The organism is Embleya sp. NPDC055664 (assembly GCF_053618075.1).
Genome location: NZ_JBSHGZ010000029.1, coordinates 79,959 through 135,496, shown reverse-complemented (window position 1 = coordinate 135,496; position 55,538 = coordinate 79,959). Strand labels below are relative to the sequence as shown.

Sequence of the window (55,538 nt, the reverse complement as noted above, 5' to 3'; positions counted from 1 at the left end):
CGCCCCCGCTCCGCGCCGCCCCCGCTCCGCGCCGCCCCCGCTCCGCGCCGCCCCCGCTCCGCGCCGCCCCCGCTCCGCGCCGCCCCCGCTCCGCGGTGGCTTCAACTGCTGCTCCGGGGCCTTGGGTTGCTTTCGCTGTTCGGGCAACTTTCCCGCAGGGAGGGATGATTGTGTTGCGTCGGATCTACCGTTCCCGCAACTCGCGTTCTACGCTGCCGGAATGAGGCATGTGGCGCCTGGGGCGCGTGAGACCAGAACGGCGGAGCGGATATCGACCCCGACCGCCGACGAACCCATCCGGATGATCGTGGCGCGCAACGTGCGCATGCTCGCCCGGCGCGACGGCTACACCGACGGGGCCATCGGCGAGGCGCTGGGCCACGGTCGCTCCTGGGCGTGGCGTCGGTTCACCGGCGAACTGCCCTTCGACCTCAACGACGTGGAGCGCCTGGCCGAACTGTTCCAGGTCGACCCTGCACACCTGCTCGCCCCCGCGCACACGTGGGCGCCCGACCCGTCCCGGAGGGCGGTCTCATGAGCACCGAACGCCGCCCGAGCAGCCGCCGCAACCGCGTCGACAGCAAGCACCGCATCGAGCGGGCCACTGCCCGCCGCGCCACGCGCCACAACGACGGGGCGTCCGTGCCCGCGATGTCCTCGGAGGTGATCGAGGCCGCGCTCTACCGGGCCGCCGAAGGCGACTACGCGGCGCAGGCGACCACGTACATCCTCACCGAGGAGGGTTCCTTCGTCCGCCGCCCCGACCTGTACGCGGTGTGTCTGGACTGGTCCGACGACGGCCGCTACGCCTCGGTGCGGTGGGAGACGCTGCGCGAGGTGGTCACCGCGCCCGACGGGCCCTATCCCGACGGGGCGTTGCGCACCATCCTGCTCCTGTGTTGCTCGCTGCACGACGACGGCCCGGCCCCGCTGTCCCGCCTGGCCTCGCTCGACACCACCAACGCCCGCATCGTCTCCCGAGGCGTACACATCGCCACCGGCGCCCTCCCGTTGCGCCAGGCCCTGGGCAACACCCCCTGACCGGTCGCGGCGACCGCCCGAGCGCGGGCCGCCGCCACCCGTAGCGGTTCGCCCCCCGCCCTTCCGGCGGGGGCGACCGAACAACAGTGGTTGCATATTAAAACCAGGTCTCCTATGGTCATGGTGGTTGCAAGTTGCCACCACGCGGAACGCGGACGGACCAACCGACCGACAGGCCGACCGCACGACCGAGGAGACCCCCGAGATGATCGCCGCCGACGAGACCTTCCAGGGCAGCTATCCCTTCGCGCCGCACCACAGTTCGGCGCCCGGATTCCGGATGCACTACGCGGACGAAGGGGCCGGCCCGGTCGTGCTGTGCCTGCACGGCGAACCCACGTGGGGCTACCTGTTCCGCGACCTGATCCGCCGCCTCTCGACCGACCACCGCGTCGTCGTACCGGACCACATGGGCTTCGGCAAGAGCGAGACCCCGACCACCCGCTCGTATCGGCTCCAGGACCACGTCGACAACCTGGAGGCGTTGGTCCTCGATCTCGACCTGACCGACATCACCCTGGTCATGCACGACTTCGGCGGCCCGGTCGGCATGGGTCTGGCGGCTCGGCACCCGGACCGGATCGCGCGGGTCGTCGCCGTGAACGCACCGACGCCGTTCGGGCAGGAGGACCTGGGCGCGGTACTGGCCGCCAACGCCGCCGAGTCGCCCTGGTTTCGCTGGATCGCCCGCGCGCACGCCGACGGCACGCTCGAACAGGTGCTGGGCGCCCTGGACTTCACCATCCTCAGCACGCTCGCGCTGAACGGCTTCGAGGACACCCGCATCATCTCCCCGGCCTGGATCGAGGCGTACGGCGCGGCCTTCCGCACCCCCGAGGAATGCCTCGGCGCGATCGGCTGGGCCCGGGGCTTCGCCACCGGCGCGCATACGTTCGAGACGCCGACCGCGCAGGCCCGGGCCCGGCTGGCCGACACCCCCGCGCTCGCCGTCTGGGGCACCGCCGACCGGACCCTGGCAGCCGCCCACTTCCTCCCGCTGTTCCGCGCCGCTTTCCCCCGGGGCCTGATCACCGAGCTGCCTGGGGTGGGCCACTACAGCTACGAGGACGCCCCCGAGACGATCGCCGCGCTGATCCGGCAATTCCTCGCCGGCACCGCCACCGACGTGCTCCGGGGATGGTCGGGAGCCGCCTGACGCGACGCGGCGACCACACGGTGGCCCGCAGCCCGTGCGGATGCCCTCGACGCAGCGGAGCGGGACCATGGTGGGGAGGGCGACATGAGCGGGAGGTGTGCCATGGCCGCCAAGTTCGAGATGTACACCGACAAGGCAGGCAAGTTCAGGTTCCGCCTGAAGGCCGGCAACGGGCAGATCATCGCCGTCGGCGAGGCCTACGAGACACGTGCGGCGTGCATGAACGGGATCGAGTCGATCAAGCGCAACGCCGCCGACGCCAAGGTCGTCGAACTCGCCCACGCCTGAGCCGACGCCCCGGCCCGACCGGCGACCGACGCGGGCCGGGGCCGATGTCCGTCGCGGCATCGGTTCCCGGCCCGCGGGCGAGCCCGTTCGGCATCCCCGGCGCTGTCACCGCGACGCGGGCTCGCGTTCGGGGGTCGGTGCCCCGGCCCCGCCGCCGGCAGGGGCGTGGGCCGCCTTCGGGACGGTGAGCAGGGCCAGTACGCCCGCCGCCAGCCCGAGTGCCCCGCAGAGCAGGAACGCCCGGTCCAGGCCCGCCGCGAAGGCGTCCCGAATCGTGTCCACCACCGCGTCCCGGCCACCGGCCGGAGCCGTCGCCACGAGCTGTTGCGCCCGGCCGCCGCCCAGGGCCTCGGCGGTCGCGTGCGGGTCGGCGGCGAGGGTGGTCCCGCCGCCGCGCAGCGCGTGTTCCGCGCCGTCCCGGAAGACCACGCCCACCACCGCGATGCCCAGCGCAAAGCCCAACTGCCGGAAGGTGTTGAGCGCCCCACCGGCCATCCCCGCCCGGCTCGGCGGCACCGCCGCGAGCGCCGCACCGGCCATCTGCGGCATCGCCAGGCCGACCCCGACCCCGGCCACGAGCAGCCCCGGGAGCAGCGCGGTCCAGTCCGAATCGGCGTCGACCAGGGTCAGCGCGAACGCGCCGAGCCCGATGCAGAGCGCGCCGATCCCCAGCGGCCATCGGGGACCCGTACCGTGCGGGAGCCGGCTCGCCACGGCCGAGGCCACGAACGAGACGGCCGCCAGCGGCAGCAGCGCCAGCCCGGCCCGGACCGGTCCGTACCCGAGCACCGACTGGAGCCACACGGACAGCGCCGGGAACGCGGCGAACGCGGAGAACTGCACGAGCAGACCGGACAGCATGATCCCGCTGAACGACGCGCGCCGGAACAGCGCCAGGTCGATCATCGGTTCGGCGACCCGGGCCTCGACCACCACGAACAGCCCGAACGCCACGACGGCGGCGGCGAATACGCCCAGCGTCGGACCATCGGTCCACCCGACGGCGCCGGCTCGCACGAAGCCGTAGGTGAGCAGCGCCGCACCGAGCGTGAAGGTGACCATGCCGGCCGGGTCCGGCCGCGCCGCACGGTTGCCGTGCGATTCGGTGAGCAGACTCAGGCACATCACCACGGTCAGCACGCCGATGGGCACGTTGACCAGGAAGATCGCCTCCCAGCCCAGGTGTTGGGTGAGCAGCCCGCCCATGATCGGCCCCACCGCCGCGGCGGCCCCCGAGATCGACCCCCATACACCGAAGGCGACGCCGCGGTCGCGGCCCTGGTAGGCGTGTCCGAGCAGGGCGATCGTGGTGGCGAACATGGCCGCGCCGCCCACACCCTGCAGGGCCCGGGCCGCGATCAGCGTCCCGGTGTCCGGCGCCAGCGCGCACAGCAGCGACGCGGCGGTGAACACCGCGGTGCCCGCGACGAACACCCGCCTGCGGCCGATCCGGTCGGCGAGCGATCCGGCGCCGAGCATCAACGCGGCCAGCGCGAGGGAGTAGGCGTCCAGGACCCACTGGAGGTCGGTGTAGGAGGAACCCAGATCGGCGCCCATGTCGGGCAGCGCGACGATGACGATCGTGACGTCGACAAGCAACATGAACGATCCGAGACAGACCGCGAGCAGCGGTCCCCACTTGCGCACGAGGACTCCCAGGACGAGATACGGGATGAAGGCGTGACGGCATGACGGAATGACGGCATGACCGAATGACGGAAGCGCAACGACGGAATGGCAGAACGACGGAACTGCGGATCCACAGGACGGCGGAATCACGGCAACGGCGGTACGCAGGCGCATCACCGGCCGAGCGCACAGCCGGCCGCGACCGACGCGACACGACCCGCCCGTCGACACGACACGACCCGCCCCGCCGCCCCGCATCCGCGTTCCGCCCGCTGACGGAAACCCTCGCCCATCCGCGGGATCGCGTCGAGCCCACGCGGCGAATGCGGCGGATTCCCGACGCGACTACGCTCCCGCCGGTGGGATCCATCGAATTCGACGCCGTCGACCTGGCGATCGTGCACGCGCTGGACATCGACGGCCGGGCGCCTTTCGCACGCATCGCCGAGGTGCTGGGCGTGTCCGACGCGACCGTGGTGCGCCGCTACCGGCGGATGCGGGCGAGCGGCGCCATGCGCGTGGTGGCGATCGGCGACACCCGGCGTACCGGACAGGCGTCCTGGGTGTTGCGGGTGCGCTGCGTTCCGGACGCCGTGGAGGCGGTGGCGGAGGGCCTGGGCCGTCGGTCGGACGTGTCCTGGGTACAACTGTTGTCGGCCGGCGCCGAGGTGATGTGCGTGACCCGGCCACGCGGCCCGGAGGCCCGCGGCGACCAACTGCTGCGCAACGTCGGCCGCGCGGCCGGGGTCAGCGAGTTGGAGGCGCACTGCATCCTGCGCGTGGTGGTCGGCGGCCCGCCCGGGTGGCGGGCGCAGAACGTCGCCCTCGACGCCGACCAGGTGGCCGCGCTGACCCGTTCCGCGCCGGTGGTCGACCCGGACGCGCCGCTGCCGCCCTGGAACGACGACGACCGGGCGCTGTTCGCGGCGTTGTCCCGGGACGGGCGCATGTCGTTCGCGGACCTGGCCCGAGCCTGCGCAACCTCGGAGTCGGCGGTCCGCCGTCGGCTGGAAGTGCTGCGCGCCACGGGCGTGTTGTACTTCGAGGTGGAGACCGACCCGGAGTATCTGGGCTACGCCATGCCTGCCTTCCTGTGGATGTCGGTACGCCCCTCGGCACTGGAGGCGGTCGCGGAGGTGGTGGCGGCCGATCCCCGTACGGTCTTCGGCGCCGTGTCCACGGGGCGGGCGAACTTCCTGGTGAGCCTGCTGTGTCGGGACACCGCCGACCTGTACGACTTCATCGCCCACACACTCGGCTCCGTCGAGGGCATCACAAACGTCGAGACCACCCCGATCGTCGAAACCTTCAAACGCGAAGGCCCGATGCCACAACGGCGTCGCCGACGCTGAGCCGGGTGCGCGTCGCGGCCCGGCTCTGCCGCCGAACCGGTGTGATTCAGCGGGCGGCCCTCGTGGACGCCGACGTGGATGTCATCGAGGAGCCGAAGGTGTCGGTGGGGTCGGGTGTACCGCCGCCGGTGTTTCGGGTGGAGGTGGCGGCGCCGTCCAGGTTGCCGGCCGTGCCGGTCGTCGAGGTCGGCGATCCCGATGCCGAGGTGGGCGGGGACGTGGTCGGGGCGGCCGCGGTGGACGCGCCGTCGGAGGGGATCAGCGTCGGTTGGATCGAGGCGGTGTCGAGCAGCCGGATCGCCGCCAGCAACGCGCGCAGGCGGTTCGCCTCGATCGCGGGTTCGGACTCGGCGAACGCGCCGTCGGCCCGGGAGATGCGGTCGGGACGCACGTCGTGCGCGCCCGGTGTGGCGCCGACGCCCACCACGAACGAGGCCGGGTCGCCGCCCTCCGCGTTCGGCGGATCGGTCGTGCCGAAGCGCAGCGCGTACAGCGAGGACTTCTCCGGCGCCATCGGCGCGATCACCGCGACCACGTGCTCCCCGCTCGCCAGCGCCCCCGGGGCCAGGGTCAGCGGGACGCGCACCGGTACCCGGGCGTCGGGAAGCACACTCTCCGCGATGTGCCGGACCCGTTCGGCGTCGGCGGCCGGGCCGGTGAGCGAGACCACGGCCCACGCGTCGCGGGCCCACTGCCAGGCCAGTTCGAGCCGGCCGTCGACCGGGGTCGGCCCGATCAGCCACACGGCCGGACGCTCCCGGACCGACGGCGCGGTGGAACTCGACGCGCTCGCCATCGCCGGGAAGCGCCCCGCCGCGTACATCGTCACCATCGCCCGCGTGGCCGCCAACTCCGGCGCGGGCCCCGGCTTCTCCGGCCCCAGTGTCACCCGCTGGCGAAAGCGGCCCGTCTCGTAGGACACCGGCGTGTATCCGCCCGCCGAGCCGACTCGGAAGGCCCGCTCGCGCACGTCGAAGCCGCCCCCGGCGGCCGGCCCGAAGCGCCCGTCGCGCGACGGCGTCGCGAGCACCACCGTCACCAGCGCGATCATCGCCACCGCGACCGCGCCGCCGACCACCGCCAGCACCCGGCGGGCCCGCACCGTGCGGCGACCGTCGCGGATCGCGCGCGCCACGTACACGCCCGGTTCGTCGGACCCGACCGCAGGCGTCTCGCGCAACGCGGCCAGCAGTCGGGCGCCCTCGTACTCCTCGGTGTCCATCGCCCGCCTACGCCCCTTCCCATCGGGCCACGACGGGCCCGTCCAGCAGTGTGCGCAGGCGTGCGAGGCCCAACGCGGTCTGGCTCTTCACCGTGCCCTGCGAGCAGTTCAGGATCTCGGCCACCTCGGCGACCGGCAGATCGCACAGGAACCGCAACACCAGCACGACCCGCTGCCTGGGCGGCACCCGGGACAGCGCGATCCGCACCGCGTCGCGCGTCTCCACGTCGGGTCCGGGCGGCGCGGCGGGCAGCGGGATGTCGTGCGGCGCGCCGACCAGCCGTACCCGAGCCCAGGCCAGCCGGCGCTCGTTGAGGAACGCGCGCACCAGCATGCGGTGCACGTAGCGGTCCAGGTCGTCCGCGGCACTGGCGCGCCGCCAGTGCACGTACAGGCGCGTGATGGTGTTCTGCACGATGTCGTCCGCCCGGTCCGGGTCCCCGCACAGCAGGCGGGCGACCCGGCGCAGCGCGGGCAACCGGGCGGACACGTACTCCGTGTACGCGTGCTCGTCGCTCGCCCGCACCCGATTGCCCTCCCTCGCCCAACCGCCGATGCCGGCGCCTCCCGGGGACCGTATCGACTCCGGGTCGGCCGCGAGTCCCCCGGTCCGATGCGCCGCCACCCGCTCAGCCGGCACCGGCCGCACCCCCGTCCCGGGCGTCCACAGCCCGGCCGTTCCCACCGCGGACGTCCCACACCCACACGCCGCCGGTCTGCCGGCTCGGCCCGAGCAGCAGTTCGAGCGTCGACCACAGCGCGTTCTCCTGGTAGTGCGGCCCGAGCACCACCACGTCCGCGTGCCAGAAGGCGAGGTCGGCGCGGGCCTGGGCGCGGTCCTGCTCGGTCACCTCCGGAACCTTGCCGCTGTCGCGCACCTCGCGCAGCAGGTTCGAGGTCGGCCGGGTGACCGCGCCGTAGCCGCCGAGCCGGTCCGGTCCGAACGGGCCGACGAAGTAGCCCTCGGCGAGCGGGAAGCCGAGGTCGGCGTCGACCTGCCAGCTCAGCGCCCGGGCGTCGGACGGGTCGGGCAGCGGCACCGTCACGATGGCCCGACCCGACCCCACGTACCGGCGCCAGGTGCCGTCGGTGAAGAACGCGGGCGTCGCCTCGCGGGGCTGGGTGGTCAGCGGTTGCGGCAGCAGCGGCACCAGCGCCTGGAGCGCGGCCACGCACCACAGCAGCCGGATCCGGCGATCGCGGGTACGGGTGGCGGCCTGCGCGCCGAGGGCGAGCAGCATGCCGAACGCGGGCACGCAGACCATGGTGAATCGGCTCTCCAACACCGATTCGTACAACGGGAGTTGCCCGAGCCACCGCCACGGCCCGTCGATGCCGGTGGGTTCGCCGTTCAGGATGATCTCCGGGCCCAGGGAGAACAGCGCGGCGCCGACGAGCACGACCGCGAGCGCCTTGGCAAGCGCGGTGCGCCACAGCGCGACGACGAGGGCGAGGGCGAGCAGGAGCAGCGGCCAGCCGAAGAACGCGTTCTCCTCGGTCCGGTTCATCGACAGGCGCGAGGAGACGTCGATGTCGCCGGCGAGGGAGCGGTCGGCGTACGCGCTCAGCGCGGCGAGGTCGTTGCCCGCCGGGCCGTGCAGCAGGTTGGTGTAGCTCTGCGGGCCGTTGAACTGCCACCACAGGGGATAGGCGACCAGCACCAGGCACAGCGCCGCGCCGATCGGGACCCCCCGGGCCAGCGGACGCAGCGCCGCGCGCGCCGCGGCGGGCGCGGCGCAGGCGTAGCCGACGGCGAACAGCGCGATCCCGGTGGAGGCGAGCAGCAGCGCCTCCTCGCCGAGAAAGATCTGATAGGCCGTCAGCAGGCCGAGCAGGACACCGTCGCGGATCGGCCGCAGGCCGCCGGCCACCCGCAGCAACCGGTCGATGATCAGCGGGATCACGAACAACACGGCCAGGTTGGGATGTGCGTTGGCGTGCGAGATCATCGGCGGGGCGAACGCGCAGAACGCGCCGCCCAGGGCCGCGGCCGGGCGCGAGACGTCCAGGTGACGCGAGATCAGGTAGTACCAGGCGGCGGCGGTCGCGGCGAGCCCGAAGGTCAGCACGATCGCCCAGGTCGCCGACGGCCCGAACAGCCAGGTGATCGGCGCGAGCGGGATGGACAGCCCCGGCATCGAGGTGTTCGCCATCAGGTTGACGCCGTCGGGATGGTTTTGCAGCGTCGTGGTCAGCGGGTTCTCCCCGTGCGCGACGGCGCGCGCGGTGACCGCGAAGAACCACTCCCACTGGCGCTGGTCCTGACCGCTGTCCACCAGGTAGCGCCCGCCGGGCCCGCCCCACCACAGGCCGCGGTACAGCAGCAGCGAGGCGGCCAGGTAGACGCCGCACACCAGGGCGTCCAGGGTGCGTGCGGAGCGGGGCAGCGCGATCGCGCGGATCGGCGCGACGGACTCGCGCACCGCGGTCACGCGGCCCGTCCCGGGGGGAGCGGCATCCGCAGCGATTCCGCGCCGGGGGTGCGGCCGGCGGCCGGCGCCGGGCCGTGCCGCAGCCGTACCCGAGCCAGATCGGTGAGCACTTCCAGGCAGTGTCCGGGGCGCAGTTTGGAGCCGTCCTGGTGGGTCCAGGCCACCGGGACCTCGACGAAGCTCCAGCCGAACGCGAGGAAGAGCCGGAGCACTTCGATGTCGAAGGCCCACCCGTCCACGCTCGCGCGCGCGAACGCGGCCCGGGCCCGATCACCCCGGAACAGCTTGAACCCGCACTGGGTGTCCACCGTCCCGGGCAGCGCGACGGCCCGGATCAGCCGGCTCCCGACATCCGACAACACCCGGCGCACCGGCGGCCGGGCCACCGCGAACGCCGGCCCGCGGGAGCCGATCGCCGCGTCGAACCCGGCGTCGAGCGCGGCCTGGAGTCGGGCCAACTCGTCGATCGGGGTGGCCAGATCCGCGTCGCACAGCAGCACCCGGTCGCCGCGCGTGGCCGCGACCCCGACCCGTACGGCATGCCCTTTGCCCCGATTGACCGGATGTCGCACCAGCCGCACCCGCGGCTCGTCGCGGGCCACCGCGGCGGCGACGGCGTACGTGTCGTCGGTGGATCCGTCGTCGGAGACGACCAGTTCCCAATCGCCTCCGACCTCCCGGAGATGATCGACCACCGCCGCCAGAGTCCCCGGCAACCGCCGTGACTCGTTGAACACGGGTATCACGACCGAGAGCCCGATCCCACAACCAGTTCGCTTCACACCACGATGACCACTCGACTCCGGCATTGCGTTGTGTGACGTGGACCACATCTTCCAGCGCATGTCGACCCGACGCCCGCGCCGCGACGTCAGCCGGTGGTCGAGCGCCGTCGATACCGCACACAGCCGCACGACTTGCCGTTGGGCACGAGTTCACCGACGTCGAACTCGTCCCCGCCGCATGTGTTTCCGTGGTCCGCGGGCAGATGTCCGCAGTTCGCGCAGGTGTCCGGATCGGGCTTGACCAGCGTGATGAAGACGCCGAACAGCACGAGCGGCGTGACGCCGATGACCAGGACGATCCAACCGTTGTGCATCGTGGCCCCTTCCGACGGTGGGCGTCGCACGTGCGGTGGAGCCGGTGCGGCCTCGGTACACGTTCACCGGGCCGCACCGGCCCGAGGTCCGCTACCAGGTACCGGTCGCGCCGCCACCGCCGCTGGATCCGCCGCCGAAGCCGCCGAACCCGCCGTCGGCATCGGCCGCGGCCGGGCCGGCGGCGAGGGCCAACATCGCGGTGATCCCGGCCACCGTCAGGGCCGTGAGCTTGCACGCCCGGCCGAGACGCTTGCGAAGGGTCTTTGCAGTCACGAGAGAACTCCGCTCACTAGGGTCGGATCACGGTCCGAGGCCGGATCCGAGGGAGGGTTCCTTTCCGTCGTGCAGCCGTGCAGCCGTGCAGCCGTGCAGCCGTGCGGTCGTGCTCGTGCAGTCGTGCAGTCGTGCAGTCGTGCAGTCGTGCAGGAAGAGCATCGCAGCGCGCGCGGGTGAAAAGCAGCAGGGAATCCCCGCCTATACGCACCCGTGACCCACGCCCCGGGCATCCGGAAGCGAGTGACGCGCGTCACCCTCCGGGAGCGCGCGGGCGGCTGCCGGACAGTCGAAGGGTGTGGAAACAAGCATGAGATCCCGGATCAGAGCAGGAGATCCCTACGCCTTCGAGGAGTTGTTCGCCGAGCACTCGAAGTCCGTCTACAACCACGGCTTTCGCATGACCGGCGACTGGGCCGCGGCCGAGGACGTGATGGCGCTGACCTTCCTGGAGGCCTGGCGGCTGCGCGCCGACGTGGCCGCCGAAGGCGGCTCGTTGCGGCCGTGGTTGCTCGGCGTGGCGACGAATGTGGTCCGTAACCAACGACGAACGGCGCGGCGACATCAGGCGGTCCTGGACCGTGTGCCGCGCGAGCAGGCAGTGCCCGACTTCGCCGACACACTGGTCGGCCGGATCGACGACACCAGAACGATCGCCCGGGTCCGGACGATGCTCGGCACGCTGCGCCGGCAGGAGCGCGAAGTCGTCGCGCTGTGCGTGTTCTCCGGACTCGACTCCGCCGCGGCGGCCGAGGCCCTGGGGATCCCGGTCGGCACCGTGCGCTCCCGGCTGTCCCGGGCGCGAGCCAAGCTCAAGCGGCTCGCGGACCGGGAGGAGAGCGCGCCGGTGGGCGCGGATCGGGCCTTGCCGACGCCAGCGCCTGCGCCTGCCCAGGGTGTCGACGCCGCCCGCCGGCCGGGGCGCCTGCCCGTCGGCCGACCCATTCGGAAGGAAGCCCGATGAAGCGCCTGACCGCCCACGCCGACTCGCACTTCGACGAGTCGGTGACCCACGACCTGGCCGCGCTGTTGCCGACGCCGGCCGAGCGCGACCTCCCCGCCGCCCGGGTCGAGGGGATGACGGCCACCCTGTTCCAGGCATTTCACGACGCGGCGGCGGAGGAGGAGGGCGCCCGCACCCCCGCTTCCCGCCGTCGGCGGATGGTCTGGCGGATCGGGGTACCGCTCGCGGTCCTCGCGGCGGCCGGCGGCACGATGGCGGCGATGCTCATCGACGACGCGCCGGCGCGGTTGTCCTATCCCCAGCAGACGAGCTGTTCGTACACGTACACCGTCGAACCCGCATTCCTCTACGGCGTGCATGTCGACGCCGCGCAGACCCCGGAGGAGGCGTGCGCCGCGGTCTGGGACGCGATGACCGACACCGCCCGGACCTATCTGCCGGCCGACAGCCCCGAGCGCACCGCTCCGAGGCCCGCCGTGCCGCCGTTGGTGGCCTGTACGCGCAAGGGCGAGCAGAACGGCCTGTGGACGATGCCGAAACCGGCCGGCGTCGGCGTGCGGGATGCCTGCGCCGCGCTGGGCATGACCCGCCCCGACGACGGCGCCCGCTACGGCGGCGCGACCATCGACCAGGTCCGCCGGCTGAACCGGCTGTTGCAGGGTCCGGCGGCCGGCGGCCGGTGTCCGAATCTCGCGGACGTACGGGCACGGGTGGAACGTGCCCTGGCCGAAGTCGGCATCACCACGTGGCCGATCCGGACGGAGATCGAGCCGGGCGCCGACCCGGACGGGGTCTTCCCCATCGTCGACCCGGAGCGCGCCGCCGTCGTGCTGCGCAACAGCCCACCCGGTACCTGCAAGGAGCCGGCCGGCCGCTGATCACCTCGTCGCGGCCACCGCGAAATCGGCCTGGGAAACCGCCCTCGGCGCCGACGGCCGATACGGCTGTCCCTTCGGGCTCCGAGGGCGGTACCCGAAGCGGGTGTCGGTGGCCGGAGGTCCCGACGGCGGCTTCGCCCACGGCGGTTGGTCGCACCCGTTCTTCGACCCGTTCGCCGACCGGTTGAACGCGATGCCGAAGTGGCCGCCGTGGGCCGGCCCGGAGATCGGCGCCCTCGGGGCTAGCGCGTCGTGTAGTAGACGTATCCGCCGAGCCCGCCGATGAGGATCAGGTTGTACATGAAGATCTTGATCCGCGCGGCGGCCGAGATCGGCCCGCGCGGGGGGGTGTAGGCGGGGCCTCCGCCGCCTCCGCCACCGTGTCCCCCGGTGCCGTTGCAGTTCGGGCACGGCTGCATCTGCATGTTGCGACCGCTGCCGCCACACCCCCCACAACCCATCCCGTCCTGCACCAGCGTGTTTTGGCCGGATCCGCCACACCCGGAGCACATGGTCTCCATCGGCATCCAGCCGTTGCCGCCACAACTCCCGCAGTACCCCACCCTGCCTCCTCGCGAAGATCCCCCGCGCCGAGCTTGCATGAGCAGTGCTCGGGGGTCAACGCAATCCGGATGAACTTCCGCACCGGGCCCGGGGCCGGCCGGAGGAGAAACGACCCCTACATGTGCGACCTCCGGACTAGGGGAGCGCTCGCCGCGCCGGATGACGCCGGTGCGGGCGCGGCGACCGTAACGTCCGGGTGTGCAAAAAATCTACACCTGGCTGCGCGTGCGTCCGCTCGTGGTGGATGTGCTGTACATGCTGCCCCTGCCGCTGCTGAGTGCCAGTCAGCAGAACGCCGACGACGCGCCGACCGGCCACGCCTGGACCTGGACGTGGGTCGTCGTGGCGGTGTTCTGCCTGGGTGCGGTGCTGCGCCGGGTTCACCCCCGGGCCGCCTTCCTGGTGGTCGCGCTGGGCGGTGTGGGGCAACTGTTCTTCACCGGGGCGATCTCCGCGGCGAGCTTCGCAGTACCGATGGTGTTGTACACGACGGCGAAGTGGGGCAGTCGGCGGCGGGCGCGGATCGCGCTCGTCGCCGTGTTCGTCGGGCCGGGACTCTACTTCGCACGATGGGGCACCAACCTCGAACTCAGCCTGCGGGACGGCCTGTTCGGCTACTGCTTCCTGGTGACCAGCCTCGGTATCGCGTGGGTCCTGGGCGACTCGATGCGCACCCGGCGGGCCTACTACGCCGAACTCGAGGAACGCGCGGCGCGCCTGGAGTTCGAACGGGACCAGCAGGCACAGATCGCGGCGGCGGCCGAACGCTCCCGAATCGCCCGCGAGTTGCACGACGTGGTGGCACACAACGTGTCGGTGATCGTGGTCCAGGCCGACGGTGCCGGACGGGCCATCGGCACCGCCCCGGACAAGGCCCGCGAGGCACTGGACACCATCGCCAAGACCGGCCGCGAGGCACTGGTGGAGATGCGCCGGCTGCTCGGCGTACTGCGCGCGGAGAACGAGACCGAGGGCATGACCCCACAACCGAACCTGGGCCACCTGGACGAACTTGTCGCCCAGGTCGGCCGCGCGGGGATGTCGGTGGGCCTGACCGTCGAGGGGGTACCGATCGACCCCTCCCGGACCGTCGCCCTGACCGCCTACCGCATCATCCAGGAGGCGCTGACCAACACCCGCAAACACGCCGGTCCACAGGCCACCGCGAAGGTGCTGGTCAGATACCTGGAGCAGGCACTGGAGTTGCGCATCGGCGACGACGGGCGCGGCGCGCAGGCACCGGGCGACGGAATGGGCCACGGGCTGATCGGCATGCGCGAACGGGTCGCGATGCTCGACGGACGGTTGGACATCGGTCCGGATCCGGACGGTGGGTGGATGGTGTACGCCCTGCTGCCCTATGGCACGGGCGGGGACGGGGAGCAGGCCGTGGCGGCGCCGTCGACGCCCGCGCGGCGGGCCGGGGCTCGGACGGGGTCGCACTGAGGGGGTCGCACTGAGGGGGCAGGCCGTGGGGGGTGTCGGGCTCGTTCGGTTCGGCGCGGTGCCCGGGATTGGCTGGGGTATCGTCGCGACAGGGTGTCGGGGCGACGGGTTGGGGTGGACTGCGGGTGCCGGTCCGGGTGTTGGTGGCCGAGGATCAGGCCCTGTTGCGCGGCAGCTTTCGGATGCTGGTGGACTCCGCGCCGGGACTGCTCGCCGTCGGTGAGGCGGCCACCGGGGTCGAGGCCGTCGAACTGGCCCGCCGGGAAAGCCCGGACGTGGTGTTGATGGACGTCCGGATGCCCGAGATGGACGGCGTCGAGGCGACTCGGTCGATCTGCGGGCCGACGGGCGTGCCGGGCACTCGGGTGCTCATTCTGACCATGTTCGACCTGGACGCGTATGTGTATCCGGCGTTGCGAGCGGGCGCCAGTGGGTTTCTGCTCAAGGACACCCGGCCGGCGGAACTGCTCGCCGCCATCGAGGTGATCGCGGCGGGGGAGGCGTTGTTGGCCCCGACCGTGACGCGGCGTCTGATCGCCGGGTACGGTCCGGCCCCGGGGACCGGGGCACCTTCGCCGTCGTCGTCGCCGTCCTCGGGCGAGGTGGCGGGGTTGACGGACCGGGAGCGGGAAGTGCTGCTCCTGGTGGCCGGAGGGTTGTCCAACGCCGAGATCGGCGAGCGGTTGCGGGTGGGGCTGCCCACGGTGAAGTCGCACGTGAGCCGACTCCTGGACAAGCTCGGTGCGCGCGATCGGGTGCAACTGGTGATCACGTGCTACGAGATCGGGTTGGTCACGCCCGCGCGCTCGGGGACGGGGGCGGGGCCGAACATGGGTCCGGTGCCGGGTGCGGGCCTCGATCGAGGAGCAACTCGACGGTGAGGCGGAAGCCGCCTTCCGGACGCGGGCCGGCCGTGACCGTGCCGCCGTGGATCGCGGCCCGTTCGCGAATGCCGACCAGGCCGTAGCCACCGGGCTCGCGTCGGTGATTCGAGGTCGCCGGACCGTCGTCGACCACCTCGATCCGAACGCGTCGGTCGTCCGCCTCGATCGACACGGCACACCGGGCCCCCGGAGCGTGCCCGGCCACGTTCGTCAGCCCCTCCTGGACGACGCGGTACACCGAACGGCCCACGCTCTCCGGCAACTCGTCCGCCCCGAAGACGTGCAGGCTCGCCCGGATGCCCGACTCCCGCGCGCGCTCGACCAGGGCCGGTACCTGCGCGACGCCCCGGCCCGGGTGCAGTTCCGCCTCCTCCTGCGCCCGCAACACCCCGAGCATGCGCCGCAGATCGGTGAGCGCGTCGCGGCTGGTGGCCTCGATCACCCGCAACGCCTCGATCGCCTCGTCCGGGCGATCCCGCGCCACGTGGCCCGAGATCGCCGCCTTGACCGCGATCACGCCCATCGTGTGGCCGACCACGTCATGCAACTCACGGGCGATCCGCAGTCGTTCGTCGGCCGCCGCCGCGTCGGCGAGTCGGCGCGCCTGATCCGCCGCGAACGCCCGACGTGCCCGTACCGTCCGGCCGATCGTCCAGGCGCCGCCCAGCGCACCGCCGGCGGCCAGTACCGGCGCCGGATCGACGTGCGACGCGTAGGCGGGGCCGGCCACGGGCAGGCCGAACACGCAGATCGTGCTCAGCACGGCGATCGCCGCGGTGGGCAAGCGGCGGCGACGCCAGGCGAGGGCGACCGGATACAGCGTGAAGCCGGCCGCGAGGAACAACGTGGGCCCGGCGTCGGCGACTTCGGCGGCGATCGAGGCGGCGAGCACGACGGCGAAGGCGAGGACCGGCCGACGCCGCCGCACGGCCGGCGGCACCGCGATACCGAGCACGATCGACATCGAGGCCCACCAGGGCAGTTGGCCGCGGTGGACGCCGACCGCCTCGACCGCCGCGACCAGCCCGAACACCACACCGGCGGCAGCGTCGAGCCCAAGGAGCCATCCGGGGGTCGACCGCCGGGTGATCGCGAGGCGCAACCTGGACTCGCGCGGCGGGGCCTCCCGTGCCCCGTCCTCGGCCGCCGCAGCCGCGGGCGTCGCGGATTCCCGCATTCCACGACCGTCCCGTCCCGACTCGTTCACCCCCCGACTCTAGGCAGCGCCGCGTCGGCCCGCCTCATCCGGTGGTATGTCGGCCGGGCGCCCGATGTGCCCCCGAACCGGGCCGGCGAGGGTGGTGCGCATGATCGAAGTGCGAGACCTGACCAAACGTTACGGCCGCGTCGTCGCCGTCGACGGACTGTCGTTTCGGGTGCGTCCCGGTGTGGTGACCGGATTCCTCGGCCCGAACGGGGCCGGCAAATCCGCGACGTTGCGGATGGTGCTGGGCCTGGATCGTCCCACCGCCGGAACGGCCCGCGTCGACGGCCGGGCCTACGTCGAACTGCCCAGGCCGCTGCGGGAGGTGGGCGCGCTGCTCGACGCGAACACCGCGCACCCCGGGCGTACCGCGATCGCCCATCTGCGCTGGCTGGCCCGGAGCAACGCGATACCCCGCCGGCGGGTCGACGCCGTCCTCGACCAGGTCGGCCTGGCCGGCGTCGGGCGGGCCCGGGTGCGGACCTTCTCGCTGGGCATGCGACAGCGGCTCGGGCTCGCCGCGGCGCTGCTCGGCGACCCCGGCGTACTGATCCTGGACGAACCGGTCAACGGCCTCGACCCGGAGGGCATTCGGTGGTTCCGCCTGTGGGTTCGGGCGCCGGCGGGCGAGGGCCGCACGGTGTTCGTGGCCGGCCATGTGATGAGCGAGATGGAACCGACCGCCGACCGGGTGATCGTGATCGGCGGTGGTCGACTGATCGCGGACACCTCGGTAAGGGAGTTGACCGAACGCTTCGCACGCGGCGTCCTGGTCCGCACCCCGCGACCGGCCGAACTGACCGCCGCACTGGCCGCGCTGGGCGCCACGGCCGCCGCCGAGACGGACGGCCGCCTCGTCGTACACGGGATCGAAGCGCCCGGCGTCGGCGACCTGGCCGCCGCACGTGGCATCCCGATCTGGGAAATCCGCCCGCGTGCGGCATCGTTGGAGGAGGCGTACACGGAACTCACCACCGCCGACGTCGAATACCGACCGTCGGGGGATGCGCGAGCGACGGGGACGGCGCGATGATCGACGTTCTGGCCGCGGAATGGCTCAAGTTGCGCACCGCACGCTCCACCCTCATCACGCTCGCCGTGATTGTCCTCGCCATGTCGGGCATCTGTGCCCTGGCCTGGTACGGCGCGCATACCTGGGACGGGCTCACGGAGAGCGATCGGGCGCACTTCTCGATGGCGCCGCTGGAGTCGCTGCTCCTGCTGGTCGTCGAGATCAGCGTGGCGGTGTCGGCCGCATCGACGATCACCGGCGAGTACGCCGGCGGAATGATCCGGGACACGCTGATCGCGGTGCCGCGGCGCGGTCGGGTGCCGGCCGCAAAGGCCCTGGTGGTGGGCGGAGTTGCCCTGGTCGTGGGACCGACCTGCGTGTTCGCCGGCTCCTACGCGAGCCGGGCGGTCGTGGCGGATCGCCCCATCCGCGCTTTCGCCGACGCCGGTACGCACACCACCGCCCTGCTGCTCGCGCAGAGCCTGGCGGTGGTCGTGGCCGCGCTGGTCGGGTTCGCCCTGGGCGCGGCACTGCGCTCGACGACGGGCACGGTCACCTGCCTGGCCGGCCTGCTGTACGTGATTCCGATGGTCCTGCAGAGCCTGCCCGCGCCGTGGGACCGACGGGTCAACTCGCTGACCCTGGACAGCCTTCCGGGCCAACTGGCGGGTACCGGAAACCCGAACTCGGTCTACGGCTCGGTGCTGCCCCCGGCCGGCGCGGCCGTGGCGAGTTGCCTGTACGTGGCCGTCCCGCTGACCGTGGCGGCGATCCGCATGCGACGCGGGGACGCGTGACCCGGGCCCGGTCGTGCCGGACGCCTCGCGGTGTGCGAGCGGTCCTTCGGCCGGTCGTTCGGCCTTACGCGGTCCATATGTGCAGGAGACGAGCAAAGGGCTCTCGATGCAAACCGTTCGCGTTCGCCGAACCGGTGGGCCGTGTGCACGCGTTGTCCCGGCGCGGTGCGCCCGCGCGGCCGCCGGTGCTGCGTGCCGCCGATGTGACGCCCGATCCCTCCTGGTCGAGACCGCGCCGTCGGCCGTCTCGTCGGCGGGACAGAGGCGGACGCGCGTAGCGTAGCCGTGGACCCGGCCCGCATCGCGCCCACGACGGTGAGGCGATCCGGCGCTGCGCGTGGCGGCGGCACCTCGGGGGTGGCCAACGTGTGGTGTGCGCAAGGGCGTCGGGCGAATCGGGTGTGCCGGGAGGATGAATTGTCATCCGAAGTCCGCCGAAGTCTGGACGGCAACCGCGTTCCTCCGGTGGGATGGCGTCCGTTCCCGCGTCCACGGATCGCGTCTCGCGTCGCGACCGGTCTAGGGGAGTTCGGAGTTCGGCCGTACCACCTGCGTCCCCTGCCCACGGCGCTCCACACCCGGAGCGTCGGCATCCTGGAGGTATTCGATGCGTCGACTGTCCATGGCACTTGCCGCCACCGCGATGACGATCGGCGTCGGAGTCGGCGTGGCCACGCCGGTCCAGGCCGCTCCGGCGGACAAGCCGCAGGTGCTGTCCAGTTGGACCCAGACCAGCGCCGCCAGCTACAACGCCTGGTGGTCCGCCCGGCAGAACCAGGGCAACTGGGCCGCCTACAACTTCGACTGGTCCACCGACTACTGCAGCAGCTCGCCCGACAACCCGCTCGGCTTCCCGTTCCAGAACTCCTGTGCCCGGCACGACTTCGGCTACCGCAACTACAAGGCGGCGGGCACCTTCGCCGCGAACAAGCCCCGCCTGGACAGCGCGCTGTACGAGGACCTCAAGCGGGTCTGCGCCCCGTACGGCGCGGTGGCTCGGGCGACCTGCAACAGCACGGCCTGGACCTACTACCAGGCGGTCAAGCTCCTCGGCTGAGGCCGAGGTCGAGCCGAGCCCCCGGGCCGGTGACGGCAATGTCGTCGGCCCGGGGGCTCGGTCAGCGCTCGCCGATGTCCCCCAATACCGGCTTGACGTCCACGATCGGGGTGCCGTCGAGTGCTTCGAGGTCGCGGACGCCCATCCGCAGGCCGTCGATCGTGGTGATGTGTACGCGGTGCAGACCGATCGGGTTGGGCCGATCCGGCGAGCGGGTGTCGAACACGCCCCGCACCCGCGTGCGGGCGTCGCCGCGCGGGTGCACGGACAGCACGTCCCGGTCCGCCCGGTCGAGCCAGGTCAGCACCAGGACGTCCGTGCCGACCGCCAGGTCCCGGAGCCCGTCGGCCACGTCCGGCTCGAACACGAGCCAGGCCGCCGGCGAACCCTCGTCCCCCTGCTTGGGCGCGGACGCCCGATCCAGCAGCGGGGACTCGACCCGGCCGATCGGCCGCAGCACATACTCGTCCCGACCGATCCCCGGCCCCTGACGCGCGTCGTCGCTCATCGTTGCGCACCCTTCGTCGTCGATCCCACCCGGCGTTGCCCCCTTGACCGTTGCGGGACGGCGGATGTGACGAAGACCGTCGCCGGGACGCCGGGACGCCGGGACGCCGGGGCGCGGGGTCGGGTCAGTCGGTGACGTCGAACAGCACCGAGCGCACCTTCAGGTCATCACGGGCGGGATTGCCGTGCGGCTTCAGGCGCCACTCGGCGCCCGCGCAGTGGGCCCCCTGGTAGACGGTGACCCAGGAGTCGGTGTCGTTGTGGGGGCCGTAGCCGGGCGGGACGTCGTCCGAACCGACGCCGTACAGGTCGATGCACACGCCGCTGCGCGGGTCGTGCAGGGTGACCTGATGTTCCTGGCCGGACTCGTCGACGTACTTGTAGTGGAACCCGCCCTCGGCGGCAACGGAGGTTCCGGGCAGTGACAGGACCAGTGCCAGGGCGGCCACGGCGGCGCCGGCGGCATTGCGGAGCTTCAAGGCGAATCCCTTCCAAAAGGTTGCTTGGTCGACCTTAGAGGGAGTTCGCAGAAAATAAGCGGACATTTCGAAGGAATGTGTCGTGGTGTCCGGCGGTCCGTGCCGTGCGCGCCTTCGCGGCGCGTGGGGGTGTGCTAACCGGCGTCCGGGCGGGTCTGTGGGCGGTATCGGGCCAGGAACATGTCCACGCCGCCGGTGATCAGACGGGCTGTCAGGTCCGCGTCCGGCGCGGCGCCCGTGGAGCCGTACGCGATGTGCGGCATCAGCACCAGGCCGGACAGCTGGATCGCGGCCAAGGGCACGTCGTCGATGGCCAGTTCACCGCGTTCGACCAGCCGGGTCAGCGCCGTGCGAACCACCACGTGGAAGCGGTCCGGGCCCAACTCCTGCCAGGTCCGGCCCAGTTCCGGCAGGCGGGGCATCGAGCCCAGCACCACGTTGTGCAGCGCGAGCACCTCCGGGGTGGCGTGGCCGGCCACCCACGCCTCACAGATGGCGATCAGGTCGGCCCGTACGTCGGTGGAGGAGCCCAGGCGCTCCTCGATCAGACGCATGGAGTCGACCAGCGCCCGATCGAGCATGTCGCCGACGATCGCGATGAACAGGGCCTCCTTGCTGCCGAAGTGGTTGTAGACGGTCACCTTCGCGACGCCGGCCTCGGCGGCGATGGTGTCCATGCCCACGCCGTAGCCGTCGCGCAGGAAGGCGTCGGTCGCCGCCTTCAGGATCGCCGCGCGCTTGCGTGCCGCGCGGTCACCCGAGGGGATGCGCTTGGGGGTCTGCTCGGCTGCCCACACGGTCGGCTCCTCTGCTTGTCGTCGCGTTCATGTGTTGCCGCGTGCACTCGGCACGGTGCGTGAACGCCCGGATCGTTACTCAGTCTAATCAATTCTGAACCGTACAGGTCGGTTCAACTGAACTGCACTGTTGAGTTCATGTGAACTGCACTGTATGGTTTGGTTCATCGAACGGCGGACACCTGAAAGGGGTCGGCAGATGAACCACGACACGGCCACGAGGCCGAAGGCGGCATCGGCGACAAACGTCGCGCCCGCCGGAACCCCCGGCACACCGGCGACCACCGCGGCCACCCGAACCGGCGCCGCCTTCGCGCTGCTGGCCGCCGTACAGGCCGTCCTCAACACCTCGGTCACCATCACCTCGGCCGCCGGCCCCGACATCGCCGCCGACCTCGGCCTCGGCGCCTCCGGCCTGGTCTGGACCGGCGCCGCCTACACCCTCGCCTTCAGCGGCCTGCTCCTGCTCGGCGGCCGGATGGCCGACCGATACGGCCGCCGCAACGCCTTCCGGGCCGGCATCGCCCTGTTCGCCGCCGCCTCGCTGGCCGGCGCGCTCGTTCCCGGCGGGGGCTGGCTGATCACCATCCGGCTGCTCCAAGGCACCGGCGCCGCGGTGGCCGCGCCCGCCGCGATGGCCCTGGTCGGCGACGTGTTCCCGGTCGAGGCCGCCCGACGGCGCGCGATGGCCGCGTGGGGCGGACTCTCCGGCGTCGGCGCCGCGTTGGGCATGCAACTCGCCGGTGCCACCGCCACCTGGGCCTCGTGGCGCTGGTCCTTCGTCGCCCTGGCCCTGGTCGGCCTGGTGGTCGCGGCCCTGGCCGGGCGATACCTGCCGGCGGGCCCGACGCCGACGCACGGCCGGGTGGACGTACTCGGCGCGGCCCTCGTCACCGGCGGCGTCGCGCTGCTCAGCCTGGGCCTGGTGGCCGTCGGGACCCACGGTTGGCTCACCGCCGCCGTACTCCTGCCGATCGGCGCCGGCCTCGTGCTCCTCCTCGGCTTCGGCGTGGCCGAGAACCGGGTCGCCGCGCCGCTGATGCCGCTGCGCTTCCTCGCCTCGGGGCGTCGGGTCGGCGCGCTGGCCACCGGCATGCTCGCGCCGATCGCCGGATCGTCGGCGGCGTTCCTGATGTCGCTGTACTTCCAGCGGGTGCTCGGCTGGTCCGCGTTGCGCTCGGCGCTGGGCTTCGTTCCGTACACCCTCGCGCTGATCGTGGTCAGCGCCACCAGCGTATTGATCGTGGCCCGACTCGGCGCCCGGCGGACCGCGTCCCTCGGCCTGATCACGATGGCGATCGCGTTCGTGCTGTTCGGCCGGATCGACGCGGAATCCGCCTACGTCGGCGCGCCGTTGCTCGGGATGCTCGTCCTTCCCGTCGGGATCGCACTGACCGCGGCCTCGGCGGTGGTCGGCGCGACGCGGGGCGTGTCGGCCGGGGACGCCGCACTGGCCGGCGGCGCCTTCAACACCTCGATGCTGATGGGCCCGACCATCGGCATGGCCCTGTTCGCCTCGCTCGCCGACGCACACACCGGCACCGGCCCGTCCCCGGAGCAGGCCGCCACCGACGGCTACGTCTTCGCCTTCCACGCCGCGGCGGCGCTGTTCGCGGTCGCCGCGGTGGCCGTGACGGTCCTGCGGGGGAGCCGGCCGGCGCGGGCCTGATCGGGCCCGCCCACCGCACGACCACCCATCAACTCACCGACCGACCAACCACCCTCATCCATCGAGGAGTTCACCGATCATGATCAGCATCGACACGACCGCCACCACCCCCACCACCGTTGCCGCCCCCGCCACCACCTGGGTGGCAGGCTTCCGCTCCGCCGTGCTCGGCGCGTACGAGGACATTCAGATTCAGCCGTCGCGCGCCTTCCGCGACCAGACACTCCGGCAGATCCTGCACATGGACGGCGGCGGCACCACGTTGCGGGTGTTGCTGAGCAACGAATACGGCCGGGAGCCCCTGGTGATCGGGGCGGCGCGGGTCGGCGCGGCCGGCGCGGGTGGCGTCGTGGATCCGGCCCGGGAGGCCGTACTGCGGTTCGCCGGGGCGGCCGAGGTGACCATCCCGGTCGGCGCCCGGATCCAAAGCGACCCGGTCGAGTTCGCCACCGAGGCCGGCACCGACCTGGCGCTGACCCTGTACTTCCCGGAGGACACCGGCCTGGCGACCTATGCACACACCCCTTCCCAGAACGCCTACGTGGTCGCCGGCAACGCCGTGGGCCGGGCCGCGTTCGACGACGCGGAGGAGGTCGACGGGCGGTACTACGTGGCCGGGGTGGACGTCCTGGCCCCCGAGGGCACCGCGATCGCCGTGGCGTTCGGGGACTCCTGGTTCGGCGGCGGTGGCACCACCGTCGGGGCCAACCTGCGCTTCCCGAACCAGCTGAACCGGCGACTGGCCCGGGGCTGGGTGGTCAACCAGGGGCTCGGCGGCAACCGGCTGCTCACCGACGAGGTCGGGCTGCACGGGCTCGCGCGGTTCGAGCGGGACGTGCTGTCCGTGCCGGGCGCCACCCACGTGCTCTTCCACTTCGGCCTCAACGACCTGGGCCTGCCGGGCATGTCCGGGAAGCCGCCGGCCGGTGCGGCGGACCTGATCGACGGCTTCATCGCGCTGGCGGCACAGGCCCGCGCGGCCGGACTGACCTCGATCGCCGCCACGATGGGCCCGTACGGCGGCACCATCTACCCCGGCGTGGACAGCGTCCAGGGCCGGGCGGAACGCCGTCGGGTGAACGACTGGATCCGCGCCTCGGACGTCTTCGACGCGGTCGTCGACGTGGCCGCCGCGGTGCAGGACCCCGACGCCCCGGACTTCATCCGGGCCGACCTCGACAGCGGCGACCACCTGCACCTCAACGACGCGGGCGTGCGTGCGATGGCCGACGCCTACGACCTGGCATACGTACGGCTGTGACGGTCGCGCGCCCGAGCGCATCCGCCGTCGAAGCACAGTCCGTCGAACCCCCGTCACCCGCCGCCCGGTCCCAGGACCGCGGCCGGCGGGTGACGTCGTTCCGGGCGGTGTCGCAGTGATCGGATAGCGTGCCGCGATGACGGATTTCGTGCTGGTCGCAGGTGCGTGGTTGGGGTCCCCCGCGTGGGACGAGGTGGTGCCGGAGTTGCGGGCCGCAGGGCACGGGGCGTGTCCGCTGTCGCTCTCCGGCCTCGCCGAGAAGCGGGGCGTGCCGGCGGGGCAGCGTACGCACGTCCGGGACATCGTGGACGAGGTCGAGGATCGGGACCTGCGCGATGTGGTCCTGGTCGGACACAGCTACTCGGGCATCCCGGTGGGTCAGGCCGCCGAGCGGATCGGCGACCGGCTGCGGAGGATGGTCCTGGTCGACTCGAACGTGGCCGTGCACGGCGAGTCGTTCGCGTCCGGATTCTGGTCCGGCGAGGCGGCGATCACCGCCGCGATCGTGGCCAACGGCGGCTTCTGGGCCCCGCCGCCGGCGGCGGACTTCGCGGGGCAGGGCCTCACCGACGAGCAGATCGCCCGGCTCCTGGCCGACGCGACACTGCATCCCGGCGACTCCCTGACCGAACGCGCCGAGTTGGCCGGGTCGTTGGGTGACCTCCCGACGACCTACCTGAAGTGTCTCCTCGACGGCCCGGAACCGAGCGACGCGGTGGCGAAGTTGCTGACGAGCGAACGGTGGCGGCTGGTCGAGATGAACACGGGCCACTGGCCGATGTACTCCCAGCCGCACGAACTGGCCCGGATCCTCCTGGAGGAGGCCGGCCGGTAGCCGGAAGGAGTCCACGTGTCCGATCGACACACGCGTCATTCGAACACGCGTCATCCGATACCGGCGATCACCCAGTACGCGAGCCCGGACCTGATCGGCGCGATCGTCTACGCCGGCCATCCGCCGGGCGACGACGATGCCTGGGCGGTGAGCGGGGCGCCGGATCGGGCCGCCTACGGCTACTGGGCCGGGCGGTGGTGCGGGATGGCCTGTCTGCGGATGGCGCTGTTCGCGCGGGACGGCCATGCGCCTCCGTTGTACGAACTGACTGTCGGCTGCGCGGCGCACGGCGGGTATGTGCGTCGGGAGGACGGCGGGGTCGACGGCCTCTACTACCGGCCGTTCGTCGAGTACGCGCGGGAGGCCCACGGGTTGCGGGCGGAGGTGGTCACCGAGTTGGGGCCGGACCGACTCGCCGCCGAACTCGACCGGGGTCGCCTGGTGATGGCTTCCGTGCACCGGGAGATCCGCCGCCCCGAGCGACCGGCACCGGGGCGCGGCGGACACCTTGTCCTGGTCACCGGTCGGCGGGACGACGCGGTCACCTTCCACAACCCGTCCGGACACACCCCCGAGGCGGTGTCCGCGGCGCTCGCGCCGCACCGCTTCGACGAGTTCGCCGCCCGGCGGGGCATCGTGCTGCACGTGTGAGGCGCGCGGCCGAGGGCTGTGGCCCGGTACTACGCTGGGCGCAAACGTTCGTTCGGTGAGGAGCATCGGCCGTGATCCTGAGTTCGTTGACGTTCACGCTCGTGCCGAAGCCGTGGGACAGGATGTCGTGGGTGGAGGTTCCCGACGGCCTCGAGTTCATGCGCTACGAGATCACCACGATCCCCGCGCCGAAGCGCCCGGAGGTGGAGGGCACTCCGGAGGAGGCGGCCCGGTGGGAGCGGGCCGCGCAGGACTTCGTACAGGAACTGATGGACGCCCAGTCCGAGGTGCGGTGGGAGCACGGCATCCGGACGAAGCCCCGCTTCATGGCGGACACCGCCACGGTGCGCCTGTGGCGATACTCCTGGTTCCCCAACCGCCGGGCCCGCTCCCGCCGCGCCTGGGACCGCTGCGTGGCCCGCATGCGGGCGGCCGAGGAACGCTACCGTCCGATCCGCGAGGAAATCGAGGCCCGGGTGGCGGCGACAAGGGCCCGGGAAAACTGAGCGAGCGCACCCGACACCCGACTACCGCGATCCGGCACCGGACCGAGACCCGGTGCCGGTGTTCTCGGAGTGGGTGACCGGCCACGACGGGCGCCCGTCGTGTCCTACGCGGCGTTCGGTTCGTCCACGTCCACCGTCCGGTCGGCCGGCGGCGCGGTGGGAGTGCAGGGCTTGCCGGCCCGGGCGAGGACGAGGTTCACCGGGTCGGCCCCATCCACCTGGAGCTTGACCGGATACGGCTTGCCCTCGGCGAGCACGTGCACGGTTCGGGTGGTCTCGTCCTCCTGCCGCGCGGTCAATGCGACGACCCGCTTTCCGTCGATCTCCGAGATCTCGCTGATGACGTAGGCGAGTTTCGCGTCGCCGAAGACGAAACCGATGTCCTTGAGCGGATCCTCGGGTTCGACCGTCGTCATCACGTACTTGTCGGCGACCCGGGCGGCCCCCTCGTCGATCTCGGCCTGGGTGCTGTCGGACCGGCCCCCGATCCCGCGCCAGAACGCGACGTCACCCTTCCGGTACGACTTGCCCCCGACCACGGTCAACTCGGCGCTGTGGCCCAGGGTGTTCTCGGTGCCCTGAACGTCGCGACCGGCGTGCACGCACACGTCGTAGTCGGATCGGATCGAGTCGGCCACGGCATCGCCGGTGACCTTGAAGTCCCCGGCCTGCCACAGCGCCTGCGCCTCGGTGACGAGAGCCTTGGGATCCTTGCCGACATTCGAGGACTTGCCGCCGTCTCCGTCACCACCGCACGCGGTGACCGAGACCAGCCCGAAGGCGACGGCGGACAGAGCCGCCACGACACGACCGATACGCACGGGAGTTCCTTTTTTCTGCTACGAGAAGACGATCACAACCAACACTTCAGTATTGCGGACACGCCTCCGGCGCCGATCGCCACCCCTCCCGCCCCGAGGTCCGGGTTCGGCATGCCGGTCGGCCGGAACCCGGTGGGGGAGCGGTCGTTGAGTCAGGCATGACGCACATCAAACGGATTGTTGCCGGACTGGCGGGCGTGGTGGCGGTAGTGGGCGCGATGTCGGTGTCCCCGGCCGGTGCGGCCGACGGATACGACCGGTGTCCCGCCGGGTACTACTGCATGTTCTCGGGGCTCGACGGCACCGGCGACATGATCAAGCTGACACGGAGCACGCCGGATCTCGCGGCGCTGGGGATGAACGACCGCGCCGAGTCGGACTGGAACCGGACCGCGTCGACCATCTACCTCTGGTCCGACGCGGGCTACAGCGGCTGCACCGCCGTCACCTCTTCGGGGCCGACCGGCAAGGGCAACTTCTTCCCGGACTACCGCGACTTCTTCAGCTCGGTGCAGTTCGACGGCCCGGGCGGCCCGAGCTGCGGTACGCCTCCCGGCGAGGGCAACTGACCTTCGGCCTCCGCTGTTCGTTGTACATCGGCGCAGGTCCGAGCCGCCTGGAGAGAACTGGCATTTTCCCGTTGGAAGATGTCGCCAGTGCCACTCCCCGATCGAAGTGACGACCGGTTGACTTCGGGGTGTCCGATGCGAATCGCCACCCGAAGGAACATCCGTGCACATTCAAATCGTGCTGTTCGACGGGTTCGACCCGCTCGACGTCATCGCTCCCTACGAGGTGTTGTACGCCGGCGGCCTCGCATCCGCCGGTGCGGTGACCGTCGAATTGGTCTCGGCGGAGGGCGCTCGTGAGGTGGCCGGTGGTACCGGCGGACTGGCGCTGCGGGCCGTCGGCGCCCTCGACCCGGAGCGCGCCGACATGGTCGTCCTGCCCGGCGCCTCCGGTCGGGTGGGCGAACCCGGCGAGGTCCCGGACGACGACGCCGGCACCGGCGAACGGCAACAGGACGAGCTGATCCCGGTGTTGCTCGGCCGCACGCTGAACACCGAGCTGCCCGCGCTCCTCGAACGGGCCATGAAGGACCCGGGCATCACGGTCGCCACCGTCTGTGGCGGCTCCCTCGTACTCGCCATGGCGGGACTGTTGGAGGGACGCCACGCCACCACCCACCACATGGGCCTCGACCTGCTGGACGCCACCGGCGCCCACATGGTCCGCGCCCGCGTCGTCGACGACGGCGACCTGGTCACCGCCGCCGGCGTCACCTCGGGCCTCGACCTGGGCCTGTACCTGCTGGAACGTGAGGTCGGCCCGCGCATCGCACATGCCGTCGAAGAGCTGTTCGCCCACGAGCGGCGCGGCACGGTATGGCGTGCCCAGGGCCCTACGCCCGCCCCCTTCTGAGCACCCCGACCGCAGCGGGTCGCCCCACTCCTCTCCTCTCCTTTCCCCACCTCCCTCGTGCAGCCAGGAAGAAGAACATCGACATGTCCGTAGACGGCACCTGGGATCTGTCCATATCCACTCCCATCGGCAAGATCGCCGCCGTGATCGAACTCCGAGAGCACACCGGCCGGTTGACCGGCGTCGCGCACGGGGCCGGCGAGGAAGTGCCCCTGAGCGACATCGCCCTCGACGGCGACCGGCTCACCTGGAAGCAGGCCGTCACCAAGCCCATGCGGCTGAACCTGGCGTTCGACGTGACGGTCGACGCCGCCACCCTTCGGGGCACGTCCAAAGCCGGACGCCTGCCCGCCTCGAAGGTCACCGGCACGCGCCGGCCCACCCCGGCCGACCAGGCGTGACCGGGCCGCGCTCGGCGCCGCTCCGTTCCGTTACGGGCCGACGGTGGCCGCGTCGGTGAGGGGAAGCCGTTCCGGGCGGCCGGTGGCGTGGGCGGCGTAGGCGTATACGTCGGCCCAGCGCGGGACGTGGACGTCGAAGTCGCGTCCGCACGGGCAATTGTGCGCGCTGCGGGTCGCGAAGGCGCAGACGAGGGTGGCCCGGTAGCAGGCCATCGCCGTTTCGCACCACTCCCACGGGACCGCCTCGCCGGGGTCGGCGAGGGAGGCCAGGTAGGTACCGAGGTTGTAGCCGAGGTTCGCGACGATCGGTTGCCTCGGGAGGAGGGTGTGGAACACTCCCCGATCGGTCACCGTGACCCCGCCCTCGGGACCGACGAGCCCGAGTGACAGCGGGCCCGCTTTCGTGATGAACTCTTCGAAGACGGCGGGCATTTCGTCGATGAAGGGATCGGGGGCGAACGGCCCCGATCCGCTCCGATGCCCCGCGACGGGCCAGATGTGTGTGGCGGCGTCGATCCTGCCCAGGTAGGCCGGAACGTCGATCAGGTGGGCGGATCGGTGGTCGGGGTCGTCGACGTCCCGGGTGATCGGCGCACCCGGGACACTCCACGTGACTCGGCATCGGCCGTCCGCCGCCGCCCGGGACGTCAGTCGCAGGTCGGCGAGGTTGACGCCCTTGACGTAGCGGCGCACGACGTCGAACGCCGCAATGAGGTCCACCACTTCGGTGGGCGCGAGGACATGGGTACCGCTCGAACGCGGTTCAGTACCGGACATGCGTGGTGGCCCCTGGGTCGAGATGGGTCTGCGGGCAGTGGAAGTGGTGAGCCGCCCGGCGGCGTCGCCCCGAATGCCGTTACGCGCCACCACCATTCGCCCGAGCGCGGTGAGCCGTTCGGCCGGAATCGAGTCGACCTCCCCCGCTCGAAGATCCGCCCGCAAAGACGCCAAAAGGCGTGCGCGGACAAGGTCGAGGTCCGAGGAGACCCGCAACTCCCGTACGGAGAAAAGCCGTCCGGGATACGCGTGCCGGGGCCGGATCCTCGGGCCGCGGGGCGGCAACGGCGAACCACCGACTCGTGGCCGGGGGATCGGCATTCGGGTCGTCGACAACTGTGCTCCTCCGATGGTCCGAGACGTCGATCGGTGGCGTGGTCTGCGCGATGATGGATGCATCGACGTTCCGGTGTCCCGCTGCGGGGCAGAGAAAGGCGACGCGGGTGATCTTCCGGGGCGGTTGGGATGCGCTCCCTTCGACCCGGATCACCGCGTACTGATCGGTGAAGGCCAGCACCAGCCGCAACCCCCGACCGGCTTCCGCGTCATCCTCGGCCGTCCTCGACTCCGGGAATTTGTCGTGCGCTTCGTCCCCGACATCAATGATCAGCCGATCCGCGCGAAGCTCCCAGGCGAGGGTCACCGACCCGTGGCCGACGTGCCGGAGCACGTTGGTCACCAGCTCCGACACGACGAGCAGGACCACGTCGGTGACATCCGGATCCAATCCCGTGACGAGGCAAACCGTGGCTATGTGCCGACGGGCCTGTCGGGGCGCGTGGATCGAGAGCGGCAGGGTGAGGAGAGGTTCCGGAGGTGCTTCGGTCATGGGATCCGACATGGCTAAAACTCCCCTTGTCAAAGGGTGTTCAGGGCGTTTGAGGTGATCGGCCCGCGATGGTTCGACACCTCGCGCTCGATGATTTTGAGTGAAGGGAGCGCGGCTCTCCGTCACGATGGATAGATTCGTTCCGTCTTGGGTGCCTGGTCAAGCTATGTCGGCTCTTACCGGGTGATTACCAAGAATTACCCGCCTTGTGCCACTCGGTGAGTGTCGCACCGTGACGAACGAGCTTTCGGAAGCGAGGACTTGATGGATCCAGCCACGGAATCCAACGCCCGACGAACCCTTGGCAATCTCCTCCGGCGCCATCGGATCAGGCGCGGACTCAAGGGGACGGAGGCGGCAAAGATCCTGGGATGCTCGGCCGCACAGGCCAGTCGCATCGAAACGGGGCAGCGCGTCGCGACGCAGGCACACATCGAGGCGCTGGCAGCGGCGTACCGCTTGAGCGGCGAGGAGTTCGCCGAATTGGAGCGCCTGCTCGTCCAGGCACGTGAGGCAGCGGCCCCCTGGTGGGCTGCCTACGGGGTTCCCGCGCCGTACGCACGGCTGTTGGACGTCGAAGCGAGTGCGGTGCGATGTTTCGACTACCAGCCGGTCCTGATCCCTGCCCTGCTACAGGTTCCCGAATATGCCTCGGCGGTGAACGGGGCGGGCGCTGCGGATCTCGGTCGGGGTCAGGTCGATGCATACACCGAGCTTCGGATGCGGAGACAGGAATCTCTGTTCTCATCCACTCGTCCGCTTGCCCTGGAGGCCGTGGTGACGGAGGCGGCTCTGCGCTTCGTGGTCGGCGGCCAGGAGACGCAACGAGCCCAGGCGCGCCACCTCTTGCATGTGATGGAGCGTCAGTCGAACGTGGAATTGCGGGTCATTCCCTTCGGCGCGGGCGAGAATGGTGCTCAGCCAGGTGCCTTCATCCTCTTCGAGATGCCCTTCGGCGAGGCGGATATGGGCTTCACGGAATCGGCCTTGTCCATGGCCGTCATCACGACACCACTGGAAGTTCGGCGTCTGCGCAGGCTGTTCCTGGACTTGCGAGATGCGGCGTTGGATCCTGTTGAAAGCCACGCAATGATCCGAAACCTGGCCTAGTTGCCTACACCAACCGAGGACGTCTCATGGGATATGCCGCAGCCGACGCATCGATGTTGGTAAATGCGCCTTGGCGCACGAGCAGTTACACAGCGAACAACACAGCCTGCGTGGAAGTCGCTCCGTTGTCGCAGTCGGTGTTGGTCGCCGTGCGGGACTCGAAGGTGCCGGGCGGACCGGCTCTTGTCTTCGGCGCTGCCGCGTTCGATCAGTGCGTCGCAGCAATCGGTTGAGTGCCATGCGAAGGCCGGTGACGCGAGCGCGCGTCCTTGGCCTTCGCGTGGTCCGGGTGAGGGGGATCCCCAAGACGTGGGTCTTCGGGCTGGGGCAGCCTGACGGTCTGTCACGTCGGGCCCCTGGAAGGAACCATTTTTCATGCAGTTTCGTGCCCGCTTCGCTGCCGCTGCCCTCATCCCGCCTCTCCTCGTGCTGACCGCCGCGTGCGGTGGGTCGGACGACAAGAAGGACGACGCGAAGGCGCCGGACGTCGGCAGCAGCACTGCGGGCACGACCACCGGTGTCCCGGGCGGTGGCGGTTCCGGGAGCGGCGGTGCGGTCGCCGCCGGTACCAAGGGCTACAAGCTCGTCGTTCCGGAGGCGATCGACGCCTACACGAGGTCCGGTACCGGCACCACGCCCGGCGCGAAGGAGGCCGACGACCTCGGGGTGAAGAACGCCCAGACGGTGTCCGGCGTCTACAACGCGCCCAGCCCCGATCCCGGCAATCGCGCGACGGTGGGCGGCACACGGCTGACCTTCTACGGCTTCCACGGCGAGATCGCCGACCCCGCCAAGTCGCTCGACGCCTACCTGGCCAACGTCGGCAACAAGGGCATGAAGGGCAGCGGGAAGGCGCCGGGGACCGACATACTGCCCGTGGGAGGCGCCAAGACCGTCAAGCCCGCCGGCTTCGAGGGCGCGCTGATGAAGTGCCAGGTCATGCAGTACACCCGCAGCAAAGGTGAAGGGACCGCCAAGACCGGTGCGGATTTCCGGTTCCCGGTCTGCGCGTGGGCCGACTACGCAACCCTCGGCGGCGTCGACGTCGCCGTTTTGGCGGAAATGACGAACGGCGGCGACGGCGTCTCCCCGGACGAGGCAGCCGCGTTGACCGCCAAGCTCTACAACACGACCCGCCAGAAGGTCTGACCCACGGCGCGGGTCGATTCACCACGCGGGCGATCCGAACTCCGCGTCGACCCCGCCCCGGCGCCCCGCACCTACCCGCCGGTCGTGCCGTCGAGCATCTCGCGCAGGATGTCCAGGTGGCCGTTGTGGCGGGCTGTCTCCTCGGTGAGGTGGAGCAGGATCCAGCGCAGGTCGACGCGCAGGCCCTTGCGGACTCGCTCGGCCTGCTTGTCCAGGCTGTTCGCGGCGACCAGTCCGCGATAGCGGGCGCTCTGTTCGGCGTATTCGTCGAGCAACTGCGTGAGCGGGAAGTCGACGGCGATCCGCATCTCGCGGTCGGGATCCTCGTCGGTCCAGGGGCCCCGGTCCTCCTCGCCGAGGAAGACCACTTGGAACCAGTAGTACTCGACCCAGCGGAGGTGGTTGATCAGTCCGCTCACGGTCATCAGCGGCGACCCCGGCAGGAGCGCCTTGCGTGCGTTCTCCGCAGAGACGCCGTCGCATTTGGCGCGCGCGGTGTCACGTGCGTAGTCGAGAAACGTGGTGAGCTGGGTGCGCTCGTCCCATGCGGGCGGTGTGTCATCAATTCTGGTCATCGCGCGCAGCATCCCCGATCACCCCACCCGATGTCGAGCATTTATCGACGGAGCCTGGTCCTGGCCGTGGGCCGGAGACGACCGGTTCGCCGAGCGGTCCGGGGAGTGCGGACGGCGCGGTGTGTTCAGGCCGGGCCGGTGGTCGCGCGGGTCGGGGTGTCGGTGGCGTCCGCGTCGCCGGTGGTCGGCGGTGTCGTGGTCGGCCGGTCCCGCACCGAGACCGACACCAGCACGATCGACAACGCCGAACCCACGGTCAGTATCGGCCACACCCCGTGTCCGAACCGGATGAACAACCACCCGCCCACGACCGGTCCGACCGCCGCGCCCAGACTCCAGGCGAAGTGGAAGCCCGCGATGTAGTGGCTCTTGAGCCGCGCGGGCCCGGCCACCACCGGATAGGCCGTGGTCGCCGGCCCGCCCAGGATCTCGCCGACGGACCAGACCAGCGTGCCGAGCAGGATCACGGCCGGCCCCAGCGGCAGGCCGTACATGCCCACACCGACGCCCACCAGGACCAACGCCCAGGCCATGGTGAGCCGTTGCGACCACGCCTGCGCGTACTTGGTCATCAACAGTTCGAACGCGATGACGATGAAACCGTTCAGCGACACGGCCAGCGTGTACCAGAAGATCGCCACGCCGCTGTCCTTCACGTCGAGCGGCAGCGTGGACAGGTACTGCACGTAGACGACCCCGAAGAAGAAGATCGCGGTCAGGTACAACATGTAGCGGCGATCGCGGATCATCGCCCGATACCCGCCGCGCCCGACCCGCTCTCCCTCCCCGCCCTCCTCGCCGGCCTCGGGCTTCGCGTCGCGGCCCGCCGCGCCCGGCTCGGCGGAGCGAGGCGGCAGCGTCACCCACGCGAGGGTCGCGTAGCACAGCGCGACCGCCGCCTCCACCCAGAAGACCAGGGCATAGCTGTGGCCGGCCAGGTTGTACAGCGCGAACCCGAACAGCGGCGCGACGGTGACGCCGAGGTTCAGCCCGAATCGGTACATCGCGAAGATCATCACCTGGCGGTTCGCCGGGGTGAGGTCGGAGAGCAGGGTGGCCGACGCCGGGCGGTACAGCTGCCCGGCCATGCTGACCAGCGCCACCGCGACCAGGATCAGCCCGAACGAGGGCAGGTAGAGGATGGCCGCCAGCGGCACGCTCGCGCCGACCATGCTCACCACGCTCGCGTTGCGCGCGCCGAGCCGGATCGACAGCGCCCCGCCGAGCAGTACGCCCACGATCGCGCCGCCGCCGTACACGCCCAGCGCGAACGCCGCCTGCCCGTCCGAGTAGTCCCGCGAGGTCAGGAACAACACCAGGAAGATGTTCAGGAAGGCCCCGAGGCGGTTGATGAACGCCCCGGTGAGCAGCGTCTTCGCCGGGAGCGACGCCTGCCGGAAGGTGGCCACCACGGTCACCTCGTCGTTGTCGTGGCCCTCCTCGCGGGCGACGTGGACCATGCCGGTCAGCCGACGACGACGCGGATGGCGGCGCGCACGCGCTGTTCCAGGGCGTCGAGCCCGTCGGGCGTCGGGGCGTCGATGAAGAACGTGACGGACCGGTCGTCGGAGTCGGCGAGCGGGGTCAGCGACGCGCCGCGCTCGCGCAGCACCAGTACGGCGCGCAACGTGGGTTCCTCGCCCGGCCCGCCGGGCTTGATGTCGGGCCATACACCGCCGGCACCGATCCACTCCGGCCGCACGTCCGGCCAGTCGAGCACCACATCCTCCAGCGTGCCGGGCCGGTGCTCCAGGTAGACCTGTCGCGTGTAGCGGTGCGGCTGCGGGTAGTTCGCCGGTTCGCCGAGCGCGACGCGCAGGATCTCCGGCTCCAGCGGTCGTCCGGTGGCCAGTTGATACAGCGTCAGCAGCCCGTCGCCGGGGGTGCGCGCCGCCACCTCCATCAGGCGCGGGCGACCGTCGTCGCCGACCCGCCACTCGGAGTGGGCGATGCCGTGCTCGAACGCGAGCGCCGCCACCAGTTCCCGATTGGCCGTCAGAAGCGCCTCGCGCAGGTCCTCGCGCACGCTCGGCACGCTGTGCGCCATCTCCACGAAGGTGTGCGCGTGGCTGTCGGTGGTGACCTTGTCGGTCACCGACGCGAAGACCACCCCGCCGTCCTGGATCAGGCTCTCCACGGAGAACTCCGGGCCCGACACCTTCTCCTCGACCAGGACCACCTCGTGATCGGGGTACGTCGCCAGTTTCGCGCGCAACCCGGCCAGGTCCGCCACCGTCTCGACGCCCGAACTGGACGCGCGGGAAGCGGGTTTGACCACGGCGGGGAAGCGCACCGCGCCGAGGTCGACCCGGTCGCGCTCGCCGGCGGGAATGGTCAGCGACGTCGGGCCCAGGTCCGGGGCGTACCAGCGCTGGAGGTACTTGCTGCGACAGGCGCGGCTGGCCCGCAGCCCGGGCGAGCGCACGCCGAGCCCGTCGGCGAGCAGGCCGGTCGGCTCGGCGAGGTAGTCGCCCACCGCGTAGGCGCCGACGATCGTGTATGCCTCGCGCCAGGCCGAGGTGCGCGCGATCGCGCCCGCGACGAACGCGCCCTGTACGGTGAAGTCACCTGTCACATAGGCGATTTCGGTGATCTGTGCGGTGGGGTTGGAGGTGTCGGCCATGGCCTCCGTCGCCTGTGCGCGGTAGGACTCCGCGGTGATCACCAGGATCTTGAGCCCACGCCCGGAGAGTTCGGTCAGGTAGAGCGGATTGCGGCGGATCACGGGAAACGAGCCGGTCAGGATGAACGCCTGGGGCCGGTCGGCCGATTCCCGCGACTCGAACGGTGCCTGGGTCATGGTTCCGTGTCCTCCTGGATCGGGCGGTTCCGGTGGTCCGGGTGATTCGGGCGGAGTCGGACGGTTGCGGTGCTCGGGTGGCTCGGGTGGTTCGGATCGGGTTGCCGGGTGGATCGTGGCGACGAGCGGTGTTCAGCCCGTCCGGTGCCGCTCGTCGAAGCGCCAGTCGACGCCGTTCGTGCCCAGGAACTCCAGCCACCGACGGGCGTCCTCGGCACCCTGGGCGGCCTGGCGCAGGCCCGCCGGCACCCGTCCGGCGAGGATTTCGGTGATCCCGTACGCCAGCGGCAGGGACACACACCGCGCCATCGCGCTCTCCTCGGCGTCGCCGACCGTGTCCAGCACGTATTCCCCGCGCCAGCCCACGCCGTTCGCGCCCTCGACGTCGAGCGCGACGGCGAGCACGACCCGGTCGCGGTCGGCATCGGTGGTCGGATACCGGGCGGCGAGTTCGTCGGCGAGGGCGGCGATGCGGTCGCCATCGCCGGTGCGCACGGTGGCGAACACGTCCTGCCAGGCCCGCAGCCAACCGTCCAGACGAAGTGTGCCCCGGACGAACACACGCGCCCGCCAGTCGGCCGGGAACGCGTACTGGGTGAGGTAGGGGAGGCTGTCGCGGTTGGGGTACGCCTCGAACGTCTCGCCGTCGAGCACGAGCGAACGAGTCGCCGTCCACGGGAGGTCGACCACCTGCTCGGCGTCGCCGTCGAGGTAGCGGGCCGGCGCGCGCAGCGCGTTCAGCACCCCGCGCGGCGCCCAGCTGAACCGGTAGCGGAAGTCGTTGGCTTCGGCGGGGACTCCGCCGCAGTACGAGGTGAACTCGACCGTCGCCGGGCCCTCGCCGACGACCTCGCGGCCCCTGGCCACCAGCAGGTCGGCGAACAGGTGGTCGATGCCCGGGTCCAGGCCCGCCTCCGTCAGCACGACCAGACCGGCCTTCGCCGCCGCCGGCGCCTCGGCCGCGATCTCCTCCGAGACGTAACTGCTGCACGCGAAATGGGCGTTGCGCTCGATACACAGTCGCACCAGCGCGGGGTGTTCGCTCGCGGGCAACATCGACACGACGATGTCGCCGGTGCGCAACTTTGCGCCCAGCCGGTCGAGATCGTAGGCGCGGGCGGCGGCGCGACCGGTCAGGCCGAGCCGGGCCAGGCACCGCTCGGCCTTGGCGTCGGTACGGCCCCAGACCAGCAGCCGTTCGGCCCGGTCGGCCACCACACGCAGTCCGCTGCCGGTGGACAGGCCGGTGCCGATCCAGTGCACGGTTCCGCCGGCGGGTATCGCGTCAGACATGGACGTTCTCCGTTTCCAGGCCGTTCGCCTCGCATGCCTCGCGGAAGACCCGCAGGCAGCGCTGCCAGGGTTGCCCCGGTTCTCCCAGGGCCGATAGATGGGGCGTCAGTTCGGCGGAGAAGGCGGTACTGGCCTCGCCGGGAAGCAGCGACGGCAGGTTGTCGATGGCGATCACGCCCAGCGGGTCGCCGACATCGCCCACCATGCGCACCGGCTCGCGCCAATCGGTGATGTCGTCGTAGACCGGCAACACATTGTTCCGGGAGGTGACATCGCAGGTGACGTCCGCGATCAGGGACAGTCTCCGGGGTCGCGACCGCAGCGACGCGAGGGTCACGAACGGCGGGGTCGGCGTGGTCACGAGCACGGCGTTGACGAGGATGTCGTGATCGAGCAGCGCCGCGTGATCCAGTGACCGGGTCTCGGCGACGTCCCAGCAGGTCGGCTCGATCCCGGCGACGGCCAGCGCGTCGCGCGCGCCGCGCCCGCACCGGCCCAGCGCGCCGATGACCAGTACGCTCGGCGGCGCGCCGGTCGACGTCTCGCGCAGCATCCGGTCCAGGTCCTGCTTCGGGCGCGGTCGCAGCGGCGGATCGAGCCGGCCCCGATGCCGGAGCACCGCGAGCGCCGCGCCCACGTATCCGGCCCAGTAGCCGAACGCGGCCAGCCGCCGTCCGTCCGCGTCGGTGAGGTATTCCAGGTCGAACAGCGCGCCGCCGCCCGCCGCGAAGCGCCGCAGCAGCGCCTCGGCGTCGCGCTGGCCCTTGTACGCGTGGCCGAAGAACACATGCCGGTGCCGCAACGTCGGCGGATCGTGAGGGAGTTCCTTGAGCCCCACGACGAACTCCGCGGCCGGGGCGGTCCGCCAGCTCCCGGCCTCGGCGGCCACGCAGCCGGCGTCGAGGTAGTCCCCCGTCGGGAACACGCGCTGCGGCGAGTGCTCGACGGTGACCGTGATGCCCTGCGCGACGAGCCGCGCGGCGTCGGCCGGCACGATCGGCGCACGCCGCTCGCTCTCGCGCGTCTCGTGCCGCATCGTGATCGCGACGTCGGTCGTGCGCGGGCGGGGATCGGCCATGTGCTGTCCTCCGGGTACGGGTTGCCTGTTCGTGGTCGTGCGGGCGCGGGGCCGACGGCCGACTCAGATGACCAGGTCGGCCAAGTCGTCGGTCGCGCCCGGGGAGGAAGGGTCGCCGGACTCGGTGTCGGGTTCGGCGGGGGCATCACCGGCGGATATGCGCTTGAGCAGGGGCTGTTCGAGGAAGTACGCGAAGGAGGCGTAGCCGCGCCAGACCCTGCGCCACTGCTCGGCCACCGCCGCCTCGCCCGCGGTGCGCCGCACCCGGTCGAGGAAACCGACGATGATGTCGGCGGCTTGTTTGGCATGCCCGGCGGAAAAGTTGTCGATGGTCAGGTGGGCCTGTTCGTAGCAGTCGTCGATGCCGTGCCGGCGCAACTTCTGGATCTCGTGCAGCCGCATCTCGCCGGAGCCGAACATCTCGATCGCCAGGTTGTAGCCCAGGATCTCGTTGTGGAAACGATCGGGGAACAGGCACATGCACAACTGCTGGATCGCGAACCCATAGAGGTCGTCGGGAAGTTCGTCCTGTTCGATGAACGCCTCGTCGCGGATGTGCGGTAGTTCGATACCCGCGCTGGCCAACACCCGGTGGGTCAGCGTGATGTGGTTCTTGCGCAGGTCGCCGTTGCCCATCTCGTCGGCGTAGATCGCGAACAACATCGCGTCGGTCTCGCGCTCGTCGTGCCCGAGGTTGCCCAGGCGGTGCAGCCATGCGCCGTCGATGAGGTAGGTGAGGTAGTAGGTGGACTGCCGGAACAACACTTCGTCGCGGTCCGGGATCTCCCGCAGCGGTTGGTAGGGGTCGACCAGCTTCTCCCAGTAGACCCGCTCGGCCCGCTCGTACAGTGCCCGCGGGCTGTAGTCGAACCAGGTCGCGTCGGTGTACCGGCCGCCGGCCCCGTGTACGAACAGGATCTCCGCGTCCCGGAAGCACTGTTCGGCCCGCTCGGCGGCGAGCGGCAGCGTGTTGGCGAAGTTCTCGATGTTGACCAGGTGGTGGAACAACTCGCGGTGGTCGCGGGGTTCGGCCTCGGCGATCACGACATCGGCCGGGTCGCTGCGCATGATCGCGGCCCGTCGGTGCTCGGCCGCCACGTCGCCGGCGGTCTCGGCGGAGATCTCCACGGCAGGCCGGTCACCCGCCTGTACGCTCACCGCCCAGGCCCGGAACGTGGCCGCCTCGTGCTCGTCGAAGATCCCGAACATCGGCCCGCCGAAACGCATCGCGTCCAGGAGTCGGCAGTCGCCGTTGCCGGGCCCGCGCAGGTATCCGGATTCACGCAGGTCGGTCAGGAATCCCGCGAGGTCGATCCGGGCGGCGCCGAAGACGTCCGTCAACGCCTTGCCGCCGACCCGGGTGCCGCCGTGTTGCCGGCCGGCCAGCGGGGCGTGGCGCGCGATGATCGCGGCGACCCGCGACTCCAGGGTGCGGCCGGCACGCCAGGCCGCGTGCTCGGCGAGCATCGCGACGTGCTCCCGCTCAAGCTCCAGGGTCAGCCGCACGGCGGTGTACAACCGGCGGCGCGCGGCCGGTCCGGCCACGGCCAGGTGTTCGGCCAGCACCTCGCGCAGGGCCGGTTCCGGCAGCAGCGGCGCGGTGTCGGCGAGCAGGTCGTCCACGCCGAGCGCGAGGAAGGCGTAGTGCACGCCGGAGACCTCGGGCAGGAAGTTGGCCGGCAGCCGGGACAGGGCCAGGTAGAAGGCGGCGTGCAGCGCGGTGAGCGGGCGGATGCGGGCCCGGTCCGCGAAGTCGGCGGCGGCGAGCTCCGGCAGGAATACACCCGCGTCCTCCAGTGCGCGCCGGCGCGACCGGGCCTGGCCGCGCTCGGGGTTGCCGCCGCCGCGCAGCGTCAGGTGGTGCGCGAAGAGCCGGTTGACCACGACGGACGGCTGGGTCGCGGGCTGGGAGAGCGTGTCCAGCCAACAGCCGGCCGCCAGCGCCAACGGCGCGCGCCCGCACAGGGCTTCCGCGCGCGCCGCCGGACCCGAACGGGTCAGCGCGTCCAGGCTCGCGGCCGACTCGGCCCGGGCGGCCCGCACTTCGGCGGCGATCGCCTCGGCGAGGACATCGGCCTCGGCTCCAAGTGCGGCGTCGGCCGACGCTTCGTCCGCGCCGTTCTCGCCACTCGACCCCCGGCCGCCCGCATCGGCCAGGAACGCGTCCAGCACATACCGGGCGACCAGAAGCGTCGACTCCGACTCCTGGTCGCGCAGCAGCGTGCGAAACACCTCGACCGGCTCCGCGCGTACTGCCGCCCGCGCCTGGTCCAGGGCGGCGCGGCCGAAGACGAACGGCCGGTGCGGCAGCGCGTCGACGGTGTCGGGCAGGACGAAGGGCACGAAGGTACGGCCGGGACCCGGCGTACGCGGTGCGGTGGTCATCCTGAGCCTCCAACTCGGGCGTTCGGTGGTGTCTCGTCCGCGCTCATGCGCCGGCCCGGCGCAACAACACCCCGATCCGTTGCCCGGGGACGCCGGCGGCCAACAGGTAGTGCCGGCCCGGTTGTACGTGTCCCGCCTCGGCCCGGTCGACCAGGTTGATCAGCGGATCGGCGGCAAAGCAGTGGCCCACCCGGGTGATGTTGTCCAGATGGAGCTGGGCCGGGGTGAAGCCGGCCTGTCGTTCCTTCATCACGATCACGGGTTTGAAGATGTTCGCGTGCATCAGGCCCGCGATGTCGCCCGGCTTCATGCCCAGGGGGGTGAGCAGGCGCTCGTTCACGGTGCGGGCCAGGTCCGCGCTGATCTCGTTGGAGTGCGCCAGTCTGCCCCGGTCCTGGGCGCTCGCACAGGCAAGGATCTCGTAGCCGCCCGCGATCTCGCCGGCGGCCGTCACCAGGCAGCTCGCCGCGCCGTCGCTGAACAGCGCGTAGCTCGCCATCCGGTCGTCCTCGTGCGCGGCGCTGTCGGTGGTGACCACCAGTACCCGCCGGTGGCGGCCGGCGCGGACGAACGCGGTCGCGGTGTCGATCGCGGCCAGCAGGTTGACGCAGCGGTTCATGTTCTGCCCGTAGAAGGGCACGTCGCCCAGGCCCGCCTCGGCCAGGAACGTCTCCATGAACGCGCCGTGCCCCTCCGAGAGTCCGGGCACGCGGGTGGAGCACAACACGACGGCGTCGGCATCGCTCGCGCCGGCGCGCAGCGTGGCCGCAGCGCTTTCCGCGGCCAGCTCGGCCAGGCCGCGCTCGGTCCGGCGCACGCTGCCCCAGCCCCACAGGTCGGGCGTCGGCGCCATCCTGAACTCCGTGGCACGCGCGGCCAGATTGGCGATGCTCGTGTGCGCGACCTCGAACTCGCCCAGCACGTAGCGCGGTTGGTGCAGGTAGGCGGCCACTGCGCTCACGCGTCCTCCTTTGCCGCGCCGGCCGGCGCGGACATCAACGTGTTCGCCTCGGCGTAGGGCACCGCCTCGCCGACGAAGGTGAACGTCCCGTGTTCGTACACCTCGCGCGCGGCACGCAGGAAACCGCCCAGCGCGGCCCGGGCGAACGCCGAGCCCAGGCTGATCCGCCGGGCGCCCAGCTTCTCCAACTCCGGGACGGACAATGCCGGTCCGACTCCCGCGAGCACGTTGACGGGCCGGTCGAGCACCGAGCACACGGTGCGGATCGCCTCGACGTCGGGCAGGCACGGCGCGTACAACACGTCGGCGCCCGCCGCCTCGTACGCCCGGAGCCGGGCGAGGGTGTCCGCGAAGTCGCGCCGGCCGTGCAGGAAGTTCTCCGCCCGTGCGGTCAGCGTGAACGGGAACGGCAGCGCCCGGGCCGCCGCCACTGCGGCCGTCACCCGCTCCACGGCAACCTCGATCGGCAGGATCGGGTCGCCCGGGTCGCCGGTGGCGTCCTCGATGGACGCGCCCACCAGGCCCGCGTCGGCGGCCAGACGGATCGTCTCGGCGATCTCCTCGCCCGAGGCGCCGTAGCAGCTCTCCAGGTCGGCGCTGACCGGGTGGGGCGTCGCGGCCACGATCGCGCGCGCGTTGTCCAGCGCCTGGCCACGATCCAGCAGGTTCACGCCATCGGAGTGGCCCAGCGCGAAGGCCAGTCCCGCGCTCGTGGTCGCCAGCGCGGTGAAGCCGAGCCCCGTCAGCAGGCGGGCGCTGCCCGCGTCCCACGCGTTCGCCACCACGAACGCTCCCGCGCTCTCGTGCGCCTCCTTGAAGGCGAGGCCCCTGCGGTACTGGTCAGCCGGGTCGAGCAGCATTGCCGTTCCTTCCGATGTGTCGACGCGCCGGTGTGTCGACGCGCTCATGTGGTCACGCGCTGAGAGAGGGTCGGATCACTGAGGGTCAGATCACTTCGACGTGCTGGTCGGCCCGAACGGCGCTCAGCAGCAGGTCGATCACCGCCGAGGGGCCCTTGTCGCGGAAGTGGAAGTGGCCGCCGTCGACCCAGTGGCACTCGGGCGGGCGCACACATTCCCCCTCCCACAACGCGACCTTGTCGGCGGACAGATAGGGGTCGTCCCGCCCGGCGATCACCGTGACGCCCACCGCCAGCGGTGCGGCGGCCGTGTACTCGTAGCCGGCGGCCATCCGGAAGTCGGCGATCACGCCGGGCAGCAGCAGGTCCAGGACCTCGTCCTGGGCCAGCACCTCCGGAGGCAGGCCCTCGAAGAACTCCAGCGCCTCGGCGAACTCGCGGCCCTCCAGGGCGGCGAGCCGGCACACCCGCTCCGAGGGCGCGAGCGAGGGGGCCGATACCCCGGAGACGAACAACCGGCGCAGCGCGGGTACATCGCGCAACCGCCGCGCGGTCTCGAACGCGACGAGGCTGCCCAGGCTGTGCCCGAACAGGTACATCGGCCGCGTGGCATCGGCGCCCGGCGCGCCGGTCCGGGCCCGGATCGCCGAGGCCGCGCCGTCCGCGAACTCCGCCAGTGTCGGGCGGGTCTCGCGGGCCCGGTGCGCGCGGCCGGGCGGGCACACCGCGACCAGTTCGGCCTCGTCGCCCAACTCCTCCTGCCAGGCCAGGAACGACCGCGAGTCGCCGCCGGCGTGCGCGAAGCAGTACACGAGCGGGGTGTGCGCGGCGGCGTCGTCGCGCGAGACGAACCAGCCGTCGCCGGTCACGGACACACTCACGAGATCACCTCCGACGACGCGGACCCGCCGAGTGTCGCGGACGCGCGCAGTGAGAACGAGTGGGTGCGGTTCAGCGCCGGATCGCCCGGCCGCACGTGCAGTTCGCCGAGGTCGGGCCGCAACACCACGGCCGCCACGGTGCGTTCGCGACGGATGTCGCCGTTGCCCTCGACCCGGATCGGCGCTCGCGACAGCAACGCGAAGTGTGCCTCGACGCCCGCCTCGGGCGGCAACTCGCCCACCCGGACCCGGCAGGCCTCCAGGCGCTGTCGGGAGAAGTTGCGGGCGAAGACGTTGAGTTCGTCGTGGGCGAGGAAGTCCGGGTGCAGGAAGTGGTTGGTGTGCATGCTCGTCGAGGACACGCTCACCCGCTGCTCGTCGTCCAGGATCTCCACCCACGCCGTCTTGCGGGCATCGCACAACACCAGGTTCCGCGAACTCGCGAGCTTGAGGGTGCGCAGGATCCGCACCGCCTCGTCCACGTCGGCGGCGCTGTCCAACAGGTGACGGATGGCCAGGTAGGGCGGCAGGCCCGGCCGCCATCTGCCACCCAGCACCAGGTTGAGCCCGACGGCCAGGCCGTCGCTGTTGATCCCGAGATACCCCAGGAGCCCACCGAAGCCGAGCACCAGGACCCGGCGGGGCGAGCCGGTCCGCGCGATGTCCAGGACACAGATCTGGTCGTCGAGGTCGCCGTTGAGGTCGACCGTCTGCGCCAGCACCGGACCGGCTGCGCCGGCGACGGCGTACGTCGTGCAGTCGCCCATGGTCGGGATGCGCTGGTATCCCATCACCTCGCGCCGGATCTGCAGCAGCAGCGCCTCGTCGGCATCGAGCCCCGCGCCCTCGGCCAGCCCGCGCAACTCCTCGGCCAGCAGGGGCGTCTGGCCCTCGATCTCGACCCGGTAGGCGTCCAGCACGGGCCGCAGCGTCGCCCACGACACCGGGGTCGTCCCGACCCGGTTCAACCGGGCCAGTCCGTCGTCGAGGAAGGCCCGCAGGCTCTCCGCGCGCTCGACGCCGTGCCGCCGCCCGCACGCGAAGGCGTCGCCCCGGGCCCGCACCACCGGCACCGCGAGGGTGTCGGTGGTCATGCCTGCCCCGTCGGCCGGGTCACCTTGGGCCCGGCGAGCAACTGCCCGCGCACCGAGGGCCATTCACCGCGCAGCACGCTGTAGTAGATCGCGTCGCGGCGCCGCCCGCCGGGCATCGGGTTGAAGCTGCGCAGCACTCCCTCCTCGGTGGCGCCGATGTTGCGCAGACCCGCGCGTGCCTGGAGGTTGAGCACATCGGTCTTGAACTCCACCCGCTCGGCGCCCAGTTGTTCGAACGCGTGCTCCAGCATGAGGAACTTCGCCCAGCGGTTGATGCCCCTGCCCCGGAACTCGGCGCCCAGCCACGACCAGCCGATCTCCAGCCGCCCGTCCGGCTCGGCGATGCTGCAGAAGCTCATGCTGCCCGCCGTGCGGTCCACCGACTTGTCGATCACGTTGTAGACGACCCGGCGACCGGCGGCCTGATCGGCCAGCGCCGCGTCGAAGAACGCGTCGAACTCGGCGTCGGTGGCGATCACCAGCACGAAGTAGCGCCAGATCTCGGGGTCCATCGCCTGTTTGCGGATCGCCTCGCGGTCCTCGGGGACGATCGGGCGCAGCAGGACGTGCTCGTTCTCCAGTGTCGTCGAAGCCGTCTGCACCCAGGTCATCTCAAGCCGCCTTTCCGGCGTGGCGCGACAGCGCCTCGGTCACATCGCGCAGCGTGCTCATGGCCGCGACGTCGGGTTCGGTGAAACAGGCCAGGTCCACCCCGGCATCGTCGCAGGCGGCCATCAGGAACAAGACCTTGTTCAGTGAAGTCAATCCGTACGTGCCGACCATGTCCTGGTCCGGGTCGAGGTCCTGGGGGGCGACGTCGGACTCCAACACCCGGGCCAGGTTCGTCCTGGCCACGGTCTCAATCTCGGACTGCATGGATGCCTCCCTCGGTGTCGTGGATCCGGGCACGGTAGGCGTCGAGAATGCGCCCGCGCCTGGGCTTGAGCTGAGAGGTGAGCAGTCCGTTCCCGACGCTGAATCGGGGACTGGCCACCACCACCGCGCGGATTTGCTCGTCGGGCCCGAACGCGGCGTTGGTACGGGCGAGTTGTGCGGCGACGGCGCGCTTCAGTTCGGGTCCGCCCACCCCCGCCGCCGGGGAGACCACGGCGACCAGCCGGGTCTGCGTCGGGCAGAACACCACACACTCCTCGATCGCGGGACTGGCCTTCATCCGTTCCTCCAGCGGCCGTACGACGACCTTGCGGCCGTTGTCGAGCACGATCACGTCGTCGGCGCGGCCGTGCACGTACAGGAATCCGTCCTCGTCCAGTCGGCCGATGTCGTTGGTCCGCACCGTGCCGTCGGGGGCGAACACCCGCTCGGACACCCCGGGCGGCGCCTGCTCGTAGCCCGTGCACACGGGGTGGTCGGCGCGTACGTGAATCACTCCTTCGGCGTCCAGGATCACCCGTTTGCCCGGCAGGACACGCCCGACGCTGCCCCGCCGATGCGCGCCGGGATGGTTCTTGGTGACGATGCACGTCTCGTTGAGGCCGTAGCCCTCGAAGATCGGCAGTCCCGCGTCCTCGAAGAAGGCCAGCGTGCCGGTCGAGGCCGGCGCCGAACCGGTCCACAGGTAGCGGATGCGGTCGCCGAACAACCGTCGCGCGCCGTCGCGGCGCGCGGTCGCCTCGTCCGTGTCGGTGCCCGCGCCGCGCATCCGCGCCTCGATGTGCTTCCTGGCCGTCTCGAAGAACCCCGGCACGCCCATCACCACCGTCGGCCGGATCGCACGCAGCGCCGGGAACGCGGCCTCGTAGGTGCAGATCGTGACGTCGTGGCCCCAACGCAGCGCGGAATACGTCCAGTAGCGCTGCTGGAGCACCGACAGCGGCAGGAACACGAGCAGGTTGTCGCCGTCGCCGTGCGCGAACATCTCCTGGACCGCGCGCAGATCGTCGTCGATGCTGCCGACCGACGCGGTGAGCGTCTTGGGCTCGCCCGTGCTGCCCGAGGTGAGCTTCAGCGACAACACGTCGTCGGGCGTGTAGACGATCGGTTCCAGGACGCGACCGTCGTCCGGCAGGGCCGACGCGACCTCGATCTCGGTGAGCGCCCTGCTGCCGGGGGCCTGCGGTTGCCCGTCGGTGAACAGCACGGCCAGTCGGTAGCGTTCGCGCAGTCCGGTGTCGGTGTCGAACTTGGCGGGGTCGAAGCCCACCGTCACCGCGCCCAGGCGGATCGCCGCGAGATCGAGCAGTACCCATCCGAGGCCGTTCGCGGCCAGGATGCCGATCCGGTCGCCCCGCTCGAAGCCCAGGTCGCGCAACCACAGGGCGAGGCGCCCGGCACGCGTGTGCAGTTCGGTCAGCTCCATGGTCCGAGTCCCGCCGAGCCGGAAGAAAGAGATGTGCCCGCCGGGGGAGGGGGCCCGGGAGACGATGTGGTTGATCACCGAATCGCTCACGGCGTGCTCGCCCCCGCCCCGGCGCGCTCGGCCAGGCCGCGTTCGACGTGCGCGGCCATGGTGCGGATCGTGTCCACCTCCGGCAGGCGGTCCAGCGTGATGGTCAGACCGAAGCGTTTGCGCACCCCGGCCAGGATGCGCGCGGCCACCAGCGAGTCGCCGCCCAGGTCGTACAACGGGCGGGTGACGTCCAGGTCGGTGTCCGCGACGCGCAGCGGCTTGGCCCACAACCCGGCGACCACCAGCTCCAGTTCCGAATCGGCGGCGGTGGGCGCGGCCGACGCCGGCGCGACCGCCTCGGCGGCGGCCGCGAGCCGGGCCCGGTCGACCTTGCCGTTGCGGGTCAACGGCAGCGCGGCGTGCCAGTACACGGCGGCCGGAATCATGTACTGCGGCAAATGCTCGCGCAGCGCGGCGCGTACCGCGTCCACATCCGGGCGCTCGTCGCCGGCCGGGACCAGATGGGCGACCAGCCGGTCGCCCCGCGCGCCGGACTGCCGGGAGACCACCGCGCGTTCCACGGCGGGCAGCGCAACCAGTCGGGTCTCCACCTCGCCGGCCTCGATACGATAGCCGTTCACCTTGATCTGGAAGTCGCCACGGCCGAGGATGTCGATCTCGCCGTCCGGCAGATAGCGGCCCAAATCCCCGGTCCGGTAGAGGCGTTCGCCGCGCTCCGGGTCGAGCACGAAGCGCTCGGCGGTCAGCTCCGGGTCGTCCCAGTAGCCCCGCGCCAGACCCACCCCGGCCGCCCAGATCTCGCCGGTGACCCCGTCGGGCACGTCGCACCCGAACTCGTCGAGCAGATACGCCCGGTTGTTCGCGTTGGGTCGGCCGTACGGGATGCTGCGCGAGCCGTCCTCGTCCGGGCCGATCGGGTGCGACACATTCCAGATCGTGGTCTCCGTCGGCCCGCCCAGCGAGACGATCCGCGCGTCCGGCACGAGTTTGCGCAACTCCTGCGGCAACGTCGGCGGAATACGGTCGCCGCTCATCATCACCAGGCGCAGCGTGTCCAGCGCATCCGTGCCCTCTGCCGCCTGGTCGCGCAGCAGCGACACGATCGCCGGCACCGAGTTCCACACGCTCACCCGCGCCCGGCCGCACAACGACAACCAGTGCGCGGGATCGGCCGCGCGGTCCGCGTCCGGCAACACCACGGCCGCCCCGGCGCACAGGGCGCCGAAGACGTCGTAGACGGACAGGTCGAAGTTGAAGGCGCTGATCCCGAAGAAGCGGTCCGCCGGTCCTATGCCGAAGCGCGCGTTGCAGTCGGCGACCACGTTGGCCACACTCCCGCGAGCGACCATGACCCCCTTGGGCTCGCCGGTGGTCCCCGACGTGTACAGCACATACGCCAGATGGTCGTCGTTCGCCGCGCCGGGCACCGGACGCGGATCGGGCACCGGCCCCGGCGGCAGCGGCCGGCCGGCGTCGAGCACCAGGACCTCGCGTCCCGCCTCGGCGCCCGCCTCCCCGTCGTTGGTCAACACCACCCGCGCCCGGCCGTTGTCCAGCATGTACGCGCGCCGCGCCGGCGGGAGCGTGGCATCGACCGGCAGGTACGCGGCCCCGGCGAGCAGCGTCGCGACAATGCCGACGACCTGCTCGGGCCCACGATGCATCACCAGCCCGACCAACTCGTCCGGGCCCACGTCGTGGGCGCGCAACCAGGCGGCGGCGTGCGCGGCGTGCCCGTACACCTGTGCGTAGCTCAGCCAGGCGCCCGCGGTCAGCACCGCGGGCGCGTCCGGCGCGCGCTCCACGTGCGCCAGGAACGCGTCGATCAACATGCCCGGCGCGGGCGGCGGCGTCGCCGTCGCGTTGGCTGCCCGGCGGCGCTCGCGCTGCGCCTCGGGCAGCAGGTCGAACGTCCGTGCCGACCACGACTCCTCGGCGAGCAGAGCCTCCAGGAGGTGCTGGTAGCCCGATACCAGGTCCGGCACCAGGCCGTCCGGGAACAGTGCGTCGACGCTGTCGAACTGCACCACCACGCCGCCGTGTTGCTCGAACGTGGAGACGTCGAGCCACACCTGCGGGGTCTGACTGGAGGTGTACACCTCCGGCCCGAACAGCTCCAGGGCCGAGCCGTCGACGTCGGCGTGCGCGTAACCGAGAGCGCTGTTGAACGTGTACGCCATCGGCCCGCGCGCCGCGCCGTCGCCGCGCCGGGTGGCCTCGCGCAACACCTCGATGCCGGTGAAGTGCCGGTTGTCCAACCCTCGGCGCAGCCCGGCCTGCAACGCGCGGGCCCGCTCGACGAAGGGCAGGCGCCGGGCCACCTCGATCTCAACGAGCATCGTCTCGCAGAAGTTGCCGACGGCCTCGAAGATGCGCGGGTGGATCGGCGGACGGTTCGCCACCGTGGTGTTGATCGTGAACCGTGAACCGGCGCCCCAGGCCGCGAGGGTGTCCGCGTAGACCGCGAACAGCACTGCGGAGGGGGTGAGTCCGGCCGCCGCCGCGCGAGCCTTGAGCGCGGTCCACCGCGGCTCGCTCAGCCGGGCGAAGCGCGCCGAGAAGCGTGGTGCCACGATCGAGGAGGGGCTGGTACGCAGGGGCAGGTCCGGGGCGGGCGCGAGGTCGTCGAGGCGGTCCATCCAGTACGCGCGGGCCCGCTTCGCCGGGGCCCGGGTGCGCGCGGCCTCCACGGCAGCTACGTACGCCTCGAAGGACGCCTCCTCCGTCGGGACCTCGGCCGTACCCTCCGTCGTGTCGTAGGCCCGGCGCCAGTCGCGGAAGAACAGGAACATGCCGATCGCGTCCATGACCAGGCCGTCGTGGTCGACGTGCAGCACCATCCGGTCGTCCGCGAGGACGGTGACATCGACCGCCACGAGCGGCGCGCGGTCGGCCGGCAGGATGCGGTGCGAGCGCGACGCGCGTTCGGCGCGCAGGTGTTCGTGCCGGGTCGCCTCGGACGCGACGCGCAGGTCCATGCGCCCGATACGCACCTCGACCTCGGCCTCCCGCACCTGGCGGCCGTCGGGGGTGAAGCGGGTGCGCAACGCGTCGTGGCGCGCCACCACCGCGCGCAGCGCGGCCTCCAGGCGGTCGAGGTCCCAGGCGCCCTCGATCTCGTGGTAGACGTGGCTGGCCACGTTGCCCATCTCGACGTGCTCGCCCCGCCCGACCAGGTAGCTGCGTTGCAGGTCGGTCAGCGCGAAGCCGTCCGGCGGGTCCAGATGGGCGACCAGGGCCGCCTTGTGCTCCTTGATCAGGCGCAGCAGTTCGGCATCCATACGCTCCCGAGGGCCCTGCAGGCGCAGATCGGCTCCGGCGGCCGAGATGGTCAGCCCCCTGGCCTCGATCTCGCGGAGAATCCCGAGGTGGTTCACGCCGGCACCCCCGCGCGTGCTGCGACGTCGTCCGGGTCCAGTCCCTCGGCGATCAGCGCGCTCAGTTCGGCGACGGTGCGGGCGCCGAGCAGTTCCTCGATCGGGACGTCGGCGTCGACCTGCTCGGTGAGTTGGTACTGCAGGGCGATCGCCTGGAGCGATGCCATCCCCAGCTGGATCAGCGAGCGGTCGTGCACGGGCTCGTCGGCGGGCAGTCGCAGGAGATCGCGCACCAGCGCGCTGAACCACGGGAGCAGCGGCGGGTCCGATCGGTCGGCGGCCGGTGCCGAGGGTTGCGCGTCGGCCGTCCCGGGGACGGCGAAGAACTCCCGGCCGGCAAGGTCGACGACGGTCCCGGCCGGTACCAGGTCGACCCGGGCGGGCCAGCGGGTGGGCGCGGGGATGCCGAGCGCGGCGGACAGGCGCTCCGCGAACCGGGGCATCACCGGGGCGCCGCACGTGGCGAGCAGTCGGGCGGCGGCCAGTTCGAGGGCGATCCCCGTACGCGCTTCGTCCTTGAAGTCGGCCACGTCGGCGGCGGGGGCCTGGAGACGCACGAAGGCGGTGACATCGGTGACGATGCCATCCAGCAGTTCGGCCGCACGGTTGAGCGAGAAGCCGTCCTGCCCCAGCGCGCCGGTCAGCGCCGACCGGCGCGCCTCCAACCGGGCCAGGAAGGCTGCGTGTTCGGGCCGCCAGACGCCGGCGTCGGGCGCCACGCCGGCGTATCGCTCGGCGACGCGCTCGCCCAGGTCGTGCAGCCATCTCTGCCAGGTGCCGACGAGGGTGTCCCGGACGTAGGTCTCGTACGCGTCGGGGGAGAAGCCGGTGCGCCGGCCCTCGGGGCGGGTCAGCGCGAGGTAGAAGCGGATCGCGTCGACCGTGCGGGGGTTCAGCACGTCCTTGCCCCAGATCGCGTGGCCGCGGCTGGTGGAGAACTTGCTGTCCTCCAGGAGGTAGAACTCGTTGATGTGGTAGTCGATGTCCGGCTGCCAGCGCGGATGCGCGACCCGGTACAGCGCCGGGATGAACATGGGGTGGAAGAAGCTGCCGTCCGAGCCCAGGAAGTGCACGATCTTCCAGTCGGGCGAGGGGGCGTCCGCGGCCCAGTCGCGGCCCAGGTCGCGGCCGAGTTCGCCGATGCCGTACAGGATGCTGAAGGCGTAGTCCAGCCACGACCAGATCACCTGGCCCGGTACATCGCTCTCGGCGGGGGTGATGCCCCACTCGGCCACGTGCGTGACCGGGATGTGCAACTGATCGCGCCGACCCAGGCGTTCGGCCAGCTCCTTGACCGCCGCCGGGACCCGGCCGAGCCGGTGGTGGTCGGTGACCACCTTCCCGAACTCGTGCAGCGGGAAGGTGTAGCGCACCAGCGCCCGCTCGTGCGGCGGCGCGTCGCACGCCGCCGAGCGCGGCTCGATCAGGTCGGTGCACACGTTGGGTTCCAGGCACGTCTCGCAGATGTTGCCCCCGCTGTCGCCGTCGCACGTGGGGCAGCGGCCGGACACCCCCGACTCGTACAGGTATTCGCCGGTGTCGGCGGCGAACAGCGCGGCGCTCTCGCGCGGTGCCACGGTTCCCGACGCGGTCAGTCGGGAGAAGAACGCCCGCAGCGCGGCCGGATAGGCGTCGTCGCGGCTGGTCGCGGTGTACTGGTGGACGTCGATGTCCATCAGCTTCAGCGTGGCCAGGATCTCGGCGCTGTAGTGCGCGGCGGTCTGCGCCGGGGTGCGGCCCTCCCGACGGGCGGCGGCCACCACGTAGTTCTGGTAGTCGTCGCTGCCGGTGATGTGCCACGCGTCGGCGCCGAGCATGCGCTGGTGGCGGACGAACACGTCGGCGCCGAAGAACGGCCCCGACAGGTGCCCCAGATGCAGGTCGCCGTTGGGTGTGGGCGCGGAGGAGAAGACGAACACCGGACGGGTGCCGAATCCGCGGTGCCCGGTGTCGTGGGCGGCGTTCATCGCCCGTTCGCCGTCGCGCCAGTACAGGCTGACGAACAGCAGGTCGGTGTCTCCCGTGTTCTCCACGGAGTGGGTCTCGAACGGTTCGAACTGGACCACGGTGGAGGCGGATACCGGATGGCGCTCGGCGTCCACGGTCAACTCCCCGGTGCCGGAGACGAACACCCATGTCTCCGTCTCGTCGTGCTGGTGGGCCTCCGAGCGTGCGCCGGGGGCGACGCCGACCCAGGTCGCGCCGACACCCAGCCGCGTCGCGGAGCCCGCCTCCACGGCGGCCACGGCGACGCCGTCGGCGGCGTGGGGGGCGTCGGGGCGGTAGGTGCTGATCTTCACGACGGCTCCTTCACTTCGATCACGCGTGCGCAGGAATCGAGGACAGGTCCAGCAGATCCGCGGCCTCCGCCGCGATCGCCGGGGCGAGCCGATATCCGGACCCGTTGGCGGCGCCGGCGAAGACGACGCTTCCGCCGCCCAGCGCCCGCACCTGCGGTTCGCCGGTGGGGCTGTACGCGTCGCAGAACACCCGTCCCGAAATGCGGTGTTCGGCCAACGCGGGGGCGTGGCGGCGCAGGCTCGCGCGCGCCTGGTCGACGTCGTCGGCGGACAGGCCGCCGGCCAGGTCGTCGGGATCGACGTCCCAGGTCGTACAGGTGTAGCTGAACAGCCAGTGCCCCGAGGCGTGCAGCGGCAGCAGGAAGGCGTCCTCGTCGTGGAAGACGACGGCCCGGTCGGTGCGGGTCGGGACTCGCTCGACGTGCAGGGCGACGATCTTCTTGACGCGGGCGCCCAGCGGGGCCAACAACTCGCGCCAGGCCGGTTCGGCGAGCCAGGGTCCCGGGGCCAACACGACCCGATCGGCGGTCACCGTCTCGCCGGTGCCGAGGGCGAGTTCGACACCGCCCGGGCCCGGCTCCGCGTGGCCGACGGCGCGCAGCGTGTCCACGTGCACACCCTCGCGCAGGGTCACCCGTGCCCGCAGTTCCCGGGTGAGGTCGTGCACCAGCGTGTATACGTCGGCGTACTGGGCACCCCGACAGTCCCAGACCCGCGCATGGTCGGGAAGTCGCAGGTCGGGCGGGCCGGTTCGGTCTTCGGGAGGGTCGACGGGGGTCAACTCGGCGCTGTCGAGGTAGATCTCGCGCACGCGTGCGGCGTTCGCGGGGGAGGCGACCACCGACATCGGCACCGCGTGAATCGGCAACTCGGGCTCGTCGTTTTTGAGTTCCGCGTAGTACCGCTGGCTGTACGCCGTCATCCGCCGCACCCGCTCCGTCGCGCCGCGCGGACAGTGCAGTCCGGCCGACCGCCGGCTCGCACCGGCACCGACGGTGTCCCGGTCCAAGAGCAGGACGGACGCCTCCGGCGCGCGGGCGAGGATCTCCCGGGCGACCAGGCAGCCGACGATTCCGGCGCCGACGACCGCCACATCGGTGTGTTCCCGGCTCACAGGGCGTCCAGGTCGTCGACGGGCGGTTTGGCGGACCACTCCACGAACGACGGCAATTGTTCGTCGGAGCCCACCCCCAGAAGCCGGTCGAGGATGCGCCGGCTGCGCCAAGCGGTCAGGCTCAGATTGGGATCGGCGAGGCCGCGCTGACCGCGTGCCGCGTTCTGCATGAAGATGAGGCGATCGCGAGGGCCGTCCCATTGCACGGCGAAATCCCGGTCGATGCGATACTCGTCGCCCTCGCGTTCCAGGCGGCTTTCGATCGGCGCGAGGAATTCGGTCGACGCCGGACGGAATCCGGTGGCCCACACGATGGTGTCCACATCCACGTACTCGACCACACCCGGCCGGTCGTTGTGGCCCATCTCGATGGTCCACCCGCCGGACTCGTTCCCGCTCACGTCGGTGACCCCACGATTGGGCAGCAGCGCCAGCAGATCCTGCGTGCCCTCGATGAAGCGGTGCTCGTAGCAGCGCTGGTAGATCTCCCGCAACGTCGACTCGGAGATGCCGTCGCTGCTCAGCACATGACGACGGTTGAGCGACTCGCGGACCGCCCGGTCCACCCCGGCGAAATACTCCGAATAGCTCGGCGTGTAGTACTCGTTCGTGAACGGCGAGTCGTCGATGGGAAAGTAGTTCCCGCGCCGCGAGATCCAGGTCACGCGCCGGGGTAATTCCTGCGGCGCGCGGGATATCAGATTCAAGAACGCCTCGGCCCCGGACTGGCCGCCACCGACCACGGCGACCCGTTTTCCGGCGAGTCCGGGGCGTGTTCCGTCGATGAAGTCGCTGACGTGGAACTGGGTGTCGCCGAGTTTGTCCCTGGCATGCTCGGGAACCCAGGATGTGGTACCGACTCCGACGCAGATATTCTCCGCCGTCACGGTACGCCGACCGGTGTGCACGACGAACGTGTCACGCACGTCGTCGAACTCCACGGCAACCACTTTTTCGCCGAAGACGATGTTCTCGTTGCGTCGGCTCGCCCACTCCAGATAGTTCCGGAATTCCCGGCGGGGAACCGCGTCGTACCGGGCGTTGATGAAGTGGTAGATCTTGCCCTGCTCGTGCAGATACGAGAGGAAGGAGAACCCGTTGGTCGGGTCGGAGAGGATGACGAGATCCTTGAGCAGCGACACCTGTAACGACGCGCCGGGGATCTGTTGATTGTCGTGCCAACCGAACCGCTCCTTCTGGTCGAGAAAGAGGTTCGGCGTCTCCGCGCGCCCGTGCAGCAGTGACGCCAGGCTCAGGTTGGCGGGACCGACTCCGATGCCGACACAGCGGTACTGCGCCGACTGGGGCTCGATGTTTCCCGAAACACGGTTTTCGACTGGTTTCCCCACGGCTCGACGACACTCCCAGCACTCGCGCAGGACTGGTCATCCGGCGAAATCCCCGTTGGACGCGCGTAACACGCGTGACGGCCGGGGACAGCCCCGGGCGTCGGGAACGGCACGCACGGAGCTTCACGACGGATGCTTCTCGGAGGGGTGGCCGCCGGGCACCGCGGTGGTCGAACGATGGTCCGCGGCGCGCGTCGGGCGGTGACAAGTGGTCGGATGGTGCGCACGAGATTCCCTGCCGGCCTGTTCTCGAATTTCGAGAATCGGCGGTCGGGATGCGGAGGCCGGGCCCCGGCTCGTCCGGTCGAGTCGATGCCGATGTCGACCGGAGGAGAGGGCGTCGGCTTCGCGGGGAAGCTTCGGAATGGCTAGGGTTCAGCTATTCATTTCGATTTCACCAAAGGTTCGGGTCATCAAATTTTCCCGTGCGACTTCGCGCGGACTGATGACCGGGATTGACTGTATAGCAGGCCGGTCGGCTTGGCTAGTGTGTCGCGGCGAATCCGGCGGAAGATCGATTACCTGTCGATCGGGGAAAACGCGAAGATCGTATTCCGGTTCCCCAATCTGTGACAACTGCCGAGATGG

55 protein-coding genes are annotated in these 55,538 nt (G+C 71.4%); 23 read left to right on the top strand and 32 right to left on the bottom strand.

Going from position 1 to position 55,538, the window contains the following annotated elements; translation table 11 throughout:
• Window positions 1-220 precede the first annotated feature (220 nt).
• The 4 genes from ACWGR4_RS34985 (at window position 221) to ACWGR4_RS34970 (ending at window position 2,485) form a co-directional block, all read left to right on the top strand.
• Entirely contained in the window at window positions 221-538 is a 318-nt protein-coding gene (locus ACWGR4_RS34985; protein ID WP_107504196.1) for a helix-turn-helix domain-containing protein, read from the top strand.
• Complete coding sequence (locus ACWGR4_RS34980; RefSeq protein ID WP_380009857.1) at window positions 535-1,041, top strand: hypothetical protein; 507 nt, start codon at window positions 535-537, stop codon at window positions 1,039-1,041. Before ACWGR4_RS34985 ends, ACWGR4_RS34980 begins: the two co-directional genes overlap by 4 nt.
• 205 nt (window positions 1,042-1,246) lie before the next feature.
• Window positions 1,247-2,197, top strand: a complete 951-nt coding sequence (locus ACWGR4_RS34975) for an alpha/beta fold hydrolase (RefSeq protein WP_452128735.1) — start codon at window positions 1,247-1,249, stop codon at window positions 2,195-2,197.
• Between the two features lie 102 nt (window positions 2,198-2,299).
• Entirely contained in the window at window positions 2,300-2,485 is a 186-nt protein-coding gene (locus ACWGR4_RS34970; RefSeq protein WP_380009851.1) for a YegP family protein, read from the top strand.
• A 105-nt stretch (window positions 2,486-2,590) separates the two neighbouring features.
• Here ACWGR4_RS34970 and ACWGR4_RS34965 read toward each other — a convergent pair whose 3' ends face one another.
• Entirely contained in the window at window positions 2,591-4,132 is a 1,542-nt protein-coding gene (locus ACWGR4_RS34965; RefSeq protein WP_452128736.1) for an MFS transporter, read from the bottom strand.
• 341 nt (window positions 4,133-4,473) lie between these two features.
• Here ACWGR4_RS34965 and ACWGR4_RS34960 point away from each other — a divergent pair, with 341 nt between their 5' ends.
• Window positions 4,474-5,466, top strand: a complete 993-nt coding sequence (locus tag ACWGR4_RS34960) for an Lrp/AsnC family transcriptional regulator (protein WP_452128737.1) — start codon at window positions 4,474-4,476, stop codon at window positions 5,464-5,466.
• Between the two features lie 46 nt (window positions 5,467-5,512).
• On the opposite strand, the gene ACWGR4_RS34955 is transcribed toward ACWGR4_RS34960, so the two are convergent.
• The 6 genes from ACWGR4_RS34955 to ACWGR4_RS34930 form a co-directional block, all read right to left on the bottom strand.
• On the bottom strand, window positions 5,513-6,688 hold the full coding sequence (locus ACWGR4_RS34955; protein ID WP_380009842.1) for a hypothetical protein: 1,176 nt from the start codon (window positions 6,686-6,688) through the stop codon (window positions 5,513-5,515).
• A 7-nt stretch (window positions 6,689-6,695) separates the two neighbouring features.
• On the bottom strand, window positions 6,696-7,214 hold the full coding sequence (locus ACWGR4_RS34950) for a SigE family RNA polymerase sigma factor (protein WP_380009839.1): 519 nt from the start codon (window positions 7,212-7,214) through the stop codon (window positions 6,696-6,698).
• 103 nt (window positions 7,215-7,317) lie between these two features.
• Window positions 7,318-9,120, bottom strand: coding sequence for a glycosyl transferase (locus tag ACWGR4_RS34945; protein ID WP_452128738.1), 1,803 nt, complete (start codon window positions 9,118-9,120; stop codon window positions 7,318-7,320).
• Window positions 9,117-9,815: a glycosyltransferase gene (locus ACWGR4_RS34940; RefSeq protein ID WP_380009834.1), complete on the bottom strand. Its 699-nt coding sequence runs from the start codon at window positions 9,813-9,815 to the stop codon at window positions 9,117-9,119. Before ACWGR4_RS34940 ends, ACWGR4_RS34945 begins: the two co-directional genes overlap by 4 nt.
• A 176-nt stretch (window positions 9,816-9,991) precedes the next feature.
• Window positions 9,992-10,219 (bottom strand): hypothetical protein, encoded by a 228-nt coding sequence (locus ACWGR4_RS34935; RefSeq protein WP_452128739.1) that lies wholly within the window; start codon window positions 10,217-10,219, stop codon window positions 9,992-9,994.
• Window positions 10,220-10,310: 91 nt separating this feature from the next.
• Entirely contained in the window at window positions 10,311-10,493 is a 183-nt protein-coding gene (locus ACWGR4_RS34930; protein ID WP_452128740.1) for a hypothetical protein, read from the bottom strand.
• Between the two features lie 310 nt (window positions 10,494-10,803).
• Between ACWGR4_RS34930 and ACWGR4_RS34925 the strand changes: the two genes are divergently transcribed.
• Both ACWGR4_RS34925 and ACWGR4_RS34920 read left to right on the top strand, forming a co-directional pair.
• Window positions 10,804-11,457 carry an RNA polymerase sigma factor gene (locus tag ACWGR4_RS34925; protein WP_452128741.1) on the top strand — a complete coding sequence of 218 codons (654 nt, stop codon included), beginning with the start codon at window positions 10,804-10,806 and terminating at the stop codon, window positions 11,455-11,457.
• Window positions 11,454-12,335, top strand: a complete 882-nt coding sequence (locus ACWGR4_RS34920; RefSeq protein ID WP_452128742.1) for a hypothetical protein — start codon at window positions 11,454-11,456, stop codon at window positions 12,333-12,335. Before ACWGR4_RS34925 ends, ACWGR4_RS34920 begins: the two co-directional genes overlap by 4 nt.
• Before the next feature lie 242 nt (window positions 12,336-12,577).
• Here the strand turns inward: ACWGR4_RS34920 and ACWGR4_RS34915 are convergent, their stop codons facing one another.
• Window positions 12,578-12,760, bottom strand: coding sequence for a hypothetical protein (locus ACWGR4_RS34915; protein WP_380009819.1), 183 nt, complete (start codon window positions 12,758-12,760; stop codon window positions 12,578-12,580).
• A gap of 337 nt (window positions 12,761-13,097) precedes the next feature.
• Between ACWGR4_RS34915 and ACWGR4_RS34910 the strand changes: the two genes are divergently transcribed.
• On the top strand, window positions 13,098-14,345 hold the full coding sequence (locus tag ACWGR4_RS34910; RefSeq protein WP_452128743.1) for a sensor histidine kinase: 1,248 nt from the start codon (window positions 13,098-13,100) through the stop codon (window positions 14,343-14,345).
• 125 nt (window positions 14,346-14,470) lie between these two features.
• On the top strand, window positions 14,471-15,226 hold the full coding sequence (locus ACWGR4_RS34905) for a response regulator (protein ID WP_452128744.1): 756 nt from the start codon (window positions 14,471-14,473) through the stop codon (window positions 15,224-15,226).
• Here ACWGR4_RS34905 and ACWGR4_RS34900 read toward each other — a convergent pair.
• Window positions 15,138-16,406: a histidine kinase gene (locus tag ACWGR4_RS34900; protein ID WP_452128745.1), complete on the bottom strand. Its 1,269-nt coding sequence runs from the start codon at window positions 16,404-16,406 to the stop codon at window positions 15,138-15,140. The genes ACWGR4_RS34905 and ACWGR4_RS34900 overlap by 89 nt on opposite strands.
• 130 nt (window positions 16,407-16,536) lie before the next feature.
• Here ACWGR4_RS34900 and ACWGR4_RS34895 point away from each other — a divergent pair, with 130 nt between their 5' ends.
• The 3 genes from ACWGR4_RS34895 (at window position 16,537) to ACWGR4_RS34885 (ending at window position 19,299) form a co-directional block, all read left to right on the top strand.
• Window positions 16,537-17,466, top strand: a complete 930-nt coding sequence (locus ACWGR4_RS34895) for an ABC transporter ATP-binding protein (protein ID WP_452128746.1) — start codon at window positions 16,537-16,539, stop codon at window positions 17,464-17,466.
• The gene (locus tag ACWGR4_RS34890; RefSeq protein WP_452128747.1) at window positions 17,463-18,242 is read left to right on the top strand and encodes an ABC transporter permease; all 780 of its coding nucleotides are present in this window, start codon (window positions 17,463-17,465) and stop codon (window positions 18,240-18,242) included. Before ACWGR4_RS34895 ends, ACWGR4_RS34890 begins: the two co-directional genes overlap by 4 nt.
• Before the next feature lie 607 nt (window positions 18,243-18,849).
• The gene (locus ACWGR4_RS34885) at window positions 18,850-19,299 is read left to right on the top strand and encodes a phospholipase (RefSeq protein WP_380009801.1); all 450 of its coding nucleotides are present in this window, start codon (window positions 18,850-18,852) and stop codon (window positions 19,297-19,299) included.
• Between the two features lie 61 nt (window positions 19,300-19,360).
• On the opposite strand, the gene tsaA is transcribed toward ACWGR4_RS34885, so the two are convergent.
• From tsaA to ACWGR4_RS34870, 3 genes are all read right to left on the bottom strand, one after another.
• Window positions 19,361-19,807 carry a tRNA (N6-threonylcarbamoyladenosine(37)-N6)-methyltransferase TrmO gene (gene tsaA / locus ACWGR4_RS34880; RefSeq protein ID WP_452128748.1) on the bottom strand — a complete coding sequence of 149 codons (447 nt, stop codon included), beginning with the start codon at window positions 19,805-19,807 and terminating at the stop codon, window positions 19,361-19,363.
• A 124-nt stretch (window positions 19,808-19,931) separates the two neighbouring features.
• Complete coding sequence (locus ACWGR4_RS34875; protein WP_380009795.1) at window positions 19,932-20,285, bottom strand: hypothetical protein; 354 nt, start codon at window positions 20,283-20,285, stop codon at window positions 19,932-19,934.
• A 134-nt stretch (window positions 20,286-20,419) separates the two neighbouring features.
• Complete coding sequence (locus ACWGR4_RS34870; protein ID WP_380027019.1) at window positions 20,420-21,082, bottom strand: TetR/AcrR family transcriptional regulator; 663 nt, start codon at window positions 21,080-21,082, stop codon at window positions 20,420-20,422.
• Between the two features lie 199 nt (window positions 21,083-21,281).
• On the opposite strand from ACWGR4_RS34870, the gene ACWGR4_RS34865 reads away from it, so the two are divergent.
• The 5 genes from ACWGR4_RS34865 (at window position 21,282) to ACWGR4_RS34845 (ending at window position 26,004) form a co-directional block, all read left to right on the top strand.
• Window positions 21,282-22,751 (top strand): MFS transporter, encoded by a 1,470-nt coding sequence (locus ACWGR4_RS34865; RefSeq protein ID WP_452128749.1) that lies wholly within the window; start codon window positions 21,282-21,284, stop codon window positions 22,749-22,751.
• A 79-nt stretch (window positions 22,752-22,830) separates the two neighbouring features.
• On the top strand, window positions 22,831-24,012 hold the full coding sequence (locus tag ACWGR4_RS34860; protein ID WP_452128750.1) for a GDSL-type esterase/lipase family protein: 1,182 nt from the start codon (window positions 22,831-22,833) through the stop codon (window positions 24,010-24,012).
• A gap of 136 nt (window positions 24,013-24,148) precedes the next feature.
• The gene (locus tag ACWGR4_RS34855; RefSeq protein WP_452128751.1) at window positions 24,149-24,847 is read left to right on the top strand and encodes an alpha/beta fold hydrolase; all 699 of its coding nucleotides are present in this window, start codon (window positions 24,149-24,151) and stop codon (window positions 24,845-24,847) included.
• Between the two features lie 15 nt (window positions 24,848-24,862).
• Window positions 24,863-25,498: a C39 family peptidase gene (locus ACWGR4_RS34850; RefSeq protein WP_452128752.1), complete on the top strand. Its 636-nt coding sequence runs from the start codon at window positions 24,863-24,865 to the stop codon at window positions 25,496-25,498.
• Window positions 25,499-25,569: 71 nt separating this feature from the next.
• Window positions 25,570-26,004 (top strand): hypothetical protein, encoded by a 435-nt coding sequence (locus tag ACWGR4_RS34845; protein ID WP_452128753.1) that lies wholly within the window; start codon window positions 25,570-25,572, stop codon window positions 26,002-26,004.
• Window positions 26,005-26,108: 104 nt separating this feature from the next.
• Here the strand turns inward: ACWGR4_RS34845 and ACWGR4_RS34840 are convergent, their stop codons facing one another.
• Window positions 26,109-26,825, bottom strand: coding sequence for a hypothetical protein (locus ACWGR4_RS34840; RefSeq protein ID WP_452128754.1), 717 nt, complete (start codon window positions 26,823-26,825; stop codon window positions 26,109-26,111).
• A 158-nt stretch (window positions 26,826-26,983) separates the two neighbouring features.
• On the opposite strand from ACWGR4_RS34840, the gene ACWGR4_RS34835 reads away from it, so the two are divergent.
• The 3 genes from ACWGR4_RS34835 (at window position 26,984) to ACWGR4_RS34825 (ending at window position 28,648) form a co-directional block, all read left to right on the top strand.
• Window positions 26,984-27,394, top strand: coding sequence for a peptidase inhibitor family I36 protein (locus ACWGR4_RS34835; protein ID WP_452128755.1), 411 nt, complete (start codon window positions 26,984-26,986; stop codon window positions 27,392-27,394).
• Window positions 27,395-27,557: 163 nt separating this feature from the next.
• Entirely contained in the window at window positions 27,558-28,247 is a 690-nt protein-coding gene (locus ACWGR4_RS34830; protein ID WP_452128756.1) for a DJ-1/PfpI family protein, read from the top strand.
• A gap of 83 nt (window positions 28,248-28,330) precedes the next feature.
• The gene (locus ACWGR4_RS34825; RefSeq protein ID WP_439679317.1) at window positions 28,331-28,648 is read left to right on the top strand and encodes a hypothetical protein; all 318 of its coding nucleotides are present in this window, start codon (window positions 28,331-28,333) and stop codon (window positions 28,646-28,648) included.
• Between the two features lie 30 nt (window positions 28,649-28,678).
• Here the strand turns inward: ACWGR4_RS34825 and ACWGR4_RS34820 are convergent, their stop codons facing one another.
• Both ACWGR4_RS34820 and ACWGR4_RS34815 read right to left on the bottom strand, forming a co-directional pair.
• A complete protein-coding gene (locus tag ACWGR4_RS34820) occupies window positions 28,679-29,425 on the bottom strand; it encodes a hypothetical protein (protein ID WP_452128757.1) in 747 nt (248 codons plus the stop codon).
• 79 nt (window positions 29,426-29,504) lie between these two features.
• A complete protein-coding gene (locus ACWGR4_RS34815) occupies window positions 29,505-30,266 on the bottom strand; it encodes an ATP-binding protein (protein WP_452128758.1) in 762 nt (253 codons plus the stop codon).
• A gap of 252 nt (window positions 30,267-30,518) precedes the next feature.
• Between ACWGR4_RS34815 and ACWGR4_RS34810 the strand changes: the two genes are divergently transcribed.
• The 3 genes from ACWGR4_RS34810 (at window position 30,519) to ACWGR4_RS34800 (ending at window position 32,513) form a co-directional block, all read left to right on the top strand.
• Window positions 30,519-31,364, top strand: coding sequence for a helix-turn-helix domain-containing protein (locus ACWGR4_RS34810; RefSeq protein ID WP_452128759.1), 846 nt, complete (start codon window positions 30,519-30,521; stop codon window positions 31,362-31,364).
• Between the two features lie 26 nt (window positions 31,365-31,390).
• Entirely contained in the window at window positions 31,391-31,597 is a 207-nt protein-coding gene (locus ACWGR4_RS34805; RefSeq protein ID WP_452134293.1) for a DUF397 domain-containing protein, read from the top strand.
• Window positions 31,598-31,739: 142 nt separating this feature from the next.
• Window positions 31,740-32,513, top strand: coding sequence for a hypothetical protein (locus ACWGR4_RS34800; RefSeq protein WP_452128760.1), 774 nt, complete (start codon window positions 31,740-31,742; stop codon window positions 32,511-32,513).
• Between the two features lie 71 nt (window positions 32,514-32,584).
• Here the strand turns inward: ACWGR4_RS34800 and ACWGR4_RS34795 are convergent, their stop codons facing one another.
• The 17 genes from ACWGR4_RS34795 to ACWGR4_RS34715 form a co-directional block, all read right to left on the bottom strand.
• The gene (locus tag ACWGR4_RS34795) at window positions 32,585-33,088 is read right to left on the bottom strand and encodes a DinB family protein (RefSeq protein ID WP_452128761.1); all 504 of its coding nucleotides are present in this window, start codon (window positions 33,086-33,088) and stop codon (window positions 32,585-32,587) included.
• Between the two features lie 125 nt (window positions 33,089-33,213).
• Window positions 33,214-34,548, bottom strand: a complete 1,335-nt coding sequence (locus ACWGR4_RS34790) for an MFS transporter (protein WP_452128762.1) — start codon at window positions 34,546-34,548, stop codon at window positions 33,214-33,216.
• A gap of 5 nt (window positions 34,549-34,553) precedes the next feature.
• Complete coding sequence (locus tag ACWGR4_RS34785; protein ID WP_452128763.1) at window positions 34,554-35,888, bottom strand: ATP-grasp domain-containing protein; 1,335 nt, start codon at window positions 35,886-35,888, stop codon at window positions 34,554-34,556.
• A gap of 132 nt (window positions 35,889-36,020) precedes the next feature.
• The gene (locus tag ACWGR4_RS34780) at window positions 36,021-37,181 is read right to left on the bottom strand and encodes a saccharopine dehydrogenase C-terminal domain-containing protein (protein ID WP_452128764.1); all 1,161 of its coding nucleotides are present in this window, start codon (window positions 37,179-37,181) and stop codon (window positions 36,021-36,023) included.
• Window positions 37,174-38,259 (bottom strand): saccharopine dehydrogenase, encoded by a 1,086-nt coding sequence (locus ACWGR4_RS34775; RefSeq protein ID WP_452128765.1) that lies wholly within the window; start codon window positions 38,257-38,259, stop codon window positions 37,174-37,176. The genes ACWGR4_RS34780 and ACWGR4_RS34775 overlap by 8 nt, the downstream gene beginning before the upstream one ends.
• 63 nt (window positions 38,260-38,322) lie before the next feature.
• Window positions 38,323-40,644 (bottom strand): iron-containing redox enzyme family protein, encoded by a 2,322-nt coding sequence (locus ACWGR4_RS34770; protein ID WP_452128766.1) that lies wholly within the window; start codon window positions 40,642-40,644, stop codon window positions 38,323-38,325.
• A gap of 43 nt (window positions 40,645-40,687) precedes the next feature.
• On the bottom strand, window positions 40,688-41,605 hold the full coding sequence (locus ACWGR4_RS34765) for a 3-oxoacyl-ACP synthase (RefSeq protein ID WP_452128767.1): 918 nt from the start codon (window positions 41,603-41,605) through the stop codon (window positions 40,688-40,690).
• Window positions 41,602-42,465 (bottom strand): isocitrate lyase/PEP mutase family protein, encoded by an 864-nt coding sequence (locus ACWGR4_RS34760; RefSeq protein ID WP_380009741.1) that lies wholly within the window; start codon window positions 42,463-42,465, stop codon window positions 41,602-41,604. Before ACWGR4_RS34760 ends, ACWGR4_RS34765 begins: the two co-directional genes overlap by 4 nt.
• Before the next feature lie 85 nt (window positions 42,466-42,550).
• Window positions 42,551-43,345: a thioesterase II family protein gene (locus ACWGR4_RS34755; RefSeq protein ID WP_452128768.1), complete on the bottom strand. Its 795-nt coding sequence runs from the start codon at window positions 43,343-43,345 to the stop codon at window positions 42,551-42,553.
• Complete coding sequence (locus ACWGR4_RS34750) at window positions 43,342-44,439, bottom strand: C45 family autoproteolytic acyltransferase/hydolase (protein WP_452128769.1); 1,098 nt, start codon at window positions 44,437-44,439, stop codon at window positions 43,342-43,344. Before ACWGR4_RS34750 ends, ACWGR4_RS34755 begins: the two co-directional genes overlap by 4 nt.
• Window positions 44,436-45,050 (bottom strand): GNAT family N-acetyltransferase, encoded by a 615-nt coding sequence (locus ACWGR4_RS34745; protein ID WP_380009732.1) that lies wholly within the window; start codon window positions 45,048-45,050, stop codon window positions 44,436-44,438. The genes ACWGR4_RS34750 and ACWGR4_RS34745 overlap by 4 nt, the downstream gene beginning before the upstream one ends.
• Window position 45,051: 1 nt before the next feature.
• On the bottom strand, window positions 45,052-45,315 hold the full coding sequence (locus ACWGR4_RS34740; protein ID WP_380009729.1) for an acyl carrier protein: 264 nt from the start codon (window positions 45,313-45,315) through the stop codon (window positions 45,052-45,054).
• Entirely contained in the window at window positions 45,299-46,849 is a 1,551-nt protein-coding gene (locus ACWGR4_RS34735) for an AMP-binding protein (protein ID WP_452128770.1), read from the bottom strand. Before ACWGR4_RS34735 ends, ACWGR4_RS34740 begins: the two co-directional genes overlap by 17 nt.
• Window positions 46,846-50,187 (bottom strand): amino acid adenylation domain-containing protein, encoded by a 3,342-nt coding sequence (locus ACWGR4_RS34730; RefSeq protein ID WP_452128771.1) that lies wholly within the window; start codon window positions 50,185-50,187, stop codon window positions 46,846-46,848. Before ACWGR4_RS34730 ends, ACWGR4_RS34735 begins: the two co-directional genes overlap by 4 nt.
• Window positions 50,184-52,487 carry a class I tRNA ligase family protein gene (locus ACWGR4_RS34725; RefSeq protein ID WP_452128772.1) on the bottom strand — a complete coding sequence of 768 codons (2,304 nt, stop codon included), beginning with the start codon at window positions 52,485-52,487 and terminating at the stop codon, window positions 50,184-50,186. The genes ACWGR4_RS34730 and ACWGR4_RS34725 overlap by 4 nt, the downstream gene beginning before the upstream one ends.
• Before the next feature lie 19 nt (window positions 52,488-52,506).
• Window positions 52,507-53,601, bottom strand: a complete 1,095-nt coding sequence (locus tag ACWGR4_RS34720) for an NAD(P)/FAD-dependent oxidoreductase (protein ID WP_452128773.1) — start codon at window positions 53,599-53,601, stop codon at window positions 52,507-52,509.
• Complete coding sequence (locus ACWGR4_RS34715; protein WP_452128774.1) at window positions 53,598-54,950, bottom strand: lysine N(6)-hydroxylase/L-ornithine N(5)-oxygenase family protein; 1,353 nt, start codon at window positions 54,948-54,950, stop codon at window positions 53,598-53,600. Before ACWGR4_RS34715 ends, ACWGR4_RS34720 begins: the two co-directional genes overlap by 4 nt.
• Between the last annotated feature and the right edge of the window lie 588 nt (window positions 54,951-55,538).

What these genes read in the sequence shown, in the direction of transcription:
- ACWGR4_RS34785 (WP_452128763.1), bottom strand. Translation starts at nt 35,888, where the DNA reads ATGACCCAGGCACCGTTCGAGTCGCGGGAATCGGCCGACCGGCCCCAG.
- ACWGR4_RS34780 (WP_452128764.1), bottom strand. Translation starts at nt 37,181, where the DNA reads ATGTCTGACGCGATACCCGCCGGCGGAACCGTGCACTGGATCGGCACC.
- ACWGR4_RS34885 (WP_380009801.1), top strand. Translation starts at nt 18,850, where the DNA reads ATGCGTCGACTGTCCATGGCACTTGCCGCCACCGCGATGACGATCGGC.
- ACWGR4_RS34835 (WP_452128755.1), top strand. Translation starts at nt 26,984, where the DNA reads ATGACGCACATCAAACGGATTGTTGCCGGACTGGCGGGCGTGGTGGCG.
- ACWGR4_RS34975 (WP_452128735.1), top strand. Translation starts at nt 1,247, where the DNA reads ATGATCGCCGCCGACGAGACCTTCCAGGGCAGCTATCCCTTCGCGCCG.
- ACWGR4_RS34935 (WP_452128739.1), bottom strand. Translation starts at nt 10,219, where the DNA reads ATGCACAACGGTTGGATCGTCCTGGTCATCGGCGTCACGCCGCTCGTG.
- ACWGR4_RS34865 (WP_452128749.1), top strand. Translation starts at nt 21,282, where the DNA reads ATGAACCACGACACGGCCACGAGGCCGAAGGCGGCATCGGCGACAAAC.
- ACWGR4_RS34795 (WP_452128761.1), bottom strand. Translation starts at nt 33,088, where the DNA reads ATGACCAGAATTGATGACACACCGCCCGCATGGGACGAGCGCACCCAG.
- ACWGR4_RS34855 (WP_452128751.1), top strand. Translation starts at nt 24,149, where the DNA reads ATGACGGATTTCGTGCTGGTCGCAGGTGCGTGGTTGGGGTCCCCCGCG.
- ACWGR4_RS34970 (WP_380009851.1), top strand. Translation starts at nt 2,300, where the DNA reads ATGGCCGCCAAGTTCGAGATGTACACCGACAAGGCAGGCAAGTTCAGG.
- ACWGR4_RS34955 (WP_380009842.1), bottom strand. Translation starts at nt 6,688, where the DNA reads ATGGACACCGAGGAGTACGAGGGCGCCCGACTGCTGGCCGCGTTGCGC.
- ACWGR4_RS34860 (WP_452128750.1), top strand. Translation starts at nt 22,831, where the DNA reads ATGATCAGCATCGACACGACCGCCACCACCCCCACCACCGTTGCCGCC.
- ACWGR4_RS34745 (WP_380009732.1), bottom strand. Translation starts at nt 45,050, where the DNA reads ATGACCTGGGTGCAGACGGCTTCGACGACACTGGAGAACGAGCACGTC.
- ACWGR4_RS34915 (WP_380009819.1), bottom strand. Translation starts at nt 12,760, where the DNA reads ATGCAGATGCAGCCGTGCCCGAACTGCAACGGCACCGGGGGACACGGT.
- ACWGR4_RS34985 (WP_107504196.1), top strand. Translation starts at nt 221, where the DNA reads ATGAGGCATGTGGCGCCTGGGGCGCGTGAGACCAGAACGGCGGAGCGG.
- ACWGR4_RS34895 (WP_452128746.1), top strand. Translation starts at nt 16,537, where the DNA reads ATGATCGAAGTGCGAGACCTGACCAAACGTTACGGCCGCGTCGTCGCC.
- ACWGR4_RS34760 (WP_380009741.1), bottom strand. Translation starts at nt 42,465, where the DNA reads ATGCTGCTCGACCCGGCTGACCAGTACCGCAGGGGCCTCGCCTTCAAG.
- ACWGR4_RS34920 (WP_452128742.1), top strand. Translation starts at nt 11,454, where the DNA reads ATGAAGCGCCTGACCGCCCACGCCGACTCGCACTTCGACGAGTCGGTG.
- ACWGR4_RS34800 (WP_452128760.1), top strand. Translation starts at nt 31,740, where the DNA reads ATGCAGTTTCGTGCCCGCTTCGCTGCCGCTGCCCTCATCCCGCCTCTC.
- ACWGR4_RS34805 (WP_452134293.1), top strand. Translation starts at nt 31,391, where the DNA reads ATGGGATATGCCGCAGCCGACGCATCGATGTTGGTAAATGCGCCTTGG.
- ACWGR4_RS34820 (WP_452128757.1), bottom strand. Translation starts at nt 29,425, where the DNA reads ATGTCCGGTACTGAACCGCGTTCGAGCGGTACCCATGTCCTCGCGCCC.
- ACWGR4_RS34790 (WP_452128762.1), bottom strand. Translation starts at nt 34,548, where the DNA reads ATGGTCCACGTCGCCCGCGAGGAGGGCCACGACAACGACGAGGTGACC.
- ACWGR4_RS34815 (WP_452128758.1), bottom strand. Translation starts at nt 30,266, where the DNA reads ATGTCGGATCCCATGACCGAAGCACCTCCGGAACCTCTCCTCACCCTG.
- ACWGR4_RS34775 (WP_452128765.1), bottom strand. Translation starts at nt 38,259, where the DNA reads ATGGCCGATCCCCGCCCGCGCACGACCGACGTCGCGATCACGATGCGG.
- ACWGR4_RS34925 (WP_452128741.1), top strand. Translation starts at nt 10,804, where the DNA reads ATGAGATCCCGGATCAGAGCAGGAGATCCCTACGCCTTCGAGGAGTTG.
- ACWGR4_RS34890 (WP_452128747.1), top strand. Translation starts at nt 17,463, where the DNA reads ATGATCGACGTTCTGGCCGCGGAATGGCTCAAGTTGCGCACCGCACGC.
- ACWGR4_RS34770 (WP_452128766.1), bottom strand. Translation starts at nt 40,644, where the DNA reads ATGACCACCGCACCGCGTACGCCGGGTCCCGGCCGTACCTTCGTGCCC.
- tsaA (WP_452128748.1), bottom strand. Translation starts at nt 19,807, where the DNA reads ATGAGCGACGACGCGCGTCAGGGGCCGGGGATCGGTCGGGACGAGTAT.
- ACWGR4_RS34810 (WP_452128759.1), top strand. Translation starts at nt 30,519, where the DNA reads ATGGATCCAGCCACGGAATCCAACGCCCGACGAACCCTTGGCAATCTC.
- ACWGR4_RS34825 (WP_439679317.1), top strand. Translation starts at nt 28,331, where the DNA reads ATGTCCGTAGACGGCACCTGGGATCTGTCCATATCCACTCCCATCGGC.
- ACWGR4_RS34750 (WP_452128769.1), bottom strand. Translation starts at nt 44,439, where the DNA reads ATGACCACCGACACCCTCGCGGTGCCGGTGGTGCGGGCCCGGGGCGAC.
- ACWGR4_RS34900 (WP_452128745.1), bottom strand. Translation starts at nt 16,406, where the DNA reads ATGCGGGAATCCGCGACGCCCGCGGCTGCGGCGGCCGAGGACGGGGCA.
- ACWGR4_RS34980 (WP_380009857.1), top strand. Translation starts at nt 535, where the DNA reads ATGAGCACCGAACGCCGCCCGAGCAGCCGCCGCAACCGCGTCGACAGC.
- ACWGR4_RS34740 (WP_380009729.1), bottom strand. Translation starts at nt 45,315, where the DNA reads ATGCAGTCCGAGATTGAGACCGTGGCCAGGACGAACCTGGCCCGGGTG.